Here is a 44,586-nt window from a genome sequence, read left to right on the forward strand (position 1 = left end):
GCGACGGAGGTGTCCAGGCCGCCCGAGTAGGCGAGTACGACGCGCTCGGTCACGGGTTTCTCCTTACGGTGCATTCAACGACAGGCATAACTATGCACTACTCCGTATGTTTCGTCAATCGACTCGGGGAGTGTTCGCGTCGCATCGCCGACACATCCGGCCTGACCTGCGGATATATGAGAGGCGGGGCGGCGGCCCGATTGCCTACGATCAGCCTCTACAACCCCAGGGGAGGGCGTATGGACACGGACGCGCACACACGGCTGCCGTCGCCGGGAGGCCCGGCGGCCGAGTGGATCGCCTTCGACCACACGGTCCGGCAGACCTCCTACCGGTCGGGCCCGGCCCCCCTCGGAACGCCGGAGGCCGTGCGGCTGTGCCACGCAAACGGCCGGATCCGCGAGGCTGCCCTGCGGGCGCCGACGCCGCTGCTGTCACCGCTGCTGGAGTTCGTCGCGATCCGGTGCGCGGACTGGGTGCGGCCCGTCCGCGAGCAGGCCCGGCGGGTCCTGGCCACGGCCCTGGCGGACGACCCCGCGGGCACGCTGCTCCGACTGACGCCGCTCGTCGTACGGCTGGCCCTGCGCGAGCAGGGCGCCTGGGCGCTGGAGCGCTTCGAGGACCTGCTGAACGGGGACCACGAGCTCCTCGCCGCACTGCGCGGGAGCCCGGATCCGCAGACCCGGCGGCTCGCCGCGCGGCTGACCCTCGACGCCGGACTGCTGGACGCACGGGAGCTGGCCGCGCTGGCCGCGGCCGAGCAGCATCCGCCGACGAGCGGGCTGTGGACGGACGCGACGCTGGCCGCCCTGGCCGCCGACGGGCCGGACGACGAGGCCGTCGACACCCTGCTCGGCGGGCACGGCCCGATGGTCCGCGCGGCCGGGGTCACCGCCCTGCGCGGCGCCGGCCGGACCGCCGAGGCCGCGGATCACCTCTTCGACCGCTCCGGAATGGTCCGGGCCTGCGCCCGCTGGTCGGTCCGCCAGGGCGGCGGCGACCCGCGCCCGCTGTGCCGCCGGCCGCTGGCCGACCCCGCCCGCGTGACCTCGTACCAGGTGACCGGCTTCGCCGAGTGCGCGCGCCGCGAGGACGCGCCGGTGCTGCGCGCGCTGCTGGAGCACCCCACCGGTCAGGTGCGGGCCGCCGCCGTCGCGGGCCTGCGCCTGCTGGACGTCACGGACGTCGAGCTGCTGCGGCCGTTGCTGGACGACCCGGCGCCGGCGGTGGCCCGTGAGGTCGCCCGCAGCCTCGGCGCCTCCGCCGACCGGCTGCCCGCCGACTGGCTGCTGGCCCGTATCGCGCCCGGGCAGCCCTCGCACACCCGCCGGGCCGCCTACCGGCTGCTGTTCGCCCGGGGCGGGGTGGCCGGACTACGCGCTTCCGTCGAGCTGCTGACGGACCGTGACCCGGCCCTGCGGATGATCGCCGCGCAGCGCGTCCAGAGCATGTGGTCCCCGTACCGGGTGCCGGACCTGCCCGCGCGGGACCCGGAGGTCGGCGCCCTGCTGGACCGGTGCACGCACCTGTTCAGCGACTACGTCATGCGGCAGATGCGCCGACGGCTCGGGCTCCCGGTCGCGGCGGCTCCGGCCGAGGGGTACGCATACTGATCGGCACGGGAAAGCTCCACGAACGGATGGACGGCCGACATCGTGCGCATCCACGGCGAGGGCGAGGCGGTCCGGTCCCCCTGATGGAGGACCAGGGCGGGCGGACGCTGCACGCGGAGCACTTCGGCCGCAAGACGGACGGGGAGTTCGCCGCGTACTGCGAGAAGAAGGAGTTCATCGGATCGAGCGTCGACGGCCTGCCTGCGCCGCCGCTGCCCCTTCCGCCCCGTACCGTCTGACATGTGCTGCGTACCGCTGTAGTCGCCGTCTCACTGATCGTCGCGACCCTGCTTCCGCAGGCACCCTCACCGGCGCCCCTGCCCGACCGGCTCGCCGACACCGGTGGGGGGAGCCAGCTCATCACCGCCGTCGCGTCGGCGCCCGGATCCAGCACCGGCGAGGTGATCTGGTGGGAGCGGTGGGCGGGACGCTGGCACCGGTCCGGGAGCGCGCCCGCCCGGTTCGGTGCGAACGGCCTCACCGAGGGTGCCTCGCGGACCCAGGGCACGAACACCACGCCCACCGGCCTGTTCGAGCTCCCCTACGCCTTCGGGATCCGGCGGGCACCCGCCGGCACGGACCACGTGTACCGGCAGGTGACGGCCGACTCCTGGTGGTGCCAGGACAACGCGTCCGCCCACTACAACCGCTGGGTCGAGCCGCTGCCCGCGGACTGCGCGCCGGGTGAGGCCGAGCACCTGGTGACGTACGAGAAGCAGTACGCGCACGCGCTGGTCATCGGCTTCAACTACGACCGGCCCGTGCGCGGCCGGGGCGCCGGGATCTTCCTGCACGTCAACGGGAAGGGCGCGACGGCCGGTTGCGTGTCCGTGCCCGAGCCGGCCATGCGGGCGATCCTGCGCTGGGCGGACCCGCGCCGCCGTCCGCACATCGCGATCGGCACGGAGTCCGGGGACCTGGCCGTGACCCGGTATTGAGCCGCGCCAGGCCCTAGCCCTCCTTCTGCGCCAGGCGCAGCAGGTGGTCGGCGAGGGCCTGGCCGCCCGCCGGGTCCCGGCTGATCAGCATCAGGGTGTCGTCGCCGGCGATCGTGCCGAGGATCGCGCGGAGCTCGGCCTGGTCGATCGCCGAGGCGAGGAACTGGGCCGCACCCGGCGGGGTGCGCAGGACCACGAGGTTCGCGGAGGCCTCCGCCGAGATCAGCAGTTCCCCGGAGAGGCGCCGCATGCGCTCCTCCTTCGCGGACTCGCCGAGCGGGGCCTGCGGGGTGCGGAAGCCGCCCTCGCTGGGTACCGCGTAGATCAGCTCGCCGCCGGTGTTGCGGATCTTCACCGCGCCCAGCTCGTCGAGGTCGCGCGAGAGCGTCGCCTGGGTGACGCTCAGCCCGTCGTCGGCGAGCAGCTTGGCCAGCTGACTCTGGGAGCGGACCGGCTGCCGGTTGAGGATGTCCACGATCCGGCGGTGACGCGCGGTGCGGGTCTGCGGGACGGCCTGGCCGCCTTGCTCGTTGTCCTGCGCCTGACTCATCGTCGTCTCATTCTCCGGATCCGTCCCCGCCTGCTGCGTCAAGGATGCCGGGCAGGGCCCGGACGAACGCGTCCGCCTCGGCCTCGGTGAGTACGTACGGGGGCATGAGCCGTACGACGTCGGGGGCGGGCGCGTTGACCAGGAAGCCGGCGTCCTGAGCCGCCTGCTGCACCCGGGCGGCGAGCGGCTCGGTCAGCACGATACCCAGCAGTAGTCCGGAGCCGCGGACGTGGGAGACCAGGGCGTGGCCCGTGCCCTCGATCCCGGAGCGCAGCCGCTCCCCCCTGGCCTTGACCTGGTCGAGCAGCCCGCCCGTGGCGATCGTGTCGATGACGGCGAGGCCTGCCGCGCAGGCGACCGGGTTCCCGCCGAAGGTGGTGCCGTGCTGGCCCGGCTGGAGCAGGTCCGCGACGGGGCCGAAGGCGACCACCGCGCCGATCGGCAGGCCGCCGCCCAGCCCCTTGGCGAGGGTGACGATGTCGGGCTCGACGTCCTCGTGGGCCTGGTGCTCGAACCACTGGCCGCACCGGCCGATGCCGGTCTGGACCTCGTCGAGGACGAGCAGGGTGCCGGTGGCGCGGGTGATCTCGCGGGCGGCCGTCAGGTACCCGGCGGGGGGTACGACGACGCCGTTCTCGCCCTGGATGGGTTCGATGACGACGAGCGCGGTCTCCTCGGTGACGGCGGCCCGCAGCGCCTCGACGTCGCCGAACGGGACGTGCGTGACGTCGCCGGGCAGCGGCCGGAAGGGCTCCTGCTTCTTGGGCTGGCCGGTGAGCGCGAGGGCGCCCATGGTCCGGCCGTGGAAGCCGCCGTCGGTGGCGACCATGTGGGTCCGCCCGGTCAGCCGGCCGATCTTGAAGGCGGCTTCGACGGACTCGGCGCCCGAGTTGCAGAAGAAGACCTTGCCGGGGCGGCCGAAGAGCTGGAGCAGCCGCTCGCCCAGCGCGACGACCGGCTCGGAGATGAAGAGGTTGGAGACGTGGCCGAGGGTGGAGATCTGCTCGGTCACGGCCGCCACGATCGCCGGGTGGGCGTGGCCGAGGGCGTTGACCGCGATACCGCCGACGAAGTCGGTGTACTGCTTGCCGTCGGCGTCCCATACCTGGGCGCCTTCGCCCCGTACCAGCGCGACCGCGGGGGTGCCGTAGTTGTTGGCGAGTGCGCCCTGCCAGCGTGCCCCGTACTCCTGATTGCCGGTGCCCGTCGTCATTCCGTTCCCCCTGACTGGTGGTCGGGCACGACCATCGTGCCGATGCCGGAGTCCGTGAAGATCTCCAGCAGGATCGAGTGCTGGACCCGTCCGTCGAGCACGCGGGCGGTGTTCACGCCGTTGCGTACGGCGTGCAGGCAGCCCTCCATCTTGGGTGCCATGCCGCTGGACAGCTCGGGCAGGAGCTTCTCCAACTCGCTGACGGTGAGCTTGCTGATGACCTCGTCGCTGTTCGGCCAGTCCGCGTAGAGGCCTTCGACGTCGGTGAGGACCATCAGCGTCTCGGCGCCGAGCGCGGCGGCGAGCGCCGCGGCCGCCGTGTCGGCGTTGACGTTGTAGACGTGGTGGTCGTCGGCGCTGCCCGCGATGGAGGAGATGACCGGGATCCGGCCGTCCGCCAGCAGGGCCTCGATGGCGCCGGTGTCGATGGAGGTGATCTCCCCGACCCGGCCGATGTCGATGACCTCGCCGCCGATCTCCGGGCTGTGCTTGGTCGCGATCATGGTGCGGGCGTCCTCGCCGGTCATGCCGACGGCGAGCGGCCCGTGCTGGTTGAGCAGCCCGACCAGTTCGCGCTGGACGTGGCCCGCCAGGACCATCCGTACGACGTCCATGGCCTCGGGGGTCGTGACGCGCAGCCCCGCCTTGAACTCGCTGACCAGGCCCTGCTTGTCGAGCTGGGCGTTGATCTGGGGGCCGCCGCCGTGCACCACGACCGGCTTGAGGCCGGCCTGGCGCAGGAAGACCACGTCCTGGGCGAACGCGGCCTTGAGCTCGTCGTCGATCATGGCGTTGCCGCCGAACTTGATGACGACGACCTTGCCGTTGTGGCGGGTGAGCCAGGGCAGGGCCTCGATGAGGATCTGCGCCTTGGGCAGGGCGGTGTGCTTGCGGGCGGTGCCGCCGGAGGTGCCGGGCTGGCCGGCCTTCTCGTCGCTCATGAGGAGTAGGCGCTGTTCTCGTGGACGTACTCGGCGGTCAGGTCGTTGCCCCAGATCACGGCGGACTCGTTGCCGTTCGACAGGTCGGCGGTGATCCGGACCTCGCGGCCCTTCATGGAGACCAGGTCGCGGTCGTCGCCGACCGATCCGTTGCGGCAGACCCAGACGTCGTTGATGGCGACGTTCAGCCGGTCCGGGTCGAAGGCGGCCTGGGTGGTGCCGATCGCTGAGAGCACCCGGCCCCAGTTCGGGTCCTCGCCGTGGATGGCGCACTTGAGCAGGTTGTTGCGGGCGATGGAGCGGCCGACCTCGACCGCGTCGTCCTCGGTCAGCGCGCCGACGACCTCGATGCGGATGTCCTTGCTCGCGCCCTCGGCGTCGCCGATGAGCTGGCGGGCCAGGTCGTCGCAGACCTTGCGCACGGCCTCCGCGAAGTCCTCGTACGCCGGTACCTGGCCGGAGGCGCCGGAGGCGAGCAGCAGCACCGTGTCGTTGGTGGACATGCAGCCGTCGGAGTCGACCCGGTCGAAGGTGGTGCGGGTGGCGGCGCGCAGCGCCTTGTCGAGGGTGGCGCTGTCCAGGTCGGCGTCGGTGGTGATGACGACGAGCATGGTGGCCAGGCCCGGGGCGAGCATGCCCGCGCCCTTGGCCATGCCTCCGACGGTCCAGCCGCCCTGCGAGACGGTGGCCGTCTTGTGCACGGTGTCGGTGGTCTTGATGGCGATGGCGGCGGCCTCGCCGCCGTCCGCGGACAGGGCCGCGGCGGCCGTCTCGATGCCGGGGAGGAGCTTGTCCATGGGGAGCAGGACGCCGATCAGGCCGGTGGAGGCGACCGCGATCTCGCCGGCGTTGAAGTCGCCGCCGAGTACCTGCGCGACCTTTTCCGCGGTGGCGTGGGTGTCCTGGAAGCCCTTGGGGCCGGTGCAGGCGTTGGCGCCGCCGGAGTTGAGGACGACCGCGCTGACGGCTGCGCCCCGCAGGACCTGCTCGGACCAGTGTACGGGGGCGGCCTTGACGCGGTTGGAGGTGAAGACGCCCGCGGCGGCCAGACTCGGCCCGTTGTTGACCACGAGGGCCAGGTCGGGGTTGCCGTTGGCCTTGATCCCGGCGGCGATGCCCGCTGCCGTGAATCCCTGTGCTGCCGTGACGCTCACGGTGCGACTCCGATCGTCGAAAGACCCAGGCTCTCGTGAAGCCCCAGGGCGATGTTCATGCTCTGCACCGCGCCGCCGGCGGTGCCCTTGGTCAGGTTGTCGATGGCGCTCACGGCGATGATCCGGCGGGCGGACTCGTCGTAGGCGACCTGGACGTGGACGGCGTTGGAACCGTGGACGGATTTGGTGGACGGCATCCGGCCCTCGGGCAGCAGGTGGACGAAGGGCTCGTCGGCGTAGGCCTTCTCGTACGCGGCGCGCAGCGATTCGGCGGTGGCGCCCGGGAGCGCCTTGGCCGAGCACGTGGCGAGGATGCCGCGCGCCATGGGCACGAGGGTCGGGGTGAAGGAGACCGAGACGCGCTCTCCCGCGAGCGGGCTGAGGTTCTGCACCATCTCGGGCGTGTGGCGGTGTCCGCCGCCCACGCCGTACGGGGTCACGGTGCCCATCACCTCGGCGCCGAGCAGGTGCGGCTTGAGGGCCTTGCCCGCGCCGGAGGTACCGGTGGCGGCGACGATCACGGCCTCCGGCTCGGCGAACTTCCCCTGGTAGGCGGGGAAGAGCGCGAGGGAGACGGCGGTGGGGAAGCAGCCGGGGACGGCGATGCGCCTGGTACCCGCCAGGGCCTCGCGGGCGCCGGGCAGTTCGGGGAGCCCGTAGGGCCAGGTACCGGCGTGCGGGGCGCCGTAGAAGGCGTCCCAGTCGGCGGAGTCCTTGAGCCGGTGGTCGGCGCCCATGTCGACGACGAGGACGTCCTCGCCGAGCTGGGCGGCGACGGCGGCGGACTGGCCGTGCGGGAGGGCGAGGAAGACGACGTCGTGGCCGGCGAGGACCTCGGAGGTGGTCGCCTCGAGCGTGCGTCCGGCCAGCGGCACGAGGTGCGGTTGCAGGGAGCCGAGGAGCTGTCCGGCGTTGGAGTTGCCGGTCAGGGCGCCGATCTCCACCTCGGGGTGCGAGAGCAGCAGGCGCAGGACTTCCCCACCCGCGTATCCGCTCGCACCGGCCACCGCTACACGTACCACCATCGGACCCTCCTCATCGATGGCATGACTATACGTACTGCTGCACGTTTATGCAACGGTCGGATGTGCGGCGGAGGGCGCGGGAAGGTGGCGTACGACCTCGTCGCCCATTGGAAGATGTCTAGCAGGAAAGGTCACGCCGCGCGGGCGATTCGGACGCCCGCTTCGATATTCGGACGCCTGCTTCGATCATCGTGGCCGGCGGCCGGTCGCCGTCGCCTCGGCCAGGGAGTGCCTGAAGCGGCGCGATCGGGTCGACGACCCCGCCCGCGCGGGCGTGGACGCGCAGCCACGGGTCGTGCGGGAGGCCGTCCTCGCGGGTGCGGTACGCGTACTCCCCGATCGGGGTGTCGGGCTCGGCCGGCTTTCCGCTCGGCCGGACCGGTGCCACCACCTCGGCGAACCCTCGGGCCCGGGCGTTCTCCCGCATCGCGGCCGGCATGCGACCGGAGAGCCCTTCGCCCTGCCGGTCACGGGCGACGGTGATCTCGATCGCGCTCACCGTGTCCGGACGCACCCCGCGGCGCAGGTCGGAGAAGGCCCACATGAGCACCCGGTCCCAGCCCTGCGCGGGCAGCTCGCCGTCCCGGCCGGCCTTGTGCAGGGCGAAGGGCAGGCTGTAGCCGGGGGCGACCACCGCGTCCCCGTCCGTGGCGACCAGGACGTAGTCGGCCGGCTCGGCCTCCATGCGCGGGTACAGCAGCCAGGCGAGGGAGTCGTGGCCGGCGAACTGGGGCCACGGGTCGTCCATGTCCCCCAGCCGGTTCGCCAGTTCGGGGCGCTCGGCGAGCCTGGTGATGCGGATCTCGGTCATTCCCGCAGGCCAGGAGGGGGTCACCGCCCTCTCAACCGGATTGTTCCGGGGCCTCCAGGGACAGGTGCCAGCTGCCGGACCAGCCCGTGAGGGTCATCGTGGACAGCGGCCGGACGTCCACGTTCCAGTAGGTCAGCGGGGGCGCCTTCAGCGCGTACACCAGGGCCGCCCGGACCACCGAGGGCTCCGCCACCGCCACGATCGCGCCCCCGTCGTCGGCCGGCCGGGTGTCGAGCCAGCCGCCGATCCGGGAGATGAAGGCGAGCAGGGACTCGCCGCCGTGCGGGGCGGACCGCGGATCGCTGAGCCACAGGTCCACCGCCCCGGGCTCGTGGGCGGTCACCTCGGCCAGGGTCAGCCCCCGCCAGCGGCCCATGTCGCACTCGCGCAGCGCCGGCTGCGCGAGGGGCGCGTATCCGAGGGCCTCGCCCGTGGCCCGGCTGCGCGGGGTCGGCGAGCAGTAGCGCAACTCGGCCGAGCCCAGGGGTACGAGGCCCCGCGCGGCGGACTCCACCGACCGCCACCCGGCTCCGTCCAGCGGGCGGTCGTCGTCGAAGCGCTCGGCGAGCAGCGAGGAACTACGGGCTGCGGCGACGAGCGAGACCCGAACATGCATGCGGTGATGGTGATCCGCATACCGCACCGGGTCAAGCGTCCGGACCGAGGCCGTCCGCCAGGCCGGTGCGCAGCCGCTGGACCGCCTCGACCAGTTCGCCGGGGCCCGAGACCCCGGCGAAGCTCAGCCGGACGTGCGGTCCGGGCGGCTCCGCGCAGAAGTACGGGCGGCCGGGGGCCACCGCCACCCCGGCGCGCAGCGCCGCCGCCGCGAACGCGGTGTCGTCACCGCCCCCGGGCGGCCGCACCCACAACTGGTATCCGCCGTAGGGCAGATACGGCAGCTCCAGCGCGGGCAGCTCCCGGCGCAGGGCCCCCGCGAGCACGTCCCGCCGGTGGCGCAGCTCGGCGGCGACCGTCCGCAGGTGGCGGGGCCAGGCGGGCGCGCCGACGAGTTCCAGGGCGGCCTCCTGGAGCGGCCGGGGCACGAAGAAGGAGTCCACGATCTGGATGGCGCGCAGCCGGTCGACCACCGGGCCCCGGGCGGCCAGGGCGCCCACCCGCAGGCTGGGCGAGGTGGCCTTGGTCAGCGATCGGACGTGCACCACGACCCCGTCCGCGTCCTCGGCGGCCAGGGTCGCGGGCAGGGGACCCGCGCCCTCGTGGACCAGGGACCGGGCGTAGTCGTCCTCGACCACGAAGGCCCCGGCGGCCCGCGCGATCCGCAGCACCTCGGCCCGCCGCCCCGGGGCAAGTACCGCTCCGGTCGGGTTCTGGAACAGCGGCTGGCATACGAACACCCGCGCGCCGGTCGCTTCGAAGGCGGCGGCCAGCAGTTCCGGCCGGACCCCCTCGGCGTCCACCGGGACGGGCACGGGCCGGCAGCCGGAGGCCCTGGCGATGGCCAGCAGCCCGGGGTAGGTCGGGGACTCCACCAGGATCGGCGCGCCGGGCGGGGCGAGCGCCCGCAGCGCGGTGGCCAGCGCGCTCTGCCCGCCCGCGGTGACCAGTACGTCGGCGGCGACGACCGCGCCGCCGATCTCCCGGGCGAACCAGTCGCGCAGCTCGGGCAGCCCCTCCAGGGGTGGCCGCCCCCAGGCTCCGGGCCGCCGTCCGGCCCGGGCCAGCGCGGCCGCCATCGCGCGCTCGGGCTGGAGGGAGCGGTGCAGGTAGCCGCCGTTGAGCTCGATCACCCCGGAGGGCGGCGCGGCCAACGAGCCCAGCACCCCGGTGGCGTCGACGGAGCGCGGGACGATCTCCCCGGCCCCCTCGGCACTGAGCGCCACCTCCTGCCAGGAGGTGTCCCCGGGCGCGGTGGCCGCCGTACGCGGTGCGGCGCGGAAGACCCCCGCGCCGGGCCGGGTGACGACGAGGCCCTCGGCGGCGAGCTGCGCGAGGGCCCGGGAGACGGTGACGGGGCTGACCCGGTAGCGCTCGACCAGGGCCCGACTCGACGGCAGTTTTCCACCGACCGAGTAGCGGTCGACCTCAGCCCGCAGAGATTCGGCCAGTTCCGCCACACTGCTACGCTCGTACATGACAGCACAGAATAGCGCTACTCTCCCGACCACGATAGCGGTCAAGAACCCGGTACGCCGGGGTACCGCGCTCGCCCTGCTCGGCGTCATCGCGTTCTCGCTGACCTTTCCCGCCACCGCCTGGGGACTGGAGAGCTTCGGCCCGTGGTCGCTGGTCGCGCTGCGCAGCGTCCTCGCCGCCGCCATCGCCGGTGCCTTCCTGTCGGCCCGCCGGGTCCCGCTGCCGGCCCGTGCGCACTGGGCGGGCCTCGCCGTCGTGGCGGCCGGGGTGGTGGTGGGCTTCCCGATGCTCACCACCCTCGCGCTGACCACCTCCACGACCTCGCACGCCGCCGTGGTGGTCGGCCTCCTGCCGCTCACCACCGCGGCGCTGTCCGCGGTGCGCACCGGAGCCCGCCCCTCGCGCGCCTTCTGGGCCGCCGCCCTCGCCGGGGCCGCGGTCGTGATCGCGTTCGTCGTGTCCGACGGCACGCTCGCGCAGGGCGGCGGCCTCTCGGCGGGCGACGCCTACCTGTTCGGCGCCCTGCTGGTGTGCGCCGCCGGGTACACCGAGGGCGGCCGCCTCGCCCGGATGCTGCCCGGCTGGCAGGTGATCGGCTGGGCGCTGGTCCTGTGCCTGCCGCTCAGCCTGGCCGGCTCGGTGGCCGGGCTCGCGTACGAGCCCGTGCACCTCACCGGCCACGGGCTCGCCGGACTGATCTGGGCGGCGGCCGGCTCCACCTTCCTCGGCCTGTACGCCTGGTACCGGGGGATGGCCGAGATCGGCGCACCGCGGGCCAGCCAGCTCCAGCTCGCCCAACCGCTGCTCACGCTGGTCTGGTCCGTGGCCCTGCTGGGCGAGCACCTCTCCCCCGCCGCACCGGCCGCCGCCTGCGGCGTCCTCGTCTGCATCGCGGTGACCCAACGGGTCAAATAGGCCCATGACGACCTAAACTGCAAGCACCGGATCGGACCGCCACCGAGGAGGTCAGTTATGCGCGCGACCGAGGGCGACCAGTTGGTGCAGCACGGCAGGATCGTCGGACAGCATGACAAGGTGGGCGAGATCACCCAGGTCCTGGGCGAGAACGGAACCCCCCCGTACCGGGTCCGCTTCCAGGACGGACACGAGGCACTGATGGCTCCCGGACCTGACTGCACGGTCCGCCACCCCTCAGAGCCCACTCACTGAATCAGCGCCGGGACGCCGCCGACCGGTAGTGGTCGGCCACCACCCGGGCCATCGCCCCGTTGGGGTCCGCGGCCACCTGCTTCGCCGAGAAGTAGACGTGGCCGTGGACCTCCGGGTACCCGGCGGCGAAGGTCAGGTGCTTCGACAGCTCCCCGGGGTCGCGCCAGGCCTCGGTGGGGCTGTCCTCGTCGCAGCGGTACAGCGCCTCCCCCACGTACAGGTCCACCTTCGTACCGGCGACGGTCCGCGCCCACCAGGGCACGATGTCGGCGTAGTCGGCGGTCGGGTGCCCGATGTGCCAGTAGGCCTGCGGCACGATGTAGTCGATCCAGCCCTCCCTGACCCACTTGCGGGTGTCGGCGTACAGGTCGTCGTACGTCCCGAGGCCCGCGCGGGTCGGCGAACCGGTCGGGTCCCGGTCGGAGTTGCGCCAGACGGCGAACGGGCTGATCCCGAAGCGTGGAGCCGGCGCCAGCGCCCGCAGCCGCACGGACATCTCGCGGACCAGCGTGTCGATGTTGGCGCGGCGCCAGGCGGCGCGCGAGGCGAAGCCCGCCCCGTACTCCTCGAAGGCCTCGTCGTCGTCGAAGTACTCCCCCGCCACCGGATAGGGGTAGAAGTAGTCGTCCCAGTGCACGGCGTCCAGCGGGTAGCGGGAAACGGCGTCGAACATGGCGTCCTGGACGAAGCGCCGCACCTCGGGCACACCGGGGTTGTAGTAGAGCTTGCCGCCGTACTCCACCGTCCAGTCGGGGTTGCGCCGCGCCGGGTGCGTGGACGTCAGCCGGTCGAGGTCGGTGTGGTTGGCCACGCGGAACGGGTTGAACCAGGCGTGCAGCTCCAGCCCGCGGGCGTGCGCCTCCTTGACGGCGGTTCCCAGTGGGTCCCAGCCGGGATCCACGCCCTGCTCCCCGGTCAGCCACTGCGACCACGGCTCCAGCTTCGAGGGCCAGAGCGCGTCCGCCGCCGGCCGGACCTGGAGGACCACCGCGCCCAGGCGCCGCTCGACCGCGGTGTCGAGGAGGTCGAGCAGCTCCGCGCGCTGGCGCGCCGCGGAGAGCCCGCTCTCGGAGGGCCAGTCCACGTTCGACACGGAGGCGATCCACATCCCGCGGAAGTCGGTGGCGCCGGCCCGCCCTCCGGGGAGCTCGGCGGAGGTCCGTGGCGCAGCGGCCGCGGACCCGGCCGTGGCGGCCGCGATCACCCCCACGGCTCCGGCCAGCAGGGCCCGTCGACCGATGTACGTCATGTGACAGCTCCGTTTCACTGAGTGACATTGCGCGGTGTCCGCCCAGCATGCCCGCCCCGGCCCGCCGCCCGGCGCAAGGTCGGGAGTAACGTCGGGGGGCGTGGCGGGCGCCGGAATCGTACGGGGGACCCGCCGACGGATGAGCTGCGAAAGGCACGAAGTGACTGACCTCCCTTCCGACATCACACGGGTCGGCGTAGTGGGCTGTGGCCAGATGGGCGCGGGTATCGCCGAGGTGTGCGCCCGTAGTGGCCTTGAGGTCAAGGTCGCCGAGACCACCGGCGAAGCCCTGGAGATCGGCCGTACCCGGCTGCACAACTCCCTGACCAAGGCCGCCGAACGCGGCAAGATCACCGAAGAGGAGCGGGACGCCACCCTGGCCCGCCTCACCTTCACCACCGACCTCGGCGAGTTCGCCGACCGTGACCTCGTGATCGAGGCGGTCGTCGAGAACGAGCAGATCAAGACGGAGATCTTCCAGGTCCTCGACCAGGTGATCACCCGCCCGGACGCGATCCTGGCCTCCAACACCTCCTCGATCCCGCTGGTCAAGCTGGCCGTCGCGACCTCGCGGCCGGACCAGGTCATCGGCATCCACTTCTTCAACCCGGCCCCGGTGCAGAAGCTCGTCGAGCTGATCCCGGCGCTGACCACGGGCGAGGACACGGTCAAGCGGGCCGAGGCCCTGGTGCGGGACGTGCTGGGCAAGCACGCGGTCCGCGCCCAGGACCGGTCCGGGTTCGTCGTCAACGCGCTCCTCGTCCCGTACCTGCTCTCCGCGATCAGGATGTTCGAGTCGGGCATCGCCAGCCGTGAGGACATCGACAACGGCATGGAGCTGGGCTGCGCCCACCCGATGGGCCCGCTCAAGCTGTCCGACCTGATCGGCCTGGACACCATCGCGTCGATCGCCGACTCGATGTACGCCGAGTACAAGGAGCCGCTGTACGCCGCTCCCCCGCTGCTCCAGCGCATGGTCGACGCCGGCCGGCTGGGCCGCAAGACGGGCGCGGGCTTCTACCCGTACGGCTGATCCGTACGGTCGGCCCTTACGGTCGGCCGAGGCGCAGGTGGTGCAGCAGGAGCAGCCCGGCCGCCATGTTGGCGGCCGGGATCTCTCCTCGGGCGATCATGGCCGGCACGCGACCCAGCGGGACCCACTCCCGCCGCGAGGACTCGAAGTCGTCCTGGGGATGCCCTATGTGGGTGGCCCCGTCCGCCCAGAAGAGGTGGTGACGGGCATCGGTCAGTCCGTTGGACGGCTCGACGGTCATGAGGTGGTGGAGCGGGCCGGGTCGCCAGCCCGACTCCTCCTCCATCTCGCGGGCCGCCGCGTCCGCGATGTCCTCGCCGTCCTCGACCACTCCGGCGGGCAGTTCCCAGCCCCAGCTGTCGGTGATGAAGCGGTGCCGCCAGAGCAGCAGCACCTCGTCGGCCTCGTTGACGGCCGTCGCGACGGCAACCGGCCGCAGCCGGATCACGAAGTGGTCCAGATGCCGGCCGTCGGGAAGTTCCACATCGGCGAGGTTCACGTCGAACCAACGGTTCTTGTACACGGTCTGCTCACTCAGATTCGTCCACTGCACGGTTGTGCCACCTTCCGTTCGAGTAGGTGGCAACATGGCAGCAGTTCGGCCCGTCACAGCGGAACGCGCAACGCCCCGTCGATGAGCCGCGCGGTCTCCTCCGCACCCGTGCAACCGCTGGTCAGAAGCTGTTCGCGGACCGCCCGCAACCGGTCGCGCAGACGCAGCGACTCCATTCCCTTGGCCCGCTCGGCCATCTCGGCCGCGGACGCCGCGGCCCGGTCCGCCTCCCCCTGCCGCAGCTGGATCTCGCACAGCATCGCCAGCCGGTGCACCCGGCCCCGGTCGTGCGCCGGCGTGCCGACGGCCGCGGTCGCCTGGACCCGCGCGGCTTCCAGATCGCCCAGACTGAGCAGCGCTTCGGCGACCTGGACGTTGACGAGTCCCGGTTGTACGTAGCCGGTCTCGTCCGGTTCGCTGCCCGGGCTGATCCGCTCGGCGGCCGCCTCCGCCTTGCGGATGCAGGCCATGGCGGCCCCGGTGTCGCCGAGTTGGGCGTAGGCCTTGGCCTGCATCGCGTAGAGGTCGGCGGCCAGCGCCGGGGTGGTGTGCCGGCCGGCCGCGCGCAGCGCGGCCTCGGCGAAGGCGACGGCCTGACGGTACTCCCGCAGGTGCAGCGACTGGTTGACGATCAGCGCGATGACGTACGCCCCGAGGCCCCGGTCCCCGCTCGCCTTGGCCAGGCGCAGGGCCTGGTGGAAGTAGCGCTGGGCGAGGCCGTGGGCGTCCGAGTCGTACGCGCAGATCCCCGCCACCGCCACCAGGGACCCCGTGGCGCGGTGCAGCCGGCGGCCCAGGTCGTCGGAGTAGCTCCCGCGCAGCAGGGGCGCGGTCTCGCTGCCCAGGAAGCGGACGATCCGGTCCCGTGTGGCCAGGCCCCCGGCCCGGCGGTACATCAGCTCGTAATGGGCGCGGGCGGCCTTCAGGATCTCGATGTGCTCGGGACCGACCGGATGGGGGCCCTCACGGGAGACGTCGGAGTCCTCGGGCGGATTCTCCCATTCCCACACCGGGATGACGGCGGGCGTCCCGGTGACCGCCTCGGCGGCGAGCAGTTGGGGGCGGGCCTGGACGTCGGAACGCCACAGGGCGGCGGCCCGGTCCACGAACCCGCTGAGCGGCGAGGCGTGCAGCGGGACGGGCTGGTCCGCCGCGCCGAGCCCGATGTCGTCCAGCCCCAGGGGACGCCGCAGCCTCCCGCCGAGCACCTCGCAGATCAGGTCGGGAACCTGACCACGGGGTCGCTGTCCCTTCAACCACCGGGTCACGGCGGTGTGTTCGTAGCGCAGGGCGAGACCGCGGGTGCGGCCTGCCTGGTTCACGTACGCGGCGAGTCCGGCGTGGGACATGCCCGCCTCGGCGAGGAGGGCGTCGAGCAGGACATTGGGCTGCATGGGCCGCTCCAAGGGCTCGTCGGTCTCAGGCTAGTGGGTGCGCGGTTCACACGGGGTGTGAACCGCGTACGCGCATAAATGCGATGCGCACTCTGCCGCGCGGACCCGTGGAGGCGCTTCACTGAAGAGCCTCGCCAAGAGGTAGCTCGGGTCGTCGGCTCCCCCTCGTACAGTGCGACGACCCGTCACCGCGCCGCCCGTTCTGCTGTCTGCCCGACACTCCATGGCAGGCGGGCGGCGCGTTCCGGCCCCGCCGGCGCCCGGTTGGTCGCCGCGCCCCGGCAGGGGCCGGGCCGAGAGCGCGCGCCGGGCTCATCCACCGGGCCCGGCGCGCGCGTCCGGGACCTTGGCAGGGCCCCTGGTCAGGACCGGCCGTCGCGGAGCGCCGGCAGGGCGACGTCGTCGGCGAGCCGCCCGCCGGTCTGCCGGAGCAGGGCGGCGTGCACGCCCGCCACCAGCCGCGTGGGCGTGGCCGCCGCCTCCTGCGCGAGGACGCCCGCCGGTCCGGAGGACCGGCCGGACCGATTGTGCCGACCGGCCGGCGCCCCCGACGCGGCCACCGCGGTTCTCACCCGAACGAGTGAGGGGCAGGTCCGGTGGTCCGGACCTGCCCCTCACGCGCGTACGAAGCGGCTACGCGCCCCGGAGCACCGCCCCGGTCCGCTCGCCCGCCAGGGCCACCGCCGCGTCACGCGCGGCCGTGGACTCCTCGGCGGTCAGCGTCCGGTCGGCCGCGCGGAAGCGCAGCGCGTAGGCCAGGGACTTCTTGCCCTCGCCGACCTGCTCACCGGTGAACACGTCGAACAGCCGCAGCGATTCGAGGAGTTCGCCCGCGCCCTTGCGCAGCGCGGCCTCCACCGAGGACGCCGGGACCGAGGCGTCGACGATCAGCGCCACGTCCTGGGTCGCCACCGGGAAGGAGGAGATCCGCGGCGCCTGGAGGGCCTCGCCACCGGCCGCCGCGAGGCGGTCCAGGTCGATCTCCATCGCGCTGGTGCGGGCCGGCAGGCCCATCGCCTTGACCACACGCGGGTGCAGCTCACCGGCGTGGCCGATGACCTGCTCGACCCCGCCGAGGGTGACGACCAGCTCGGCACACCGGCCGGGGTGCCAGGGGCCGTACTGGCCCTGGCGGACCACCAGCTCGGCGCCGGCCTCGACGGCCAGCACACGGGCGGCCTGGACCGCGTCCGCCCAGTCGGCCGGACGGCCCTTGCCCCACCAGCCGGCCTGCTCGCGCGCACCGGCCAGCACGACCGCGGCGTACCGCGGCTGCGCGGGCAGGGCCGCGTTCAGGGTGGCGATCTCCTCGTCCGTGGGACGCCGGTCGACGGGCAGCCGTACGGCGACACCCGGCCGGGCGGCGGCCCGGAAGACCGAACCGGTCTCGAAGAGCGCGAGGTCGTGGCTGCCCCGGCTGTCGTTGCGGCGCAGCGCGCCGAGCAGACCCGGCAGGAGCGTGGTGCGCAGCGCCGGCTCCTCGTCGGAGATCGGGTTGACCAGCTTGACGACCTGACGGGCGACGTCGTGCGCCGGGAGCTGGAGCTGGTCGAAGACGCCCTCACCGATGAACGGGTAACTGAGAGCCTCGACGTAGCCCGAGCCGGCCAGCGCGCGGCCGACCCGGCGGTGCAGCTGCTGCCGGGCGGTCAGACCGCGGCCGGAGGGCACCTGCGGGAGGGTCGACGGGAGGTTCCCGTAGCCCTCCAGCCGGATGACCTCTTCGGCGAGGTCGTTGGGCGCGGCGAGGTCGGGCCGCCACGAGGGGACGGTGACGACGAGCTCGTCCTGGCCGTAGACGTCGCAGCCGATCTCCTGGAGGCGGCGTACGACGGTCTCGCGGCCGTACTCCATGCCCGCCACCCGGTCCGGGTGGTCCGCGGGCATGGCGATGGTGCGCGGCGCGCCCGGGGCGAGGACCTCGGTGACGCCCGCCTCGGCGGTGCCGCCCGCGAGGAGCACGAGCAGGTCGACGGTCCGCTGCGCGGCCGCGGCGGCGGCCTGCGGGTCGACGCCCCGCTCGAAGCGCTTGGAGGCCTCGGAGGACAGCTTGAGGCGACGGGCGGTGCGCGAGATCGACACGGAGTCGAAGTGCGCGGCCTCGATGACGACGTCCGTGGTCCCCGTGACCTGGCCGGTCTCGGGGTCGGTGACGGAGTCGGCGATCTCGGTGTTGGCGCCGCCCATGACACCGGCGAGGCCGATCGGCCCGCTGTTGTCGGTGATCACCAGGTCCTCGGCGTCCAGCGTGCGCTTGACGCCGTCGAGGGTGGTGAACTTCTCGCCCTGCTCGGCACGGCGGACACCGATGGTGCCGTCGATGGCGGCGCGGTCGTAGGCGTGCAGCGGCTGGCCGAGCTCGAGCATCACGTAGTTGGTGATGTCCACGGCGAGCGAGATCGGACGCATGCCCGCCTTCTGCAGGCGGCGGGTCAGCCAGATCGGGGAGCGCGCGTCGGGGTCGAGGCCGGTCACCGTGCGGGCGGTGAAGCGGTCGCAGCCGGTCGGGTCGTCGACCTTGACCGGGTAGCCGTACGAGTTCGGGCCGGGCACGTCGAGCAGCGCCGGGTCGCGCAGCGGCAGGCCGTAGGCGGTGGCCGCCTCACGGGCGACACCGCGCATGGACATGCAGTAGCCGCGGTCCGGGGTGATGTCGATGTCGAGGACCTCGTCGACGAGCTGGAGCAGCTCGATCGCGTCGGTGCCGACCTCGTGCTCGGGCGGCAGCACGATGATGCCGTGCGTGCCGTCGTCGCCCATGCCCAGCTCGTCGCCGGAGCAGATCATGCCGTGCGAGGTGCGGCCGTAGGTCTTGCGCGCGGCGATCGCGAAATCGCCGGGCAGGACCGCGCCGGGCAGCACCACGACGACCTTGTCGCCGACGGCGAAGTTCCGGGCGCCGCAGACGATCTCCTGCGGCTCACCGGTGCCGTTGGCCCGACCGACGTCGACCGTGCAGAAGCGGATCGGCTTGCGGAAGCCCTCCAGCTCCTCGATGGTCAGCACCTGACCGACGACGAGCGGGCCCTTGAGGCCGCCGCCGAGCTGCTCGACGGTCTCGACCTCGAGGCCGGCGTCGACCAGCTTGGCCGCCACGTCACGGCCGGTTTCACCCGCGGGGAGATCGACGTACTCCCGCAGCCAGGAAAGCGGGACGCGCATCAGATCTCACTCCCGAACGGCCGGGTGAAGCGAACGTCACCCTCGACCATGTCTCGCATGTCTTCGACGTTGTGGCGGAACATCAGCATCCGTTCGATGCCGAACCCGAAGGCGAACCCGCTGTACTTCTCGGGGTCCACACCGCAGGCGACGAGCACCTTGGGGTTGACCATGCCGCAGCCGCCGAGCTCGATCCAGCCCTCGCTGGAGCAGGTACGGCACGGGCGGTCGGGGTTGCCCACCGACTCGCCGCGACACACGTAGCACTGCATGTCCATCTCGGCGGACGGCTCGGTGAAGGGGAAGAAGTGCGGGCGCAGCCGCGTGGTGGTGCCCTCGCCGAAGAGCTCCTGGACCATGTGGTCCATGGTGCCCTTGAGGTCGGCCATGGTCAGGCCCTCGTCCACGGCGAGCAGCTCGACCTGGTGGAAGACCGGGGTGTGCGTCGCGTCGAGCTCGTCGGTGCGGTACACCCGGCCGGGGCAGACGATGTAGACGGGGGGCTTGCGCTCCAGCAGCGAACGCGCCTGCACCGGGGAGGTGTGGGTGCGCAGCACGACACCGGACTCGTCGCCCTGGGTGCCCTCGGGCCCCTGGACGAAGAAGGTGTCCTGCATCTGGCGCGCCGGGTGGTCGGGCGTGAAGTTGAGGGCGTCGAAGTTGAACCACTCGGCCTCCACCTCCGGTCCCTCGGCGACCTCGTAGCCCATGGCCACGAAGATGTCCGCGATCCGGTCCATCAGCGTGGTCAGGGGGTGCCGGGCGCCGGCGGGGACGCGGTCGTAGGGCAGCGTGACGTCCACGGCCTCCTCGACCAGCACCCGCTCGTCGCGCTCCGCCTCGAGCGCGACCGTGCGGGCCCCGAAGGCCTTGTTCACGGCGCCGCGGGCCTGTCCCACGCGCTTGCCCGCCTCGGCCTTGGCCTGGGGGGGCAGCGCGCCGATCTCGCGGTTGGCGAGCGCCAGGGGCGAGCGGTCGCCCATGTGCGCGGTCTTCGCCTCACGCAGCGCGTCGAGGTCGCCGGCGGACGCGAAGGCGGCGAGCGCCTCGTCCCGCATGCGCTCGATCTCTTCCGGTTTCAGTGCCTCGACCTCGACAGGGTCGTACGACTTGTTCGGTGCCGACATCTCTTCCCGTACTTCCGATGGCTGGCTGGTTGGGTCCCCCGCGCGACGCGCAGGACGCGCTCGGCACAAGGACACAAAGGTGCCAAAGGACGAGTCTAAAGGTCGCTGGGGGTGAAGGAGCCCGTGGGCCGCCTGCCGAGACGCTCCGCAGGACTACTGCGTGAGGTACGCGGGCGCGCTCACGGGCAGGATAAATCGGAACTCGGCGCCGCCGCCCGGGCCGCGGCCGACCGTGATGGTCCCGCCGTGGGCCTCCACGATGCCCTTGACGATGTACAGGCCCAGGCCGGTGCCGCCGCGCTTGCTCCCCCGCCAGAAGCGGGTGAAGACGCGGCCCATCGACTCCTCGGGGATCCCGGGGCCTTCGTCGGACACGGTGACGGCGGTTCCCTTCTCATGCGGCGACACCCCGATGGTGACCGTTCCTTCGCCGTGGCGCACCGCATTTTCCAGGAGGTTGCCGAGGATCTGGTCGATCTTGTCCGGATCGGCCCACAGGTCGGGGAGCGGACGACTGACGCTCACGAGGAACCGCTCGGGGGCCTGCCCGTTCGCGGTGAGCGCCTGCACGTGCCGGCCGACGGCGGTGGCGATGTCGACGGGCTGGCGGCGCACCTCCAGGCGGCCGGAGTCGATGCGGGAGATGTCGAGCAGCTCGGCGATGAGCCGGGTGACGCGGTTGGCGTCGGCGTCGACGGTCTCCAGCATCAGCCGCTTCTGGTCGTCGGTGAACCGCTCCCACTTGGCGAGCAGGGTGGCGGTGAAGCCCTTGACCGAGGTCAGCGGGGAACGCAGCTCGTGCGCGACGGTGGCGATCAGCTCGGCGTGGCTGCGCTCGGTGCGCCGGCGGGCCTCGGTACCGCGCAGGGTGACCACGAGGCGGCGCAGCGGGCCGGTGGGCTGTGTACGGACGTAGCTGGCGGAGACCAGCACCTCGCGGCCGCCGGGGAGCAGCAGGTTCCGCTCGGGCTGTCCGCGACGGGTCGCGAGGCCCCCGTACGGGTCGGTCACCGCCCACCAGCGGCGGCCTTCGAGGTCCTCCAGCGGAAGGGCCCGTTCGATGGGCGCGCCGAGCGCCTGGGCGGGGTCGATCGCCGTCATCCGGGCGGCGGCCCGGTTGAAGCAGATCACGCGCCCGGAGGCATCGGCGACGACGAGCCCGTCGGGCAGGCAGTCGGGGTCGATCCCGAAGCCGAGCGCCTCCCCGGGGGCACCGCCGCCGAGGACGGCCCCGCGGGCCGTGCCCTGCGGCGGTACGCCGCGCAGCGCTTCGGAGGCGGGTACGGGGGGCACGGGATCGACGGGCCCGCCCGTACGGGCGCAGGGGCCGACGGGCACCGGCGGACCGGCCGTCGTGCCGGCCCCCGGCGAGCTGTTCGTACCGACGGTCATGTCCCCGTACCCCACATCTCCGAGTAGCGCAGTGGGCCCCCCGGGCCGCCACACTACTAGCTGGGGGTCACAGAGCGGCACCCTCCGGGCGCCCGCTGTGCACGCGCGGACGCGTAGAGGCACACGGCGGCGGCCGTCGCCAGGTTCAGGCTCTCCGCCTTTCCGTGGATCGGGACCCGTACGACGGCGTCCGCCAGGGCCCTGGTCTCCTCCGGCAGACCCCAGGCCTCGTTGCCGAAGACCCAGGCGGAGGGCCCGCCCATGGTGCCCGCGTCCAGCTCGGCGTCGAGGTCGTCCTCGCCCGCGCCGTCGGCCGCCAGGATCCGCACGCCCGCCGCTCGGAGCCCCTCGACGGCCTGCTCGACCGGAACGCCGACGGCGACCGGGAGGTGGAAGAGGGAGCCCACGGAGGCCCGTACCGACTTGGGGTTGTAGAGGTCCACGGAGGCGTCGGTCAGCACGACCGCGTCGGCGCCGGCGGCGTCCGCGCAACGCAGCACCGTACCGGCGTTGCCGGGGTCACGGACGTGCGCGAGGACGGCGACGAGCTTGGGCCGGGCCTTCAGGATCTCCTCGAACGGGGAGTCCAGGAAGTGGCAGACACCGACCAGGCCCTGCGGCGTGACGGTCTGGGAGACCTCGGCGAGCACCTCGTCGGAGGCGTAGTGCACCCGGGCGCCCGCGTCCAGGGCGGCCTCGATGATCCCGGAGTAGCGCTCGGCGGCCTCGACGGTGGCGAACAGCTCGATCAGGGTCGACTCGCCCGTGGGACCGCGGTGCTCGACGGCCTCGCGGACGGCCTGCGGGCCCTCGGCGATGAAGCGGCGCTCCTTGGTGCGGAAGTTGCGCCGCGCCAGACGCCTGGCGGCGGCCACCCGCGTGGATCGGGGGGAGATCAGCTCGTCGGGGTGACCCATGGTGTCTGCGGTTCTCTCTCGGGGTTCCGGGCTCGGGGTTCCGGGCGGGGCGGGAGGGCGGCGGCGCGGGGCGGGCTGCGGGGGCAGCGGGGCGGGCGGCAGGCCGGGGGGCGCGGGGGCGGGGGCGCGGCGCGGAAAGCACACGGACCCGCAGGCGTATGCCTGCGGGTCCGTGGGGGCCGGCCCTGTGCGATCCGGGCCGGCTAGCCCTTAGGCAGCGGCCTTGGGGGCGTTGACGTCGGCCGGAAGCGCCTTCTGCGCGACCTCGACGAGCGCGGCGAACGCGTTGGCGTCGTTGACGGCCAGCTCCGCGAGGATCTTGCGGTCCACCTCGATGTTGGCGGCCTTCAGACCCTGGATGAGGCGGTTGTACGTCATGCCGTTCTGGCGGGCAGCGGCGTTGATGCGCTGGATCCACAGCTGACGGAAGTCGCCCTTGCGCTTCTTGCGGTCGTTGAAGTTGTAGACCAGCGAGTGGGTGACCTGCTCCTTGGCCTTGCGGTACAGGCGCGAACGCTGACCGCGGTAGCCGGAGGCCGCCTCGAGGATCGCCCGGCGCTTCTTGTGGGCGTTTACTGCCCGCTTGACGCGTGCCACTTTTTAACTCCTTGTAGCGGGGCCGCGGGTGTCTTCACACGGCCCGAAATTCGATGGGGTCCCGGTCTCGACGTGCGTCCGCTCCCGGTAGCGGGAGCGGCGACGTCAGATGCCGAGAAGCTTCTTGATCTTCGCGGCGTCGCCGGGAGCCATCTCCGCGTTGCCGGTCAGGCGGCGGGTGACACGGGACGACTTGCCCTCGAGCAGGTGGCGCTTGCCGGCGCGCTCGCGGAGCACCTTGCCGGAGCCGGTGACCTTGAAACGCTTCTTGGTACCGCTGTGCGTCTTGTTCTTCGGCATGGCGCCGTTATCTCCTCGTCGGTGGCGCTCCCACCGGTCCGGTACGGGACCGGCTTACGGGAGCGTCATATTGTGTCGGGTGATCCGGGACGGGCGTCCTGGAATCAGGCCTCGGCGTTCGCCTCGTCGGCCGGAGCCTCTTCGGCAGCGGCCTCGGTGGCCTCGGCGGAGGCGACCTCGGTGGTGTCCTCGACCTCGACTGCGGCTTCCTCGGAAGCAGCCTCGTCGTCGGCGAGGGCGACACCCTGGCGCTCGGCCTTGCGGGCGGCCTGCGCCTCGCGGGCTTCGGCCATCGCCTCGGTCTTCTTCTTGTGCGGACCGAGGACCATGATCATGTTTCGGCCGTCCTGCTTCGGGTTCGACTCGATGAACCCGAGGTCCTCGACGTCCGATGCGAGGCGCTGCAGCAGTCGGTAGCCGAGTTCCGGCCGGGACTGCTCGCGACCACGGAACATGATCGTGATCTTGACCTTGTCGCCCTGCTTGAGGAACCGAACGACGTGACCCTTCTTGGTGTCATAGTCGTGCGGGTCGATCTTCGGCCGGAGCTTCATTTCCTTGATGACCGTGTGCGCCTGGTTCTTGCGCGCCTCACGGGCCTTCATGGCCGACTCGTACTTGAACTTGCCGTAGTCCATGAGCTTGCAGACCGGCGGGCGTGCGGACGCCGCGACCTCGACCAGGTCGAGGTCGTACTCCTGCGCGAGCTCGAGCGCCTTGGCAAGCGGCACGATGCCGACCTGCTCGCCGCTGGGACCGACAAGCCGTACCTCGGGAACGCGAATCCGGTCGTTGATGCGGGGCTCGGTGCTGATGGATCCTCCTCGGTAGCACCACACGACTGTCTGGCAGACAGCCGCTGACGTGTATTTCCGTCAGACCTACCGCGGCGGAGAATGAAAAAAGCCCCGCCGGGCACAGGCAGGGGCTCCAAAACAACCGGAACACCGCCGCGTGCGAACCGCGGGGCGTAGACTCGGGCAGCTTTCCATCGTCCGTACGGAACGATGGATGCCGCCTGACCGGTGACCCGCCGCCCCGGAGGGCAGTCAGGTGGGAGAACGGAGCCTCCACTTGTGGGCCGGGCACATAAGTGTCCGGCCGGTCGAAGTACATACTAGCACCCGCGCCGCAAGCCCGCCGCACGGCATATCGTGGGGCGCATGACTGACGCGACACCCCCCACCGAACCCACTGCCGACGGCGCCCCCGACTACGACACCATGACCCGCGACATCGCGGACGTGCCCGCCGTCGAGGTGATCACCACGGTGGCCGTGCACCTGCTGAGCGCCGCGGCGGTCAACCTGGGCCTGGACAAGCCGGACTCCGAACACAAGGACCTCGACGAGGCCCGCAAGCTGATCACGGCCCTGGCCGGCCTGGTCACCGCGAGCGCCACCGAGATCAGCTCCTTCCACGCCGCCCCGCTGCGCGACGGCCTGAAGTCGCTCCAGCTGGCCTTCCGCGAGGCCTCGATCGTCCCGGACGAGCCGGGCCAGGGGCCGGGCGAGAAGTTCACGGGTCCCGTCTTCGGCTGAGTCCGACCGCGAAGACACACGATGACGGCCGGCGCACCCCACGGGGGTGCGCCGGCCGAAGTCGTGTCCGGGGGCCGCGCGGCCCCGTCCGGTCAGGGCGTCGGATCGAGCAGGTCGGCCCGGCGCAGCAGCTCCTCGGCCTCCTCGTCCCAGTCGGGGCCGAAGGCGAGGAGGTCGTGGGCGGCCTCGCGCAGCAGGGCCGCGTCGTCCGGGCGCTGCAGGCAGACCAAGCGGTAGGCGAGGTTGCGGGCGTACGGCGGCAGACCGATCCAGTTCTCGGCGATCACCTGGCGGAGCGCCACGAGCAGCTCGTCGGGTTCCGCGAAGGTCACCGCCTCGACGAACTGCAGAATCGCCCCCATGCACTCCTGCGCGGTCGCATCGATCCGGTACTCGGGAACGGCCAGGCGCATCCGGTCCGGCAGATCGCTCACGGGACTCCTCCGGTCAGCGGGTGAACAGCGGCTCGCCGGGCGGGGCCGGAGCCTCCGACGGCAGCAGCGCCAGGTCCAGGCCCCGGACCAGCCGGGCCCGCAGGGTGGTGTCCGCCGCCAGCGCCTCGGCGACGCGCCGGGCCGCAGCGGGTGCCTGCGCGCCCTCGGCCAGCACGATCGCCAGGGTGCCGTCGGAGTCGGCGCCGCCCGCCACGAGGTGGGCGCGCAGCACGGCCGGCTCGGCGGACACGGCCTCCCGTACGGCCTCCCGTACGGCGGGGTCGGCCAAGGGGCCCGCGTCGGTGCGGCCCTCGGCGAGGGCGAGCAGCGCGGATCCGGTCAGCTGGTAGGTGACGGGGCCGGCCAGGTCCAGGACGACGGTGTCGGCCTTCTCGTGCGCGGCCGCCGCCAGCGCCTGGTGCAGCGGGACGGCCACCGGCCGGGCCGCGGGGTCCCACAGCGCGAGCGAGGCGATCGAGGTGAAGGCGGGCAGGGCCCGCCGGTCACCCGCCCGCAGGGTCGGGACGGCCATGTCACTGGTCTTCTCGCGCTTGAGGCCCGTCTCCGGGTCGGTCTCCACCTCGCCGAGGACGGCGACCACCGGGACGAGCAGGCGGGCGCCCTTGAGCGCGGCCAGCACCTCCGGCTCCTTCGCCCGGTCCTCGGACCAGGCGGCCAGGGCCGCGGTCAGCCGGGGATCGGCGGAGCCGTCGTCGTCGGAGAAGCCCGGGTCGGGAATGTTCTTGTTCGCCATGTTCGCCACAGTTACCCGACCCTACTGTGCCGGGTACGGGTCCTGGCCGCGGCCCCGGGTGCCGCGGCGCGGGCGCCGGGCCAGCACGGCGGCCAGTACGAGCAGCACCGCCCCGGCGACGGCCGCCGCCGGGGCCCGCAGGCGGGCGCCGCGCTCGGACGGGCGGACCGGTTCGGGGCCCGGGCCGAAGTAGGTGCTCCCGGCCGCGGCGGGCGCGGGCACCAGGGCCTCCGGGCGCAGCTCGTCCGCGGCCTGGAGGGCGGCGACGGGATCGACCAGACCGTGCCCGCGGGCGTCGTCGCGGCCACCGGCCGGGGAGTCGGAGGCGGTCGCCTCCAGCAGCTTCTTCACCTGGGCCGGCGTCAGGTCCGGGTGCGCGGCCAGGACGAGGGCCACCGTGCCGGAGACGAAGGCGGCCGCGGCGCTGGTGCCCCAGCCCTCGTAGTAGGAGCGGTCGGGGTCGGCGATGACGACGTCCACGCCGGGGGCGGCCACGGTCGCGTACCAGTTGCGGGTGGAGAACTTGGCCTTCCTGCCCCGCCGGTCGACGGCGGTGACGGCGATGACCCCCGGATAGGCGGCCGGGTAGGAGACGCGGTCGCCCGCCTCGCCGCCGTTGCCCGCGGAGGCCACCACGACCACGCCCTTGGCCAGGGCGTACTGGACGGCCTCGTCCTCCCCCGCCTCGTGGTGGGCGGAGTCGCTGTCGTCGCCGAGCGACAGGTTGATCACGTCGGCGCCGTGGTCCGCGGCCCAGCGGATGCCCTCGGCGAGGGCACCGCCCTTGCTGTCGCGGGCCTTGGCACGGCCCGGGTCGCCCTCTTCGAGGATCACCCGGACGGGCAGGATCCGGGCCTGCGGGGCGATCCCGAGGACACCCTGGCCGCGGCTGGGTCCGTGGCCGTGCCCGGCGATGATGCTCGCCATGGCGGTTCCGTGCCGGGCCCAGGCGCGGTCGCCGGGTCCGGCGCCCATGCCGATGAGATCGGTGCCGGCGAGGACCTGGCCGGAGAGGTCGGGATGGGATTCGTCGACGCCGGTGTCGAGGACGGCGACGGTCACTCCGGCGCCGCGAGTCGTGCCCCAGGCCTCCTCGGCGCGCAGGGTCAGCAGACCCCACTGGCGGTCGCGGATGTTGTCGGCGGCGGCGGGGGTCGTGGTGGCGGACACCAGGAGGGTCGCGGCGAGCAGCGCGGCGGCCGCCTGCCCGGAGGCCCGGCGGATCATCGGGTGGGCTCCGGGGCGGGTGCGGGGTGGGAGGGCGCGGACGGTGTCGGAGCCTTGGAGGGCGCGGGGGGCGCGGCGAGGAAGGCGAGGCCGTGGCCGACGCGGTCGGCGAGCGCCCGGGCCTCGTGGCCGAGGCCCGCCTGGGCGGCGGCTCCGGTGGCGTCCTTCTTCATCAGGTCCTCGGCGGGGCGGGGTGCGTCCAGGCGGCGGCCGTCGGCGAAGGCGGAGACGGTGTAGACGACGACGGGCGCCTCGGGGGGTACGACGGTGGCCCAGGCGGCGCGCTGCGCGTCGGCGAACCCGTACGCGGGCGGGGCGGGGATGCGGTCCTTGAGGGCGGTCATCGTGGGGGCGTCGGCGGGGGTGAAGACCATGCCGACGGTGATCAGGGAGCTGCGGGTGGCGTCGGTGTAGGTGGCGCGCAGCACGCGGGTGCAGCCGGCGGGGGCCAGCAGGGCCTGCCAGTCGGCGGCGAGGCCGGCCGAGCAGTCGGCGTCGGGGGCGAGCGCGACGCGGGTCCAGGTGCGGTCGGAGCCGCCGGGGCCGGCGGAGGGGCCGGTCAGGACGGGCGGGAACAGGCTGTCGACGGGGGCGGCGCGCCACAGCGACCCGGCCTCGCGGTAGGCGGCGTCGGCGGGGAGGGGGCGATCGGCGGCACGGTGTTCGGCCCAGGTGGTGAGGGCGGCCCCGCCGACGAGGCCGCTGCCGAGGAGGACGCAGAGCGTGGCGGCGAGGACCCGTACGGGGTGGCGGCGGGGGCGCGGGCCCGCGTGCGCGGGCTGTGGCGGTTCGGGCTCGCCCAGGATCTCGGTCCGCGGTGTCGTCGTGGTCATCCGGCGGCTCCGCCCCCCGTTCCGTACGGCTGCCTGCCCGTACTCTACGGCGTCGACGAGGCGGGGTGGGGCGGGGGCCGTGGCGCGGGCGCGGGCCGTCGGGGGAACAGGCGGGGTGGGTGCCGGGAACGGGGTGGGGTGTTGGCCGGGACTGCATGATTTATGGCGCCTCGGCTCGGTCGGCCCTGTGCGAGCCCCTGCGCGCCAACACATCACGTTCTACGCCCCGACCAACACCCCACCCCGTCCCCAACACCCCCGACGACACCGCATGCGGCCCTCGCCGCTCTCTCTTCCAGCCCGGCCGCGCCCGCTCTCAGCCTCGCCGGCGATCGAGGCGCGGGGTCCGGGGCAGAGCCCCGATCCTTGGCCCTCACCCACCCCCCACAGCCCTCGCCGCGCCCTCCCCAGCCTCGTCGCGCCCTCCCCCAGCCTCGCCGGCGATCGAGGCGCGGAGCCCCGGTCCTTGAGCCGCGCCGGCCCCCGGAGGTAGCGCCGGGGATCTACCCACCGGTAGAGACCTCTGGCAAGCTGCCGCCCATGAACTCCGCCGCCACCGACCGCGCCCGGTACGACCGGGCGACCGCGCACCTGGACGCGCCGCTGGCCATCGTGGATCTCGACGCCTTCGACGCCAACGCCGACGATCTCGTCCGCCGCGCCGCCGGCAAGCCGGTCCGGGTCGCGAGCAAGTCGGTCCGGTGCCGTGCGCTCCTGGAACGGGTCCTCGCCCGCCCCGGATTCGCCGGAATCATGTCGTACACGCTCGCCGAGTCGCTCTGGCTGGCCCGGTCCGGGTTCGAGGACGTGCTCCTCGCCTATCCTTCCGCCGATCGGGCCGGCTTCGGCGAGCTCGCGAGCGACGCCAAGCTCGCCGGCGCGGTCACCGTGATGGTGGACGACCTCGCGCAGCTGGATCTGATCGACGCGGCCCGGGACGGCGGCGCCGAGGAGATCCGGGTCTGTCTGGAGCTGGACACGGCTCTGCGGCTGTTCGGCGGCCGGGTACGGATCGGGGCGCGCCGGTCTCCGCTGCGCGAGCCCGCGCAACTGGCCGAGCTGGCCCGGGCGGTGGCCGCCAGGCCCGGGTTCCGGGTCGTGGGGCTGATGGCGTACGAGGGGCATGTCGCCGGGGTCGGGGACTCGCTGGCGGGTCGCCCGCTGCGGTCCCGGACGATCCGGCTGATGCAGGGTGCGGCCCGCAAGGAGCTGGCGGCGCGGCGGGCCGAGGTGGTGCGGGCCGTGCGGGCCGTCGTCCCGGATCTGGAGTTCGTCAACGGCGGCGGTACCGGCAGCGTGCAGCAGACGGCCGCCGAGGACGCGGTGACCGAGATCGCGGCGGGCTCGGGCCTGTACCTGCCCCGGCTGTTCGACAACTACACGTCGTTCAGCGGGCGTCCGGCGGCCCTGTTCGCGCAGCCCGTGGTGCGCAGGCCCGGGGTGGGGGTGGTGACGGTGCTCGGCGGTGGTTATCCGGCCTCCGGCGCGGCCGGGGTCGATCGGCTTCCGGTGCCGTACCTGCCCCAGGGGCTGCGCTACGACCCCCAGGAGGGCGCGGGCGAGGTGCAGACCCCGCTGCTGGGGAGCCCGGCCGACGATCTGCTGATCGGCGACCGGGTCTGGTTCCGGCACGCGAAGGCGGGCGAACTGTGCGAGCGGTTCGACACCTTGCACCTGATCGAGGGGGATCGGGTCACCGAGAGCGTCCCGACCTACCGCGGCGAGGGGCGCACCTTCCTCTAGTACACGGAGTCGGCCTGGTCCGGGACGACGCTGCGGTCGCCGCGCAGGACCGGGCCCTTGGTGCCGTCGTGGTCGACGTAGCCGGTCGTCGCGCACGGGTAGGGGTCGGTCTTGCGCTTCTTGGGCTCGATGAACATGGGGTTGACGATCCAGCGGCCGTCGCCGTTGTCGTACGCCCGGCACATCAGCTCGTTCTTGTTGCGGTTCACCACGAGCCGTAGGGCGGTGGCGTCGCGCAGGAAGGAGATGTCGGTGTCGGAGTCACCGGCGGCGAACACCTGGCGGTGGGCGGCGGGCCGGATCTGCTCGGCGGCCGCGCCGCGTACGCCGAAGATCTCCTTGTTGATCCAGCAGCGCTTGCCGTCGATGTAGGTGATCATCGTGTCGGCGCCGTCCCGGACGGATCCGCAGCCCTGGAGGTGGGCGGTGAACGTGCCGTCGTACGTGGTGGTGTTGCGGATGCCGATGACGTGGTCGGCCTCGATGCCGACGCCTTGGGCCCAGACCTCGACCACGGGCTGCGGGGAGGCGGAGCTGATCCAGACGTCGAAGCCGGCCGTGCGGAGTTTCTTGATCAGGTCCTTCTGCTGATCGTAGTAGCGGACCCAGCCGGTGGCGGTGGTCGTGCTGCCGACCCGCTGGGTGGCGCCGACGGGCGCGGCGAGGTTCTCGGCGCGGGCGGCGGCGGCGAAGCCGCGGATCTCCCGGGCGGTCCAGCCCCGCATCAGCTGGGCCAGCCAGGCGTAGGAGGGCTCGGTGGTGCGGCGGTCCCAGCCGGTGAAGGCGGGGGCTCCGGCGCGGGTCGCGGCGGTGCCGTAGACGGCGTTGATCTCGTCGGCGCAGGCCGCTCCGGCGGGGGTTCCGGTGGGCAGCGGGGCGCCGGGGCGGGCGAGGCCGGTGCAGGCGTCGGCCAGGGCCTTCGTGGCGGCGGGGGTGAGGTGGCGGCTGGTGGTGGACCAGTCACCGGCGGCGGGTAGGCGGATCCGGCCGTTGCGCAGGAGCCAGAACATGGTGGCGTCGCCGACGTCGTTCTTGACGACGGTGTTGTCCCAGTCGAAGACGGCGACGGGCTTGGTGCGGCCGGTCCGGTACGGGCCGCAGCTGCCGTACCGGTCGATCAGCTGCTGGAGGCGGGCCTGGTTGTCCCCGTACCAGCCGGAGCCGATGGTGACCCGGGGGCAGGGTGGGTGGGCGGCCTCGGCCGGTGGGGCCGCCAGGAGGCCGGATCCGGTGACCGCGACGAGTGCGAGGGGTGCTGCCCATGTTCTGCGCATGCTGCTCCTTCGAGGATCGGGACAGCCCGAAGGGACCGGCCGGGCACCTCGTGGTGCCCGGCCGGCCGGGATGCGGGGGCGGCGGGGCCTAGAGCGGGGTCACGTACGCGCCGGAGATGCCGCCGTCGACGAGGAAGTCGGTGGCGTTGATGAAGGAGGAGTCGTCGCTGGCGAGGAAGGCGACGGCGGCGGCGATCTCGGTGGGCTCGGCGAAGCGGCCCAGCGGGATGTGGACGAGGCGGCGGGCCGCGCGCTCGGGGTCCTTGGCGAACAGTTCCTGCAGCAGCGGGGTGTTCACGGGTCCGGGGCACAGGGCGTTGACGCGGATGCCCTCGCGGGCGAACTGCACGCCGAGCTCGCGGGACATGGCGAGTACGCCGCCCTTGGAGGCGGTGTAGGAGATCTGGGAGGTGGCGGCGCCCATGATGGCGACGAAGGAGGCGGTGTTGATGATGGAGCCGCGGCCCTGGCGCTGCATGTAGGGCAGGGCGGCCTTGCAGCACAGGTAGACGGAGGTGAGGTTGACGTCCTGGACGCGCTTCCAGGCCTCCAGGCCGGTGGTCAGGATGGAGTCGTCGTCCGGGGGCGAGATGCCCGCGTTGTTGAAGGCGATGTCCACGGAGCCGTAGGTGTCGAAGGCGGTCTTGAAGAGCGCCTCGACCTCCTCGGGGCTGGTGACGTCGACCTTGACGAAGGTGCCGCCGACCTCCTCGGCCGCGGCCTTGCCGGCGGTCTCGTCGATGTCGGCGCAGACGATGTTGGCGCCCTCGGAGGCCAGGCGGCGGGCGGTGGCGAGGCCGATGCCGCTGCCGGCTCCGGTGATGACGGCGGTACGGCCGACCAGGCGGCGACAGACGATCTCTTCGTTGGACATGTGCTTCAGGCCTCCGTGCTGATGAAGACGTTCTTGGTCTCGGTGAAAGCGGTGAGGGCGTCGGGTCCGAGCTCGCGGCCGAGTCCGGACTGCTTGTAGCCGCCGAAGGGGGTCCAGTAGCGGACGCTGCTGTGGGAGTTGACGGACAGGTTGCCGGCGGCGACGGCGCGCGAGACGCGCAGCGCCCGCCCGATGTCGCGGGTCCAGAGGGAGCCGGAGAGGCCGTACTCGGTCGCGTTGGCGAGGCGTACGGCGTCCTCCTCGTCCTCGAAGGGCAGGACGACGGCGACCGGCCCGAAGACCTCCTCGGCGGCCACGGGCGCGGTGGGGGCGACGTCCGTGACGAGGGTGGGCGGGTACCAGAAGCCGGGGCCTTCGGGGGCGGTGCCGCGGATCGCGGTGAGGTCGTCGGTGACGAAGGACCGTACGCGGTCCAGCTGGGTCCGTGAGATCAGCGGGCCCATCTGCGTCTTCTCGTCGAGCGGGTCGCCCACGGTCACGGCCGCGATGCCGGGGGCGACGAGCTCCAGGAAGCGGTCGTAGGCGGAGCGCTGCACGAGGATCCGGGTGCGGGCGCAGCAGTCCTGGCCGGTGTTGTCGAGGAAGGCCATGGGGGCGGCGGCCGCCGCCGCTTCGAGGTCGGCGTCGGCGAAGACGATGTTGGGGCTCTTGCCGCCGAGTTCGAGGGTGACCCGTTTCACGCGGTCGGCGCACTTGGCCATGATCTGCTTGCCGACGCGGGTGGACCCGGTGAAGACGATCTTCGCGACCCCGGGGTGTTCGACGAGCGCGTCTCCGGCGACGTCGCCGCGGCCGGGGAGCACCTGGAAGAGGTGTTCGGGGATCCCGGCCTCGAGGGCGAGTTCGGCGAGGCGCAGTGCGGTCAGCGGGGTGGTCTCGGCGGGCTTGAGGATGACGGCGTTGCCGGCGGCGAGGGCGGGGGCCAGGCCCCAGGCGGCGATCGGCATGGGGAAGTTCCACGGGGCGATCACACCGATGACGCCGAGGGGTTCGAGGAAGGTGATGTCGATGCCGCCGGCGACGGGGATCTGGCGGCCGGAGAGCCGTTCCACTCCCCCGGCGGCGAAGTCGAGGAGGTCGCGTACGTTGCCGGCTTCCCAGCGGGCGTTGCCGATGGTGTGGCCGGCTTCGCGGACCTCCAGCTGGGCCAGTTCCTCGAGGTGGCCGTCGACGACCGCGGCGAAGCGGCGCAGCAGCCGGGCCCGGTCGGCGGGGGCGGCCGTCGCCCAGGCGCGCTGGGCCGCGGCGGCCCGGGCGACGGCGGCGTCGACATCGTCCCGTGTGGCGGCCGGGACGATGGCGACGGTTTCCTCGGTGGCCGGATTCAACACTCGTAGTTCGAAGGGGGCCGGCTCATCGGACACGTGGTGCCTCACAGTTTCGTTCGATGGTGTGCGGTGGCTACAGGCGTTCGAAGGAGCGGCGCAGCTCCCAGTCGGTCACCGCGGAGTCGTAGGCGTCGAGTTCCACGCGGGCCATGTTCCGGTAGTGCGCCACCACGTCGGGGCCGAAGGCGGCCTTGGCGATCTCGCTGTTCTCCCAGAGCTCGGCGGCCTCGCGCAGGGTGGCGGGGACGTGGGCGTACTCGGAGGTGTACGCGTTCCCGCCGCAGGCCTCGGGGAGCTCCAGGCGGTTCTCGATGCCGTAGAGCCCGGCCGCGACCAGGCCGGCGACGGCGAGGTACGGGTTGACGTCGCCGCCGGGGAGGCGGTTCTCGAAGCGCATGGAGCGGCCGTGGCCGACCACTCGGAGGGCGCAGGTCCGGTTGTCCACGCCCCAGGCGACGGCGGTCGGCGCGAAGGATCCCGGCCGGAAACGCTTGTACGAATTGATGTTGGGGGCGTAGAGAAGGGAGAAGTCGCGCAGCGCGGCCAGCTGGCCGGCCAGGAAGTGTCGCATCACCGGTGACATTCCGCCCGGACCGTCCCCGGCCATCGCGTTGTGTCCGTCGGCGTCGGCCAGCGAGAGGTGGATATGACAGGAGTTGCCCTCGCGCTCGTCGAACTTCGCCATGAAGGTGAGCGAGACACCTTCCTGGGAGGCGATCTCCTTGGCTCCGGTCTTGTAGACGGAGTGCTGGTCGCAGGTGGTGAGTGCTTCGTCGTAGCGGAAGGCGATCTCGTGCTGGCCGAGGTTGCACTCCCCCTTGGCCGACTCGACGATCAGGCCCGCGGCCTGCATCTCGTTGCGGATCCGGCGCAGCAGGGGTTCGATGCGGCCGGTCCCGAGGACGGAGTAGTCGATGTTGTACTGGTTGGCCGGTGTCAGATCGCGGTAGCCGGAGTTCCAGGCTTGTTCGTAGGTGTCCTGGAAGACCATGAACTCCAGCTCGGTGCCGACCATCGCGGTGTAGCCGGCCTCGGCGAGTCGTTCCAGCTGGCGGCGCAGGATCTGCCGGGGCGCGGCCACCACGGGCGAGCCGTCGTTCCAGGCCAGGTCGGCGAGGAGGAAGGCGCTGCCGGGGTTCCAGGGGATGCGGCGCAGGGTGGCCAGGTCGGGGTGCATGGCGAAGTCGCCGTAGCCCCGGTCCCAGGAGGACATCTCGTACCCGTCGACGGTGTTCATGTCGGTATCGACGGCGAGGAGGTAGTTGCAGCCCTCGGTACCGTGCTCGAGGACCTCGTCGAGGAAGAACTGTGCGGCGAACCGCTTGCCCTGGAGCCGCCCCTGCATGTCGGGGAAGGCCAGGACGACTGTGTCGATCTCACCGCTGGCGACGAGGGAGCGGAGCTCCTCGGGCGCGAGCGGCGGCTTGCGGTCTACCACTGGAATCTCTCCTTCGGTGAGCCGAGGAGGCCTAAGGTATTGAATAGAACCATTGCTTGGGAAGGGGAGGAGCCGAGATGACCGATACGGCCAGCGAAGGCGACGCGATCGCGCGCCTGAATCCCGTACTGCGGCAGGTGCGGGCGGGCAACGGTTTCGAGGAGGCGCTGGAGCAGATCCTTCAGGTGGTCCGACTGGGTCTGGTGCCGGGCGGCGAACGGCTGCCACCCGAGCGCGAGCTGGCCGAACGGATGGGGATCAGCCGCGTCACCCTGCGCGAGGTGCTGAAGGTGCTGCAGGACCAGGGACTGGTGGAGGCCCGGCGCGGGCGCTACGGCGGAACGTTCGTGCTGCCTCGCCCCGACACCCCCGCCGGCGGCGCCGAGGAGGAACTGCGCCGGCGGGTCGCGGGGGTGGACATCGAGGACGTCCTGCGGTTCCGCGAGGTCCTGGAGGTGGGAGCGGCCGGACTGTGCGCCTCCCAGGGCCTGACCGAGGAGGGCACCGAACGACTGCTCGGCGCCCTGGCCGCCACCCACGACGCCCCGCTCTCCGACTACCGCCGGCAGGACACGCTCTTCCACCTCACCCTGTGCGAACTGGCCGGGTCCGCCACCCTGACGGCCCAGTACGCGGCCGTCCGGGCCGGCGTGAACGACCTGCTGGACTGCATCCCCCTGCTCGTACGGAACCTCGAGCACTCCCAGCAGCAGCACAGCACGCTGGTGGAGGCGGTGCTGGCGGGCGACGCGACCCGGGCCCGGGAGACCATGCGCGAGCACTGCTGCGGCACGGCGGCGCTGCTGCGGGGCTTCCTGACCTGAGCCGCGCCGAGGGGCCGCCCGAGAGGGTTTCGTAACGTCTGTTTAGCGCAGAGGTCTTGCGCACTCCACCGCTCTAAGGCAAAGGTACGCCCCACAACCATTGCCCTGAGGCAGGAGCGCACGATGGCCGACGACATCGAGGCACGGCTCGCCGCCGTACCCGCACCCACCACATCCCCCGACGGCGGGGGCGGCCCCGACGAGTACCTCGCGCGCCGGACGCTGCGCCGCGGCAGCGCCGGCTGGCTGCTCCTCACCGGTCTCGGCGTCGCCTATGTCGTCTCCGGGGACTTCTCCGGCTGGAACGTCGGCCTCGACAAGGGCGGCTTCGGCGGCCTCGCCATCGCCACCGTCCTCATGGGCGCGATGTACGCCTGTCTGGTCTTCTCACTCGCCGAACTGTCCACCATCCTGCCGACCGCGGGCGGCGGCTACGGCTTCGCCCGCCGCGCGCTCGGCCCGTGGGGCGGCTTCCTCACCGGCACGGCCATCCTGATCGAATACATCCTGGCCCCGGCCGCGATCGTCATCTTCATCGGCGACTACGTCGAATCCCTCGGCCTCTTCGGACTCACCTCCAGCTGGCCCGTCTACCTCGGCTGCTTCGTCATCTTCATCGGCGTCCACCTCTGGGGCGTCGGCGAGGCGCTCCGCTTCAGCCTCGTCGTGACCGCGATCGCCGTCGCCGCGCTGCTGATCTTCGCCGTGGGGGCCTTCACCGAGTTCGACGCCTCCGGCCTGAACGACATCCCCGTCGACGCGAACGCCTTCGGCTCCAACTCCTGGCTGCCGCTGGGCGTGCTCGGCATCTGGGCCGCGTTCCCCTTCGGCATGTGGTTCTTCCTCGGCGTCGAGGGCGTACCGCTGGCGGCCGAGGAGGCCAAGGACCCGGTCCGCTCCATGCCGAAGGCCCTCTCCATCTCCATGGGCATCCTCGCGCTGCTCGCCCTGATCACCTTCTTCGCCGCGACCGGCGCCCAGGGCGCCGACGCCGTCAAGGCCGCGGGCAACCCGCTGGTCGTGGCGCTGGAAGGGGACGGCGGCCCGACCGCGCTCAGCCGCTTCGTGAACTACGCGGGCCTCGCCGGCCTGGTGGCCTCCTTCTTCTCCCTCATCTACGCGGGCTCGCGCCAGCTCTTCGCCCTCTCCCGCGCCGGCTACCTGCCCCGCTTCCTCTCGCTCACCTCGAAGCGCAAGGCCCCGTACCTCGGTCTGGTCATCCCCGGCGCCATCGGCTTCGCCCTCGCCGCGGCCACCGGCAACGGGGCCCGCATGCTCAACATCGCGGTGTTCGGCGCCACCATCTCCTACGCCCTGATGGCCCTGTCGCACATCGTGCTGCGCCGCCGGGAACCGGACCTGGAGCGCCCGTACCGCACCCCGGGCGGGATCCTGACCTCCTCGGTGGCCTTCACGCTCGCCCTGTCGGCCCTGGTCGCCACCTTCCTGGTGGACAAGGACGCGGCGTTCATCGCGCTCGCCGTGTACGCCGTCGCCCTCGCCTACTTCGCCTTCTACAGTCGGCACCACCTGGTGGCCTCGGCCCCGGAGGAGGAGTTCGCGGCTCTCGCGGAAGCCGAGGCGGAACTGACCCGCGACTGAAACCCTGTCACCGTCCGCCCCACCCCCTTCCGGAGGTATCGAACGTGCCCAGGCCGCTCATCGGCATCACCACCTACGTCGAGGATTCCACCCGCTACGGCGTGTGGGACCTCCCGACATCCCTCGTACCGACCGGGTACCACGAACTCGTCCAAGCGGCGGGCGGCGCGGCCGTGCTGCTCCCGCCGGACGAGCCCGGGTCGGCGGCGGAGGTGCTGAGCCGGGTGGACGGCCTGGTCGTCGCGGGCGGACCGGACCTGGACCCGCTGCACTACGGGGCCGTACGCGACTCCCGTACGGGCGCCCCCGCCACGGTCCGCGACCACTGGGAGCTGGCCCTGCTCGCGGCGGCGCTGGACGCGGACAAGCCCGTCCTCGGGATCTGCCGAGGCATGCAGGCGCTGAACGTGGCCCTCGGCGGCACCCTCGTCCAGCACATCGACGGGCACGTCGACACCCCGGGCGTCATGTCCTGGCACCCGGTCCGCCCGGTCCCGGGCACCCGCTACGCGGACCTGGTTCCGGAGGAGGCCCAGGTCCCGACCTACCACCACCAGGCCGTCGACCGACTGGGCCGCGGTCTGGTCGTCTCGGCCCACGCGGTCGACGGCACGGTGGAGGCGATCGAACTGCCCGACCCCGAGCGGTGGGTGCTGGGCGTCCAGTGGCACCCGGAGCGGGACACGGACACGCGGGTGATGTCCGCCCTCGTCGAGGCGGCCTCCGTCCGTACCGCGGTACCGGTGGGCTGACCGACCGCCGGCCGCCGGACTCCGGCGCCCTCCCCTGCGCCGGGGCCCGCGGCCGGCCCTCCCCCGTCCCCCGCCTCCGCCTCCGCCTCCGCACGAATGGCCCTTCGACCGTCGGGCGCGCACGCTGGATGGGTGAGCACCGAGGCACACGGCAAGGCGGCGTCCGGGCCGGTGGCCGGGTTCCTGGAGAACCCGGTCGTGGGCATGGCGCCGTGGATCATCTTCTCGCTGCTGGTCGGCCCGGGACGGTTCGAGCTCGCGGTCGGACTGGCCCTGGCGGTGTCGGTCGCCCTGACCGCGCTGACCCACCTGGTCAACCGAGGCAGCTCCTGGAAGCTGCTCGAACTGGCCGACATCACCTTCTTCGCCGCCATGGCCGTGATCGGGGCCCTGGCGAGCGAGGGGACCCTGAACTGGCTGGAGACGTACGCGGGCGAGGTCGCCAACATCGCGCTGGCGGTGATCGCCTTCGGCTCGATGGCGGTCCGGACGCCCTTCACCCTCCAGTACGCCCGCGAGCAGGTCGACCCGTCGCTCTGGCACACCCGCGGCTTCCTGCGGACCAACTACATGATCACGGGTGCCTGGGGCATCGCCTTCCTCGTGGCGGCCGCCGCCGGAGCCTACGGGGATCTGGTCCTGCACAACCCGAACAACATCTGGACCGGCTGGGTCATCCAGATCCTGGCGATCGTCGCCGCGGTGAAGTTCACCGTCTGGTACCCGGACGTCGCCCGCGCCCGAGGAGTCCGCGAGGCCGCCGGCCTACCCCCCGAGCCCACACCGTGGGCCGGCTTCCTGGTGCCGCTGGCGGGTCTGCTCGTACCGATCGGCATCGTCGTGCTGATCTTCGAGAACATGTGGTGGCTGGGTGTGGCCCTGATCGTGGTGGGCTCGCTCCTGACGAAGTCCCTACAGTCCCGGGCGACCCAGGAGCCCACCTGACGGCGGACTCCCGGGGTCCGGGCGGGCGTACCGTCCGTCAGCGACTGAAGACGACCGAACGCAGCTTCAACCGCTCCGAGCCGTAGCCCGTGCGGGGCCGGAGGGTGAAGTGGTCCCCCTCGCAGCCGGGCTCGGTGAACACCGTCGCCGTCGCGTCGGTCATGTTGCGCGGCGAGTGCGCCGGGCTACTGGCATCCGGATCGGCGACCTCCGGCAGGGTGATGCACTCCTCGCCGGGCGGGTCGACGAGCACCACGGGCAACGGGCTGCCGTCGAGTCCGCTGACCGTGTACCGGAACTGCCCCTCCGCGGCCGAGGCCGATGTCGGGATCGTGAGCAGCAGGGTGAACGCGCCGAAGGCGGCGACGGCGGCATGGCGAAGACGCATCTGGTTCTCCTCGGGAGAGCGACAAACGTGCAGGAGCCACCTTTCCGGCGGCGCCCACCCCGGGTCACCGTCCCCACCGCGCCGAATCGATCCCTCCTCGCCCGAACGGCCCAGGCGCACTAGATCCGGCGGTGGGTGAGGGACAGCAGGTCACGGGCCGGGCCCGCCGGGCGGGAGCCCGTCGGCCAGACCGCCCGCAGGGCCCGGTCGAGCGGCGCGCCCGTCACAGGGACCTCCACCAGCCGCCGCGCGCCCAGCTCGTCCCCGACCGCCAGCTCCGACAGCACGCACGGCCCCGCACCGCTCAGCGCCGCCGCCTTCACCGCCGTGGTCGACGCCAGTTCCAGCAGCGGCGCGGCCAGCCCGCCGGCCGAGACCAGCGCGGCGTCCAGGACCTGCCGCGTGCCGGACCCCCGTTCACGCAGGATCAGCGGGGTCGAGGCCAGCTCCGCCGCCGCCACCCCCCGGGTGCGGCGCGCCCACGGGTGACCGGGAGCCACCGCCACCACCAAGCGGTCCTGCGCGATCACCGCGGAGTCCAGTCCCTCCGGCACGGTCAGCCCCTCCACGAAGCCGAGGTCGGCCTCGTGCGCGAGGACCCGTTCGGCGACCACCGCCGAGTTCCCGGCGTGCAGGGACACCGCCGTGTCCGGGCGCTGCCCCCGCAGGGCGATCAACCAGCCCGGCAGCAGGTACTCCGCGATGGTCATGCTGGCGGCCACCCGCAGCCGCGAGTCCCGCCGGCCGCGCAGCGCCTGCGCCCCCGCGTCGAAGGCCTCCGCCGCCTCCACCACCCGTCGGGCCCAGTCCGTGACGAGCGCGCCCTCGGCCGTGAGCGTCGACCCCCTCGGGGAGCGGTCCACCAGGGCCACGCCGAGCCGGGTCTCCATCGCCCGGATCCGACTGCTCGCGGCGGGCTGGGTGATACCGAGGCGGCGGGCCGCGCCGCTCAGACTGCCGACCCGCGCGACCGCGAGCAGCAGTTCCAGCGCGCCCAGGTCCGGTACCCGGTGTGCCAGCGGAACCCACTCCTCATTACCCATAACGTCAGTTTATGACCTCATAGGGAGATGACCTCTGCCGCCCCTTCCGCCCCGGCGCGAGGCTGGAGCCATGGCCACCACCCTCGTGCGACCCCGCACCCACACCACCCCCGCAGTCCGGGCCCACAAGGCCCCCGCGCTGCGGCATCTCGGCCCCAACTGGTACGCCTGCGTCATGGGCACGGCGATCCTCGCCAACGCCGGCGCGACCCTCCCGTACCAGCTCCCCGGCCAGCGCGTGGCCTGCCAGCTCGTCTGGGCACTGTCCGCCGTGCTCCTCGCCGTCCTGCTCACGGCCCGCGCCGGGCACTGGATCCACCACCGCGACCAGGCCCGCGCCCACCTCCTCGACCCGGCCGTCGCCCCCTTCTACGGCTGCCTCTCGATGGCGCTGCTGGCCGTCGGCGGCGGCACCCTCGTCGTCGGGAAGGACCTCATCGGGACGGGCGCCGCCGTCGCCGTGGACGCCGTGCTCTTCACCGTCGGCACCGTGATCGGCCTGGTCACGGCCGTGGCCCTGCCCTACCTGATGGTCGTACGCCACAAGGTCGAACCCCAGCAGGCCACCGCAGTCTGGCTGCTCCCCCTGGTGCCGCCCATGGTCTCCGCCGCCGTCGGCCCGCTGCTGATACCCCACCTGCCCGCCGGCCAGCCCCGCGAGACCCTGCTGCTCGCCTGCTACGCCATGTTCGGCATCAGCCTGCTCGCCACCCTGTCGATGCTCCCCCTGATCTTCGGGCGGCTGCTGGTGGGCGGCCCGCTGCCGCTGGTCCTGACACCCACCCTGTTCCTGGTCCTCGGCCCCCTCGGCCAGTCCACCACCGCCGTGAACCAGCTCGCCGATGTCGCCCCCCTGTCGATCGAGGGCCCGTACGCGGGTGCGCTGAGCGCCTTCGCCGTCGTCTACGGAGTCCCCGTGATGGGTTTCGCCCTGCTGTGGTTGGCCCTGGCCACGGCCATGCTGGTGCGGGCGGCCCGGGGCGGCATGGGCTTCGCGATGACCTGGTGGGCCCTGACCTTCCCCCTCGGCACCTGCGTCACCGGAGCCACCGGCCTGGCCCACCACACCGGCCTGACGGCCTTCGCCTGGCTGGCCACCGCCCTCTTCCTGGCTCTCGTGACCGCCTGGCTCCTGGCCGCCGTCCACACCCTGCGCGGCTTGCTCTCCGGGCGCCTGCTCGCCGGCCAGGAGCCGTCCCGACCCGGCCCGACCGGCAGGACACCCGCTACCGCTTGAGGTAGGCCAGGACCGCCAGCACGCGGCGGTTGTCGTCCGCGGACGGTTCGATCCGCAGCTTGGTGAAGATGGCCGCCGTGTGCTTGGCGACCGCGCTCTCGCTGATGAACAGGGCCTGTGCCACCGCCGCGTTGGAGCGGCCTTCGGCCATGAGGCCCAGTACGTCCAGCTCGCGCGCCGTCAGCTCCGCGGTGGTGCCGCGGGCGTCGCTGCGGGCCAGCAGCCGTGCGATGACCTGCGGGTCCATGACCGTACCGCCCGTGGCCACGGTGCGCACCGCGTCGACGAACTGGGTGGTGCGGGTGATCCGGTCCTTGAGGAGGTAGCCGATGGCCCCCTGACCCCCGGCGAGCAGTTCGTGGGCGTAGAGCTGGTCGACGTACTGGGACAGTACGAGGACCGGCAGCGCGGGACGGACCCGTCGTGCCGCCAGGGCCGCCTGGAGGCCTTCGTCGGTGAAGGTGGGCGGCAGCCGGATGTCGACCACCGCCACGTCGGGCGCGTCGTCGAGGAGGCTCTTGAGGAGGGCGGGGCCGTTGTCGACGGCGGCGACGACCTCGAAGCCGTGGTCCTGGAGGGTCCGCGTCAGCCCGTCCCGGAGGAGGAAGAGGTCTTCGGCGAGGACGACGCGCACGGTATCTCCAAGGTCGCGGTGGTCGGGCCGCCCCGCGGGCTGTGCAGGACGAGGGTTCCGTCGAAGGGTTCCAGACGGCGCCGCAGACCCCGCAGTCCGCTCCCGGCCGGATCCGCGCCACCGCGGCCCCCGTCGACGACCGTGACGCGCAGGAGGCCGTCCGCGTGGCACAGGCGGACCCGGACCTCGGGAGCGCCGGAGTGCTTGGCGGCATTGGCGAGCAGCTCGGCGACGACGAAGTAGCCGGCGGACTCGACCGGGGCGGGGAGCCGGCCCGGCAGGGCCGCCTCCACGTGCACGTCGAGATGGCTGTCGAGGGCCAGCGAGCGCACCGCGTCACCGAGGCCGCGGTCGGCGAGCACGGGCGGCAGTACGCCGTGGACCAGCTCGCGCAGGTCCTGGAGCGCCCGCTCGGAGGTGGCCCGCACCTCGTGCAACAGGGCGCGGGCGGCCGGCGGGTCGTGGTCGAGGAGGCGGGTGGCCTCGTCCAGGGTCATGCCCAAGGAGACCAGCCGGGCCTGCGCCCCGTCGTGCAGGTCCCGTTCGATGCGCCGCAGTTCGGCGGCCTGGACGTCGAGGACGTCGGCGCGGGATCCGGCGAGGTGCTCGATGCGGCGGACGAGTTCGGTGGTGTAGGGGGCGGCCAGCAGGCGCCCGCTCCAGCGTGCGTGGAGCCGCAGGACCACGGGGGCCAGACGCAGCCCCGCGGCCATGAACGCGAGGCCGAGCACGAGCGCGGCGAGCATCGACGGCGTGGAGTCGACCAGGACGAAGCCGTACCAGTTGCCATCGCCCAGGAGCCGCCAGACGAAGGGCTGGACGGCGGCGCCGAAGATCCCGTACACGACGAGGGCCTGCGGCACGGCGGCGAGCAGGGCGCCCGTCCACGGCTCCGCCCAGGCCCAGCGCAGGTCGTGCCAGAAGCCTGCGTCGCCGAGGACGGCGAGGGAGCGGCGGTAGCGGCCGGCCGGGCCGCCGCCGGGTGGCGTGGGCCCGGGCGGCAGCGCCCGCGGCGGGCTGATCACCGTCCCCGTCCAGCGGGCGGCCCAGGCCCGGTAGCGGTCGGACATGCGGCGCAGGGCGGTCGCGGCGGACGGGAGCAGGAGGAAGCCGACACCGACGGGCAGGAGGAGCAGGGCTCCGACGACGAGCCCGCCGGCCCCGGCCACGGCGAACGCGGCGAGGGACAGCAGCTGGCAGCGGCCGATGTCGGCCGGCGCTCCCCCGGTGCCGGACCGCTCGCCCCCGTACGCCGCCATGCCCACCCGTCGTCCCGTCATGTCAGCGCGTTCCGGGCGCTGTTGCGACGGTGATCCTATCCGGCGCGGCGTGCGGCGCCCGGCGGGCGGTGGCGATCCACGGGACCGCCGCGACCAGGGCGGCGGCTCCGAGGAACAGCATCGGCGCCGTCGTCGCCGCCGTCTCGTCGGTCACGTACAGCATGCCGAGGTTGATCAGGGTGTGGAAGCCGCCCGCGAGCAGCAGCCGGTTGCTCCGTACGCCGTCCAGGGCCAGGCCGAGGATCACGGACATCGCGGTGGTGGCCAGCAGGAACCCGGCCGCGTAGGCCGGTTCCTGTGCGAAGACCGGTACGTGCCACAGGCCCCAGAGCAGGCCGACCGCGACGGAGGCGGTGATCGGGCCCAAGCGGGTGCGCAGCAGCGGCTGGAGGTAGCAGCGCCAGCCGATCTCCTCGGCGCAGGCACCGAGGAGTTGGGCGGTCACGATCAGGGCGAGGGGGTGGGTGAGGGCCTGGGGGCCGGTGACGGGGAGCGAGCCGGTGGTGAGCAGGCCGCCGCCGGCGCACAGGGCGATGATCAGGACGGGGGTGAGTAGGAGGGCCCCTGCCCGGCGGGCGCGGACGCCGGTACGGGTGCCCGTCCGGGTGGGCAGGGTGCCGGCGAGCCGATCCATGATCCGGCCCGGCCGGAACAGCGCCACGGCGGCCACGGCCAGGGCGGGCCCGAACTGGGTCAGTTGCAGCACCTCGGGCGGGATGCCGGTGGTGGACTGGGCGGCTCCGAAGGCACCCGCCGCCACGAAGGCGACCGCGAGGAACACCCCCGCCTCCGCCGCCCAGCCCTGGTGTTCGTTTTCGTGGTCCGGCATGTCGTCGGTCTCCTCATGGTCCGCCCGGACGTGTCGCTCACGCCCGCCTCCGACTCTGCCGATACGGGGACCTCCGGTCGCTGCACGTGAATGCCGAGAGGGGGTGTACCCAGGTACACCCCCTCCGGAGCGGCCCGATCCGCGGGACCCCTTCGGCCGCTCCCTCGGGCCGGGCGGGGTGATCGCGGCGCGGGTCCGGTCCGCGGGGCCGCCCCTTCGGCCGGGGCCGGTCCCTCACGCCGGGCGGGATCCGATCACGGCGCGGGTCCGGTCCGCGGGGCCGCCCCTTCGGCCGGGGCCGGTCCCTCACGCCGGGCGGGATCCGATCACGGCGCGGGTCCGGTCCGCGGGG

Annotated in this window: 46 protein-coding genes (1 of these 46 running past the window's edge); 13 read left to right on the plus strand and 33 right to left on the minus strand. The window is 73.0% G+C overall.

Annotation, left to right across the window (positions count from 1 at the left end; translation table 11 throughout):
• A protein-coding gene (locus ACGFYY_RS15000; RefSeq protein ID WP_030009472.1) for an argininosuccinate synthase crosses the window boundary here: on the minus strand, positions 1-53 show its start. The gene continues 1,141 nt to the left of window position 1, outside the view; only the first 53 of its 1,194 coding nucleotides appear in the window; it begins with the start codon at positions 51-53; its stop codon lies off the left edge, out of view.
• Between the two features lie 186 nt (positions 54-239).
• Between ACGFYY_RS15000 and ACGFYY_RS15005 the strand changes: the two genes are divergently transcribed.
• The 3 genes from ACGFYY_RS15005 to ACGFYY_RS15015 all read left to right on the plus strand — a co-directional run bounded on the left by ACGFYY_RS15005 (position 240) and on the right by ACGFYY_RS15015 (position 2,551).
• Positions 240-1,613 carry a HEAT repeat domain-containing protein gene (locus tag ACGFYY_RS15005; RefSeq protein WP_393709480.1) on the plus strand — a complete coding sequence of 458 codons (1,374 nt, stop codon included), beginning with the start codon at positions 240-242 and terminating at the stop codon, positions 1,611-1,613.
• A gap of 83 nt (positions 1,614-1,696) precedes the next feature.
• The gene (locus tag ACGFYY_RS15010; RefSeq protein ID WP_393709482.1) at positions 1,697-1,852 is read left to right on the plus strand and encodes a hypothetical protein; all 156 of its coding nucleotides are present in this window, start codon (positions 1,697-1,699) and stop codon (positions 1,850-1,852) included.
• Positions 1,853-1,858: 6 nt separating this feature from the next.
• Positions 1,859-2,551: a L,D-transpeptidase gene (locus ACGFYY_RS15015; protein WP_393709592.1), complete on the plus strand. Its 693-nt coding sequence runs from the start codon at positions 1,859-1,861 to the stop codon at positions 2,549-2,551.
• A 13-nt stretch (positions 2,552-2,564) separates the two neighbouring features.
• Here ACGFYY_RS15015 and ACGFYY_RS15020 read toward each other — a convergent pair whose 3' ends face one another.
• From ACGFYY_RS15020 to ACGFYY_RS15055, 8 genes are all read right to left on the minus strand, one after another.
• Positions 2,565-3,101, minus strand: a complete 537-nt coding sequence (locus tag ACGFYY_RS15020) for an arginine repressor (protein WP_030765547.1) — start codon at positions 3,099-3,101, stop codon at positions 2,565-2,567.
• A 7-nt stretch (positions 3,102-3,108) separates the two neighbouring features.
• A complete protein-coding gene (locus tag ACGFYY_RS15025; protein WP_365268000.1) occupies positions 3,109-4,314 on the minus strand; it encodes an acetylornithine transaminase in 1,206 nt (401 codons plus the stop codon).
• On the minus strand, positions 4,311-5,255 hold the full coding sequence (gene argB / locus ACGFYY_RS15030; protein WP_393709485.1) for an acetylglutamate kinase: 945 nt from the start codon (positions 5,253-5,255) through the stop codon (positions 4,311-4,313). Before argB ends, ACGFYY_RS15025 begins: the two co-directional genes overlap by 4 nt.
• The gene (argJ, locus tag ACGFYY_RS15035; RefSeq protein WP_393709487.1) at positions 5,252-6,409 is read right to left on the minus strand and encodes a bifunctional glutamate N-acetyltransferase/amino-acid acetyltransferase ArgJ; all 1,158 of its coding nucleotides are present in this window, start codon (positions 6,407-6,409) and stop codon (positions 5,252-5,254) included. Before argJ ends, argB begins: the two co-directional genes overlap by 4 nt.
• Positions 6,406-7,434 carry an N-acetyl-gamma-glutamyl-phosphate reductase gene (gene argC / locus ACGFYY_RS15040; RefSeq protein WP_393709489.1) on the minus strand — a complete coding sequence of 343 codons (1,029 nt, stop codon included), beginning with the start codon at positions 7,432-7,434 and terminating at the stop codon, positions 6,406-6,408. Before argC ends, argJ begins: the two co-directional genes overlap by 4 nt.
• A gap of 118 nt (positions 7,435-7,552) precedes the next feature.
• Positions 7,553-8,245, minus strand: coding sequence for an N-acetyltransferase (locus ACGFYY_RS15045; RefSeq protein ID WP_393709491.1), 693 nt, complete (start codon positions 8,243-8,245; stop codon positions 7,553-7,555).
• A gap of 31 nt (positions 8,246-8,276) precedes the next feature.
• Positions 8,277-8,861, minus strand: a complete 585-nt coding sequence (locus tag ACGFYY_RS15050) for a histidine phosphatase family protein (RefSeq protein WP_393709493.1) — start codon at positions 8,859-8,861, stop codon at positions 8,277-8,279.
• A 31-nt stretch (positions 8,862-8,892) separates the two neighbouring features.
• Positions 8,893-10,338, minus strand: coding sequence for a PLP-dependent aminotransferase family protein (locus ACGFYY_RS15055; protein WP_393709495.1), 1,446 nt, complete (start codon positions 10,336-10,338; stop codon positions 8,893-8,895).
• Between ACGFYY_RS15055 and ACGFYY_RS15060 the strand changes: the two genes are divergently transcribed.
• Positions 10,337-11,254, plus strand: a complete 918-nt coding sequence (locus ACGFYY_RS15060; protein ID WP_393709497.1) for a DMT family transporter — start codon at positions 10,337-10,339, stop codon at positions 11,252-11,254. The two genes, ACGFYY_RS15055 and ACGFYY_RS15060, sit on opposite strands and share 2 nt — an antisense overlap.
• A 57-nt stretch (positions 11,255-11,311) precedes the next feature.
• A complete protein-coding gene (locus ACGFYY_RS15065) occupies positions 11,312-11,509 on the plus strand; it encodes a DUF1918 domain-containing protein (RefSeq protein ID WP_030010502.1) in 198 nt (65 codons plus the stop codon).
• Between the two features lies 1 nt (position 11,510).
• Here the strand turns inward: ACGFYY_RS15065 and ACGFYY_RS15070 are convergent, their stop codons facing one another.
• Positions 11,511-12,758: a glycoside hydrolase family 10 protein gene (locus tag ACGFYY_RS15070; RefSeq protein WP_393709500.1), complete on the minus strand. Its 1,248-nt coding sequence runs from the start codon at positions 12,756-12,758 to the stop codon at positions 11,511-11,513.
• 139 nt (positions 12,759-12,897) lie between these two features.
• Between ACGFYY_RS15070 and ACGFYY_RS15075 the strand changes: the two genes are divergently transcribed.
• Positions 12,898-13,791: a 3-hydroxybutyryl-CoA dehydrogenase gene (locus ACGFYY_RS15075; protein ID WP_365267987.1), complete on the plus strand. Its 894-nt coding sequence runs from the start codon at positions 12,898-12,900 to the stop codon at positions 13,789-13,791.
• Between the two features lie 16 nt (positions 13,792-13,807).
• Here the strand turns inward: ACGFYY_RS15075 and ACGFYY_RS15080 are convergent, their stop codons facing one another.
• From ACGFYY_RS15080 to infC, 10 genes are all read right to left on the minus strand, one after another.
• Positions 13,808-14,344, minus strand: coding sequence for an NUDIX hydrolase (locus tag ACGFYY_RS15080; protein ID WP_393709502.1), 537 nt, complete (start codon positions 14,342-14,344; stop codon positions 13,808-13,810).
• 53 nt (positions 14,345-14,397) lie between these two features.
• On the minus strand, positions 14,398-15,738 hold the full coding sequence (locus tag ACGFYY_RS15085; protein ID WP_393709504.1) for a transcriptional regulator: 1,341 nt from the start codon (positions 15,736-15,738) through the stop codon (positions 14,398-14,400).
• A gap of 362 nt (positions 15,739-16,100) precedes the next feature.
• Positions 16,101-16,310, minus strand: a complete 210-nt coding sequence (locus ACGFYY_RS15090) for a hypothetical protein (protein WP_393709506.1) — start codon at positions 16,308-16,310, stop codon at positions 16,101-16,103.
• Between the two features lie 61 nt (positions 16,311-16,371).
• Complete coding sequence (gene pheT, locus ACGFYY_RS15095; protein ID WP_393709508.1) at positions 16,372-18,900, minus strand: phenylalanine--tRNA ligase subunit beta; 2,529 nt, start codon at positions 18,898-18,900, stop codon at positions 16,372-16,374.
• The gene (gene pheS, locus ACGFYY_RS15100; protein ID WP_030012061.1) at positions 18,900-20,027 is read right to left on the minus strand and encodes a phenylalanine--tRNA ligase subunit alpha; all 1,128 of its coding nucleotides are present in this window, start codon (positions 20,025-20,027) and stop codon (positions 18,900-18,902) included. The genes pheT and pheS overlap by 1 nt, the downstream gene beginning before the upstream one ends.
• Before the next feature lie 153 nt (positions 20,028-20,180).
• On the minus strand, positions 20,181-21,419 hold the full coding sequence (locus ACGFYY_RS15105; RefSeq protein WP_393709511.1) for an ATP-binding protein: 1,239 nt from the start codon (positions 21,417-21,419) through the stop codon (positions 20,181-20,183).
• Positions 21,420-21,475: 56 nt separating this feature from the next.
• Positions 21,476-22,336, minus strand: coding sequence for an RNA methyltransferase (locus tag ACGFYY_RS15110; RefSeq protein WP_365267974.1), 861 nt, complete (start codon positions 22,334-22,336; stop codon positions 21,476-21,478).
• A 210-nt stretch (positions 22,337-22,546) separates the two neighbouring features.
• Positions 22,547-22,933 (minus strand): 50S ribosomal protein L20, encoded by a 387-nt coding sequence (rplT, locus tag ACGFYY_RS15115; RefSeq protein WP_007263143.1) that lies wholly within the window; start codon positions 22,931-22,933, stop codon positions 22,547-22,549.
• Between the two features lie 105 nt (positions 22,934-23,038).
• Positions 23,039-23,233, minus strand: a complete 195-nt coding sequence (gene rpmI, locus ACGFYY_RS15120) for a 50S ribosomal protein L35 (protein WP_365267972.1) — start codon at positions 23,231-23,233, stop codon at positions 23,039-23,041.
• A gap of 104 nt (positions 23,234-23,337) precedes the next feature.
• A complete protein-coding gene (gene infC, locus ACGFYY_RS15125) occupies positions 23,338-24,072 on the minus strand; it encodes a translation initiation factor IF-3 (RefSeq protein WP_365267970.1) in 735 nt (244 codons plus the stop codon).
• A gap of 324 nt (positions 24,073-24,396) precedes the next feature.
• Here infC and ACGFYY_RS15130 point away from each other — a divergent pair, with 324 nt between their 5' ends.
• Positions 24,397-24,774, plus strand: coding sequence for a DUF1844 domain-containing protein (locus ACGFYY_RS15130; protein WP_030012387.1), 378 nt, complete (start codon positions 24,397-24,399; stop codon positions 24,772-24,774).
• A 92-nt stretch (positions 24,775-24,866) separates the two neighbouring features.
• Here the strand turns inward: ACGFYY_RS15130 and ACGFYY_RS15135 are convergent, their stop codons facing one another.
• The 4 genes from ACGFYY_RS15135 to ACGFYY_RS15150 are packed head-to-tail and all read right to left on the minus strand — an operon-like array spanning position 24,867 to position 28,022.
• Positions 24,867-25,208, minus strand: coding sequence for a hypothetical protein (locus ACGFYY_RS15135; protein WP_393709515.1), 342 nt, complete (start codon positions 25,206-25,208; stop codon positions 24,867-24,869).
• Between the two features lie 13 nt (positions 25,209-25,221).
• On the minus strand, positions 25,222-25,962 hold the full coding sequence (locus tag ACGFYY_RS15140) for an SseB family protein (RefSeq protein WP_393709517.1): 741 nt from the start codon (positions 25,960-25,962) through the stop codon (positions 25,222-25,224).
• Between the two features lie 21 nt (positions 25,963-25,983).
• Positions 25,984-27,189, minus strand: coding sequence for a type VII secretion-associated serine protease mycosin (gene mycP / locus ACGFYY_RS15145; protein WP_393709519.1), 1,206 nt, complete (start codon positions 27,187-27,189; stop codon positions 25,984-25,986).
• Positions 27,186-28,022 carry a hypothetical protein gene (locus ACGFYY_RS15150; protein WP_393709521.1) on the minus strand — a complete coding sequence of 279 codons (837 nt, stop codon included), beginning with the start codon at positions 28,020-28,022 and terminating at the stop codon, positions 27,186-27,188. Before ACGFYY_RS15150 ends, mycP begins: the two co-directional genes overlap by 4 nt.
• Positions 28,023-28,562: 540 nt before the next feature.
• On the opposite strand from ACGFYY_RS15150, the gene ACGFYY_RS15155 reads away from it, so the two are divergent.
• Complete coding sequence (locus tag ACGFYY_RS15155) at positions 28,563-29,765, plus strand: amino acid deaminase/aldolase (RefSeq protein ID WP_365267961.1); 1,203 nt, start codon at positions 28,563-28,565, stop codon at positions 29,763-29,765.
• On the opposite strand, the gene ACGFYY_RS15160 is transcribed toward ACGFYY_RS15155, so the two are convergent.
• The 4 genes from ACGFYY_RS15160 to ACGFYY_RS15175 form a co-directional block, all read right to left on the minus strand.
• Entirely contained in the window at positions 29,762-31,039 is a 1,278-nt protein-coding gene (locus ACGFYY_RS15160) for a haloacid dehalogenase-like hydrolase (protein ID WP_393709523.1), read from the minus strand. The genes ACGFYY_RS15155 and ACGFYY_RS15160 overlap by 4 nt on opposite strands.
• Positions 31,040-31,127: 88 nt before the next feature.
• On the minus strand, positions 31,128-31,913 hold the full coding sequence (locus ACGFYY_RS15165; protein WP_030765496.1) for a 3-oxoacyl-ACP reductase: 786 nt from the start codon (positions 31,911-31,913) through the stop codon (positions 31,128-31,130).
• Positions 31,914-31,918: 5 nt separating this feature from the next.
• Positions 31,919-33,298, minus strand: coding sequence for an aldehyde dehydrogenase family protein (locus tag ACGFYY_RS15170; protein ID WP_393709526.1), 1,380 nt, complete (start codon positions 33,296-33,298; stop codon positions 31,919-31,921).
• Positions 33,299-33,335: 37 nt separating this feature from the next.
• Positions 33,336-34,700: a glutamine synthetase family protein gene (locus ACGFYY_RS15175; RefSeq protein ID WP_365267956.1), complete on the minus strand. Its 1,365-nt coding sequence runs from the start codon at positions 34,698-34,700 to the stop codon at positions 33,336-33,338.
• A 77-nt stretch (positions 34,701-34,777) separates the two neighbouring features.
• Between ACGFYY_RS15175 and ACGFYY_RS15180 the strand changes: the two genes are divergently transcribed.
• The 4 genes from ACGFYY_RS15180 to ACGFYY_RS15195 all read left to right on the plus strand — a co-directional run bounded on the left by ACGFYY_RS15180 (position 34,778) and on the right by ACGFYY_RS15195 (position 38,823).
• Positions 34,778-35,524, plus strand: a complete 747-nt coding sequence (locus ACGFYY_RS15180; RefSeq protein WP_393709528.1) for a FadR/GntR family transcriptional regulator — start codon at positions 34,778-34,780, stop codon at positions 35,522-35,524.
• A gap of 123 nt (positions 35,525-35,647) precedes the next feature.
• Positions 35,648-37,126, plus strand: a complete 1,479-nt coding sequence (eat, locus tag ACGFYY_RS15185; RefSeq protein ID WP_365267953.1) for an ethanolamine permease — start codon at positions 35,648-35,650, stop codon at positions 37,124-37,126.
• Positions 37,127-37,170: 44 nt separating this feature from the next.
• Positions 37,171-37,878, plus strand: coding sequence for a gamma-glutamyl-gamma-aminobutyrate hydrolase family protein (locus ACGFYY_RS15190; protein ID WP_393709531.1), 708 nt, complete (start codon positions 37,171-37,173; stop codon positions 37,876-37,878).
• A 132-nt stretch (positions 37,879-38,010) separates the two neighbouring features.
• Positions 38,011-38,823: a hypothetical protein gene (locus ACGFYY_RS15195; protein WP_365267949.1), complete on the plus strand. Its 813-nt coding sequence runs from the start codon at positions 38,011-38,013 to the stop codon at positions 38,821-38,823.
• Positions 38,824-38,860: 37 nt separating this feature from the next.
• Here ACGFYY_RS15195 and ACGFYY_RS15200 read toward each other — a convergent pair whose 3' ends face one another.
• Together ACGFYY_RS15200 and ACGFYY_RS15205 are read right to left on the minus strand one after the other, a co-directional pair.
• Entirely contained in the window at positions 38,861-39,211 is a 351-nt protein-coding gene (locus ACGFYY_RS15200; protein WP_365267948.1) for a hypothetical protein, read from the minus strand.
• Between the two features lie 119 nt (positions 39,212-39,330).
• Positions 39,331-40,254 (minus strand): LysR family transcriptional regulator, encoded by a 924-nt coding sequence (locus ACGFYY_RS15205; protein WP_365267946.1) that lies wholly within the window; start codon positions 40,252-40,254, stop codon positions 39,331-39,333.
• Between the two features lie 70 nt (positions 40,255-40,324).
• Here ACGFYY_RS15205 and ACGFYY_RS15210 point away from each other — a divergent pair, with 70 nt between their 5' ends.
• Positions 40,325-41,491: a TDT family transporter gene (locus ACGFYY_RS15210; RefSeq protein ID WP_393709534.1), complete on the plus strand. Its 1,167-nt coding sequence runs from the start codon at positions 40,325-40,327 to the stop codon at positions 41,489-41,491.
• Here the strand turns inward: ACGFYY_RS15210 and ACGFYY_RS15215 are convergent.
• Genes ACGFYY_RS15215 through ACGFYY_RS15225 form a run of 3 tightly spaced genes read right to left on the minus strand, consistent with a single transcriptional unit; the run spans position 41,481 to position 44,234 of the window.
• A complete protein-coding gene (locus ACGFYY_RS15215) occupies positions 41,481-42,125 on the minus strand; it encodes a response regulator transcription factor (RefSeq protein WP_365267942.1) in 645 nt (214 codons plus the stop codon). The two genes, ACGFYY_RS15210 and ACGFYY_RS15215, sit on opposite strands and share 11 nt — an antisense overlap.
• Positions 42,077-43,405, minus strand: coding sequence for a histidine kinase (locus tag ACGFYY_RS15220; RefSeq protein ID WP_393709536.1), 1,329 nt, complete (start codon positions 43,403-43,405; stop codon positions 42,077-42,079). Before ACGFYY_RS15220 ends, ACGFYY_RS15215 begins: the two co-directional genes overlap by 49 nt.
• 1 nt (position 43,406) lies before the next feature.
• Complete coding sequence (locus ACGFYY_RS15225) at positions 43,407-44,234, minus strand: CPBP family intramembrane glutamic endopeptidase (protein ID WP_393709538.1); 828 nt, start codon at positions 44,232-44,234, stop codon at positions 43,407-43,409.
• Positions 44,235-44,586: the final 352 nt, after the last annotated feature.

This window comes from Streptomyces sp. NPDC048331 (assembly GCF_043201215.1).
Lineage (GTDB): Bacteria > Actinomycetota > Actinomycetes > Streptomycetales > Streptomycetaceae > Streptomyces.

Bases quoted from the DNA above. Each gene is read 5' to 3' on its own strand.
- ACGFYY_RS15005 (WP_393709480.1), top strand. From the start codon at position 240: ATGGACACGGACGCGCACACACGGCTGCCGTCGCCGGGAGGCCCGGCG.
- ACGFYY_RS15010 (WP_393709482.1), top strand. From the start codon at position 1,697: ATGGAGGACCAGGGCGGGCGGACGCTGCACGCGGAGCACTTCGGCCGC.
- ACGFYY_RS15020 (WP_030765547.1), bottom strand. From the start codon at position 3,101: ATGAGTCAGGCGCAGGACAACGAGCAAGGCGGCCAGGCCGTCCCGCAG.
- ACGFYY_RS15025 (WP_365268000.1), bottom strand. From the start codon at position 4,314: ATGACGACGGGCACCGGCAATCAGGAGTACGGGGCACGCTGGCAGGGC.
- argB (WP_393709485.1), bottom strand. From the start codon at position 5,255: ATGAGCGACGAGAAGGCCGGCCAGCCCGGCACCTCCGGCGGCACCGCC.
- argC (WP_393709489.1), bottom strand. From the start codon at position 7,434: ATGGTGGTACGTGTAGCGGTGGCCGGTGCGAGCGGATACGCGGGTGGG.
- ACGFYY_RS15045 (WP_393709491.1), bottom strand. From the start codon at position 8,245: ATGACCGAGATCCGCATCACCAGGCTCGCCGAGCGCCCCGAACTGGCG.
- ACGFYY_RS15050 (WP_393709493.1), bottom strand. From the start codon at position 8,861: ATGCATGTTCGGGTCTCGCTCGTCGCCGCAGCCCGTAGTTCCTCGCTG.
- ACGFYY_RS15060 (WP_393709497.1), top strand. From the start codon at position 10,337: ATGACAGCACAGAATAGCGCTACTCTCCCGACCACGATAGCGGTCAAG.
- ACGFYY_RS15055 (WP_393709495.1), bottom strand. From the start codon at position 10,338: ATGTACGAGCGTAGCAGTGTGGCGGAACTGGCCGAATCTCTGCGGGCT.
- ACGFYY_RS15065 (WP_030010502.1), top strand. From the start codon at position 11,312: ATGCGCGCGACCGAGGGCGACCAGTTGGTGCAGCACGGCAGGATCGTC.
- ACGFYY_RS15070 (WP_393709500.1), bottom strand. From the start codon at position 12,758: ATGACGTACATCGGTCGACGGGCCCTGCTGGCCGGAGCCGTGGGGGTG.
- ACGFYY_RS15075 (WP_365267987.1), top strand. From the start codon at position 12,898: ATGAGCTGCGAAAGGCACGAAGTGACTGACCTCCCTTCCGACATCACA.
- ACGFYY_RS15085 (WP_393709504.1), bottom strand. From the start codon at position 15,738: ATGCAGCCCAATGTCCTGCTCGACGCCCTCCTCGCCGAGGCGGGCATG.
- pheT (WP_393709508.1), bottom strand. From the start codon at position 18,900: ATGCGCGTCCCGCTTTCCTGGCTGCGGGAGTACGTCGATCTCCCCGCG.
- pheS (WP_030012061.1), bottom strand. From the start codon at position 20,027: ATGTCGGCACCGAACAAGTCGTACGACCCTGTCGAGGTCGAGGCACTG.
- ACGFYY_RS15105 (WP_393709511.1), bottom strand. From the start codon at position 21,419: ATGACCGTCGGTACGAACAGCTCGCCGGGGGCCGGCACGACGGCCGGT.
- ACGFYY_RS15110 (WP_365267974.1), bottom strand. From the start codon at position 22,336: ATGGGTCACCCCGACGAGCTGATCTCCCCCCGATCCACGCGGGTGGCC.
- rpmI (WP_365267972.1), bottom strand. From the start codon at position 23,233: ATGCCGAAGAACAAGACGCACAGCGGTACCAAGAAGCGTTTCAAGGTC.
- ACGFYY_RS15130 (WP_030012387.1), top strand. From the start codon at position 24,397: ATGACTGACGCGACACCCCCCACCGAACCCACTGCCGACGGCGCCCCC.
- ACGFYY_RS15140 (WP_393709517.1), bottom strand. From the start codon at position 25,962: ATGGCGAACAAGAACATTCCCGACCCGGGCTTCTCCGACGACGACGGC.
- mycP (WP_393709519.1), bottom strand. From the start codon at position 27,189: ATGATCCGCCGGGCCTCCGGGCAGGCGGCCGCCGCGCTGCTCGCCGCG.
- ACGFYY_RS15150 (WP_393709521.1), bottom strand. From the start codon at position 28,022: ATGACCACGACGACACCGCGGACCGAGATCCTGGGCGAGCCCGAACCG.
- ACGFYY_RS15155 (WP_365267961.1), top strand. From the start codon at position 28,563: ATGAACTCCGCCGCCACCGACCGCGCCCGGTACGACCGGGCGACCGCG.
- ACGFYY_RS15160 (WP_393709523.1), bottom strand. From the start codon at position 31,039: ATGCGCAGAACATGGGCAGCACCCCTCGCACTCGTCGCGGTCACCGGA.
- ACGFYY_RS15165 (WP_030765496.1), bottom strand. From the start codon at position 31,913: ATGTCCAACGAAGAGATCGTCTGTCGCCGCCTGGTCGGCCGTACCGCC.
- ACGFYY_RS15180 (WP_393709528.1), top strand. From the start codon at position 34,778: ATGACCGATACGGCCAGCGAAGGCGACGCGATCGCGCGCCTGAATCCC.
- eat (WP_365267953.1), top strand. From the start codon at position 35,648: ATGGCCGACGACATCGAGGCACGGCTCGCCGCCGTACCCGCACCCACC.
- ACGFYY_RS15200 (WP_365267948.1), bottom strand. From the start codon at position 39,211: ATGCGTCTTCGCCATGCCGCCGTCGCCGCCTTCGGCGCGTTCACCCTG.
- ACGFYY_RS15205 (WP_365267946.1), bottom strand. From the start codon at position 40,254: ATGGGTAATGAGGAGTGGGTTCCGCTGGCACACCGGGTACCGGACCTG.
- ACGFYY_RS15210 (WP_393709534.1), top strand. From the start codon at position 40,325: ATGGCCACCACCCTCGTGCGACCCCGCACCCACACCACCCCCGCAGTC.
- ACGFYY_RS15220 (WP_393709536.1), bottom strand. From the start codon at position 43,405: ATGACGGGACGACGGGTGGGCATGGCGGCGTACGGGGGCGAGCGGTCC.
- ACGFYY_RS15225 (WP_393709538.1), bottom strand. From the start codon at position 44,234: ATGCCGGACCACGAAAACGAACACCAGGGCTGGGCGGCGGAGGCGGGG.